The following is a 40,461-nucleotide window of genomic DNA, read 5'->3' on the forward strand; positions in this document are numbered from 1 at the left end:
TTTGTATACATTCGACAGCGTGCCTATTATCTCATTTTGTCATACACAGTTTTCATCTAAAATAACCTGTTGCGCCTTTAAAAATAGGCGTATACGCTTTGTTTACACCCGTATACATCAGAGGTATTTTAGAATGGCTATTCTAAGCATCCGAATTGACGATAAATTAAAAGAGTCTTTAAGTAGTGAGGCGCAAAAGGAAGGTATTTCTTTATCTGAATATGTGAAGAAATCACTGGAAATTAAGAGCGTTGATACTCATATACTAGCAACAGAGAAAAACTTAAAAAGCTCTGTTGATAGTATTAAAGATTTAGCGCTCGTCTCTCAGGAGACTGTACACGAAGTTGAACTAAATATTCAGCGGCTAAATGAATCGCTTAAAAATGCAAATCACTTAAAAGAAATCAAAAAATTGAAATGGATATTGATTTCTATATCCCTCATCTTTGTATCAATCTCGATCCCAATATTTCACTTTAATATTGCTTATTTCAAAACCTTCTTTTATTAGGCTTTATCCTGAATAATTTAAGGCCTATGAGCCAAGCCTATTAGTAAATATTCCAGTTACCGGAAAGCCTTTGCCGTCCAACACCTCTGTATTAAGCTTTTCACTTTACGATGAATTACCTTCAACAACTTAATTTAAATAAACTTTTTAAAGGCGTTTTCAAAAGACTATAAGTGTATAATTATGGCGCAGGTTTTGCAGTTAATATCACTCATACGATCATACTAAGGAAAAGAACCTATGCGAGTTGATGCAAACGTACATTATTTTAATGGGAACCAGCGTACCAAGCCTTCAACAGAGGCCTCAACGTCATTTTCGGCTGCATTAACAGCAGCACAAACAGACAATGATAAGACTGACAGCAGCACAAAACAGGCGGATTTCACTAGTATGACCCGGCAAGAAATGCGGGACTGGGCCAACACTCAAATCCGCAATGGAGAAATGTCTCTCGATGACGGCAGGCCTTTCATGGCTATGACTATGAAAATACCCGTAAATGGAGGCGAACTGGCAGGTGCACACAGTGATGAAACACGATATAACTTCATTCAAAAAACGCGTGATGGCATCCAAGGCGCACTGTCACGCAATGACGAGACTACTTTGAAGATGTTAGAATCAGCTATGTCTATCATGCAAGACAAAAGTACTGGTGTTAACATTCGTATTTAGAAATATAAAAAGGCCAGAATGTCTGGCCTACATCATTAATAAATCAAAGAATACTGATCTGGACTGACATAGTATTCCATGGCGAATTAGTCGAAGTATTTTGGTATTTGAATAATCCGTTTTGATGACCATCGACATTGTATTCATTGAGGAAACCCACGACAGTTTGCCCAGCGGTACAAGGCCATGTGTAATTACTACCAGTCACACAAACAGGCGTACTTGAGTACATTGTGGAACTCGGAAGTAACCCACCGTTCATCCAAGCAATATGATTATAACCATAACCAATTTCTAAAACAGCAGTACGCAGCTGCTCTCCCCCATGATCACATGCAGTTGTTGTCATACCAACAGTGGACTCCCACCCACAATCAGTTGAACCAACAGCATATACCCACATTGAAGATAGCGGCGGAGCTGATGCTCGAGCCATTAATTCAGACTCCATGCGGATGTTTTTGATTTCGGCAGGAGCTGGAGCATTCTGACTAGTGAGTACAGGAAGGGAGGTAATTACTTGTTGACTGCGCGGAACTTCCTCAGCATAACTCATATTACTTACACCAGTTGCTATGACTACAGATAGCAGGCAATTAATTAAATTTATTTTCATAGTCCTTGAATTTCCCTTTTAATATCAATTGAAAGGTATTCATAGTTCACGCCTTTAGCATTGTCAAAAAATGAAAACATAATGATAAATAATTAATTTTTATATTTGTTAACTGATAGCAGAAAATCAAACACAAGACCTTCATCCAACAACTGAGTTTCACCGGTGAAACTTTAATTTTAGCGGCTAAAATAATGGGGTATCACACTTTGACCTGCAATACCCCCTACCTAACAATTAACCTATTAAACTTATAACCAATTGGGCTACAGAAATTAGGGAAATTAAATTAATAGAAAACCTTCCTTCTACTTTCACTTTATAATGAATATCTATTTTCATTCGCGTGCTCATTAATATTGATAGTGCCCCAACCGCAGTGTAATCTTAAATTGCCGTAAAAGATTGGCGGTTAGAACGTGGCATCCATGCCATTTTACTATCGTTGATTTTCAACCAGGCCTCGTGCCTGGTTACCTTCATTTTTTATGTTTCTTTGATACTAACAAAATTTTTTAACTATCTGCGGCGCTGAAAAAATTAACCTGTCGCCTTAGTTCCGCTTAATCATAATTTAACGCATAGCACTTTTACGAATAAGCAAAAGGTGAGTATTTATTAAAATAATTGCCGGTGTATCTACCATTTCACATTAAAAACAGGTGCGGCGGCACTCTAGGTTACACTGTCGTATTAACCTAGAGGCCTTGCCATGTAAGCGCTAATAACGAATTGCACACGGGAAAGTTACACGCGTGATGTGAACGGTACTTTTGAACGGACTCGATAAAGTTATTGAATAAACAGGTCTGATAAACACAGCCGTACGTATTGCTATCTGTGCGTTGCTAATTTAGAAAAGTCCCTGACACGTTTCTGTCCAAAAACGAGTTTACCTGACCGTCTGTTTCTCGCTCTAAGCGCAGTTCAATCACACATAATTTGCTTGGCGTGTTGCAAACAATGACAAGATTACCTACCCCCTATCTGCAGTAACAATAATAAAGATTGATTGGATTATGCGAGTAAAAGCTTTTTGAAATGAGACTTGAGTTATTAACTTAAAGCGCAAGAAATATAAACCCTGAATAATTTTCATATAAAAATTCAGTAAAATTTTTTATCCATATTATACTTTTTTATTATTGCTGTAATTTTGGATAACTATGTTAAACAATTATTCTGTGCGTACCCGTTTAGCCGTGCTTGCATTGCTACCAATTATGATTTTTTTAATTACATCGTTTTTTTCAATAAACACAATGGGAAGGTTAGTAGCAGGGATTGATAGTTTATACGACGACCGTGTCGTACCACTTAAGCAAATTAAACATGTGTCAGATAATTACGCTGTAAATATTGTTGACTTACTTCACAAGTATCGTGCTGAGTCTATTACCAAATCAGCGCTTTTAGCGAATATTAATGATGCTAGAAATACGGCTGATAATGAATGGAAAGCCTACCTGAGCACACAGCTAACAGCTGAAGAAAAGCGCTTAGTAGATAACGTTGAAAGCAAACTACAGCCCGTGCTTACGCACTTAAATAATTTAATTTTAAGCATTAATAGTGGTGAGTTTTTATTAATCCCACAAAAGCAATTTGTTTATGAGCTTTACCAATTATTTGATCCGCTGAGTGCCAGCTACCAAGCTTTAATTGATTTACAGCTTAAAGAAGCAAGTGATTTTAAAGTTAAAGCTGATGAGAATTATCAATTTATAAAATTGATAATGAGTGTGACAATCGCGATATTGATTTTACTGTTACTGATTGTTGCTTACTTTATTTATTCTTCGATACAAAATCCATTAATGTCATTACGCGATACCATAACGCACATTGCGACCAATGCTGATTTAACAGCTCGTGCTGAGGTTCAGGGCAAAGATGAGATTGCAGATACCGCATCTAACTTTAATGATATGCTACTTCGGATCCAAGGTTTAGTAAAAGATATGGCAGGCGCAACACTGACACTTGCCTCTGCAGCTGAAGAAATGAACTCTATTAGTATTCAGGTTGCCAGTACAGCAACGCAGCAAGAGCAACAATCGGCTATGATTGCAACTGCAATTACTCAAATGAGCAGTGCAATAGAACAAGTTGCTCAAAACGCGCAAACAACCTCCGACAAGGCAACAAGTGCCGACATTAAGGCAGGCCAAGGGCAACAAGCTGTTGCTGATAATATAGAGTCAATAAATACGCTCTCAGCTTTAGTTAATACAAATACGCAGCTCATCACAGATCTAAACACACAAACCAATGATATAAACCAAGTTGTTATGATGATTCAAAGCGTTGCTGAGCAAACTAACTTGTTAGCTTTAAATGCAGCTATTGAAGCAGCAAGAGCTGGCGATTCTGGTCGTGGTTTTGCCGTTGTAGCCGATGAGGTAAGGCAACTTGCCCACAATACTCAAAAGGCAACCGCTAGTATTAATGAAATGATCACTAAACTACAAGGCATGGCTCAGCAAGCTGTTAATGCCATGGGTAACGCAGAAAGCAGCGCTAAAGAGAGTGTTGACCATGCTAATTATTCTTCGCAGGTGCTCAGCGAAATTAACCGTGAAGTTACTGAAATTGCAGATATGAATACTCAAATATCAACCGCAACACAGGAGCAAAAAATGGTCGCAAATGAGCTAAGCAGTAATATTAATGAGTTTAGCGCGAGTATCACGTCGGTTAGCGAAAGCTCACAGCAAAATGCACAGGCATCGCAAGAACTTGCACAGCTTGCGGCAATGCTACAAGGGCAAGTTAATGTATTTAAAGTTTAGGTACTTTCATTTTGCCGCATGTTAGGAGTTATACCTTAAATGAAAGCCTTATTTGCCATCATTTAAAATTATTAATTGATGGCATTCTTGTTACTTTAAGCACTAGTTTGATTTGACAATATATTTATCCAATCACTGGGGTTTGAGAGTATAAACTGATACGAGCTGCCATCTTGCGTGAAAACCTCTATCGCATCAGCTGTTATTGGAACAAGGCCTGCGCCTTTGCCTTTACATTCAACCACTTTTAAAATTGTATCACGGGCAATTGTATATGGTTCTAACCCTAATTTTTCATTAAAAGGTTCAAAATTTAAGTCAGTTTGCGTAATCCAAAACTTTCCGTCCGCTTTCATAACTCCATTTTGAATGGTTGCCATTGTTGATTTAACGACTGTTGATTGCATATTTAAATTCCTTTACACGTGCATATAATTTCAAATTGTTCAACTTCCTTCTGTTTATTATTACAGCTAACTTGATAGCCAAAAGCAAGTTTATTTGTGCACTAACGCCACAAAGCCACCTTTTAAATTTAAAAGTTACCCGCATATATTTACCTGCTTTAAACTTTGTGGAATAATTGCTGCCCTCTTAGGGGAGTAGCCCGCTCAGTAATGAGTAAACTTATCAACATAATTGCACCTCATGTGCATGGTAAGTTTGTAATGTTGTAGCAAGCGTTATCGGCGAGACCTAGGTAGACACTATCCTCATGGCGGGAGATAGCTGTTTGCCTTGGTTTAGTATTCCCGCCTGAAGATTATATTAATGGATATTTTTTTAACCTCTACCGTCACTGTTGCCCTTGCTGAAATAGGCGATAAAACCCAGCTTTTATCTTTACTATTAGCTGCTCGCTTTCAAAATAAAATTGCACTTATTTTAGGCATTCTCGTTGCTACTATTATTAATCATGGTTTATCTGCATGGTTTGGTGATTGGCTAAGCGGGAACTTTGCCGTCGAATACTTACCTTGGATAGTCAATATAAGCTTTATTGTGGTAGGGCTGTGGTTACTTATTCCAGATAAAGATGAAGAAGTGAGCCATAAATACGACCGCTATGGTGCATTTTTAGTGGCCTTAATCTTATTTTTTATTGCTGAAATTGGGGACAAAACACAAATTGCAACCGTGTTGCTCGGTGCACAATATCAATCAGTACTTTGGGTTACGCTGGGTACTACAGTAGGCATGTTAATTGCCAATGTCCCTGTTATTTATGCCGGTAAGGCGTTACTAAAAAGAATTCCATTAAATACCGTAAGAGCGATAGCAGCCAGTGTTTTTGTACTGTTGGGTATTTATGGTTTAGTGACTATATAATGATTAAATAACGTTTAAATCACTCTTTAATCGTTAAACAATAAAAAGCGCTTGCCTACTTTTATACAAGTTAGTTGTAAGCGCTTTTTATATAAGGGTATATGATTTAGGCGTTATTTACACAATAGCAGCCTTTTGTATCCGCTATTAATAATGATGAGTTAAATCCGGCCTGTAAATTACTAATAACGGTTTCCACAAAGCCACTACCTTGAGAGCATGCCAGCCCTTCAGATAAAGGCCCTGCATAAACAAACTCACCATTTTTATCAATTAAAACGGCGGCAGGTGTGGCAGGGATCACTGACTTTAACTCATTATTTAATACAAAATTTTGCACTTCAACGCCTTGGTTTGTAGCAAAGCGTTGCAGGGCTGATAAATGAGGCTGTGCTTGAATTGTACAGCCGCAATTTTCTTGCGTAATAATCACAAGTTGAGCACTGTCTTTGTTTTGCCACAGTACTTGGTTTTTAAATTGCGAAAACCAGTTTTGTTGTTTAAGCATATTACCCTCATCAAAGGGCTTTAGCTGCCCTAGCTGAAAGTAAACAAGTGCCGACACAACAAAAGCAAGCCATATACAAATTAAGCTAATGGTGAAATAACGAGACTTACTTAAATTTTGCAATACTTTGCTCTAATACATCAATACTTACGTCTATCAGCTGCACTTTAGCCGTTAACTGCTCAACTATTTTAGTCTCTTGATACTGATTTTGGCGCATTTGATCTGTACTCATTGCTATTTGCTCTGTATTTCCAGCCTGTTCGGCAACCACTTGAGCTACTGAGTTAGTGCTGGCAGATACCGCTTGAATTTGATCACTCATTGACGAAATATTCTCTTTCATCGTTGCGCTTATTTTTGTTAAATCAACCACAAATTCCACACATTGATTCATCGACTGAGTTGACGTGCGACTATTATTTACCAGATCTGTAAGCGTAGACGCTATTTTGGTTGTTGTTGCTTGGCTGCTATTTGCAAGCGAGCGTACTTCATCGGCAACAACAGCAAACCCTCGGCCATGCTCACCCGCTCGTGCGGCCTCTATTGCAGCATTAAGGGCTAATAAATTAGTTTGGTCGGCTATGCCTGAAATTTCATTGAGTAAACTAGTAATAACATCCCCAGCGGCCACTAAATGGCTTAACTGCTCTTCAGTGTTTGTTAACAAGGTGAGTAGCTCGGTGCTTTTTCTGTCGGTTTGTAATACTTCTTCCAGCGCAACATTGGCTGATTCAGTAATGCTATTAACTTGTTGTTTTAAAGTATCACTTTCTTGTTCAACTAACTTAAAACCATGCGCAACTTGTGCGCCTGAATTAGCAATATCATCTGTTTGCGCGTTTCGTTGCTGCGCGCTATTGGCTAACTCATCATGAACATGAATAAGCTCTTTAGAGTTATTTTTTAAAGAGTCAGACTGAACTTGAACTTGCTTAATCACATCTGATAAGTACTCAAGCAAAGTATTAAAACCAACTACCGCTTTGCTTGTTGTGTCATCTGCTCGCATAGAAAGCTTAACTTGATTTGGATCTTGCATTATTTGCTCTGTGGCATAACTTAACGATAGACCCGCACGGCGTTCGCGATTTAATGTTACGGCAATAAAACCAGCTACAAGCGCTTCCACAATGGCATACGCTGCGTGAATAAGCACTGTTGAAAAGGCGAGTCGGTCTGGATCAAATACGTAAAAACCAGTATTTTGTGTTTGCAAATAGTAAAAAGATAAATGGTGTATAGCTACAAACACAATAGCGGTAATAAACACTCGCCACTCTATGAACATTATTAGCATGGCTAAGAAAATGAATATTTCGAAATGCACTTCGATAAGGCCATAGGCTTGTTGAATATGTAAAAATGAAAACATCATAATTGCAGCCGCAACAACATGCGGTGTCATTTTGCTATCGGGTTGGGTTTTTAAAAGCCAAATGGGGAGCAAACATAACGGTAAGCCGACAAGAAATGCTTCTGTCAGGGTGCCAAAATAAAGACCAATACCTATAGACTCAATAAACAAAAGACTAAAAATAATTGTGAATAACCGACTTACACTAGACATAAAAACCTTAAATTAATTGTGTTCTAATTTAAACACGTTCAGCTGATATTTAAACTCAAAACAGCTAGCTATTTATTATTTCAAATCAAACAAAGTACAAGTTATTTGATTTAAAACCGTTTTTAATGCGCTACTTAACAATTGGTAGTATTTGTTTAAAGGTAGACGTCCCTGCTTTTGTTGTCCATTGAAATATGATGGTCTCTACACAAGAGACTATAGCACCGGCTTGACGAAGCTGTTCTAGTGCAATAGCTTTGTGCTCTGTGTTTCTTGATGCTACTGCATCAGCTGCCACAGTGACCGCATACCCCTGCTGTAATAAATCTAAGCATGTTTGTAACACACAAACGTGCGCTTCAGTGCCAATTACAACTATATGTGGGCGATTTAATTGCGCAAGAGTATCTAAAAACCCCTCTTGTGCACAGGCACTAAAGTTAATTTTTTCAAAATAGCGAGCATTAGGTAACACAGATTTTATTTTCTTATCACTTTCACCTAGTCCTTTTTTATAATGTTCTGTAATTATTGAAGGAATTTGATGAATAGCACTTGCTTTTGCTAACTGCAGAGCACAATCTAGCGTGCCATTAAACGAAGCAATCGCTGGTGCTAACTTACTTTGTAAGTCGATAACTAAAAGTATACTGTGCTCTGCTCTAATATTTCCTGCGTAATTCATACTATGTCCTTACGTTATAACTAGATTAACCTTGTAAAAAACAACAAAAAAAACAACAAACAGTTTACATTTAATGCTTTTTGTAATTTTTGGATTAAACTCATGTTATATTACGCCAACATTTAATATCAACCTTGTTCGTTGTAAGGGTAAGTGCTTTTGAGTAAGTTTTTCTTTATTGTTTATATGTTTATATTTGTTTGCTCGCAGCATAGTTTTGCTTCACAAACTTATTCAGAACAATTACAACGTGTCACTAACAACGAACAATTGTCGCAAAGCTTTATAGTGAAATCACTCCAAGATGACATGGGCTATGTATGGATTGCTACAACTGAAGGTTTATACCGATTCGACGGATACCAAGTCACGCCTTACGAGAGCGAATTGGGTTTAAAAAATAACTACATTAATAGTATTTATAAAGCAATTGACGGCCAAATTCTGGTTAATACTCAACTTGCTGGAAGTTATTTGATTAACCCTAATACCTTGCAAGCAGAGCTAATATATTCAGGGCACTTAAACCAAAATCAAGAAAAGTTCTCTCCTGTTCAAGCTGTTGCTGAACAACCGGCGCATTTTTATTTTTCTATTGATTCGCACATCTACCGATATGGTAAAACATCAAAAGATCTAACACTCATCTCATCTTTGCCCGATGAAAATATGTTTATTAGAGCATTATCATTATACCAAAACACATTGTATATTGGTGCCGATCAGGGGCTATATGTTTATAACTTTGCCAATAACGACCTACAACAAATAACACTTAACGACATTCAAGAAGTTACAAATGATAGCAACAATGTTAAATTTTTATCCATAGATGATGAGCTCGGTTTGTTAATTGGTACGGTTGAAGGAATGTATCGGATTGCTTTTGATGAAATTAAAAATATAAACCCTTCAGCATTAACAACTTTGATAAGTGACTATAATATTTGGGATTATATAAACACACCGTATGGTGAGTTTATTGCCACAGAAAGTGGGTTATTTGAATTCGATAGAAAAAACACAAGCATTAGCCCTATTTTAAACTTCAAAGATAGTAACTACAACGTAACAGAGAACACGATAAACGATATTATGTTTGATGAGTCGGGCTTACTTTGGTTAGGTTCTAGAACACATGGAATATTTACTTGGGCAGCACAAACAAAAAAGTTTAAAAAAATAACCTTACCTGAAAATAATATTGTAAACACTATTTACCAAGATAATAGTAAATTACTGTGGATAGGCACTGACGATGGGCTTGTTCAGTATAACTTAGAAACCCAAAAGAGTGACTTATATCTACAATCTAAAGATAGCAAAGCGGTCTATGGCCTATCGGCTATAGGTGATATTTTCCCTGCATATGGCAAAGGCGATAACTACCTATGGCTAGCAACTTTTTCCGGGCTCGATCTCTTTAATAAAGAAACAACAACATTTGAAAAAAACAAATACATTACTCAGTACAAGTTAAATACCGACTATACGTTCGGCATTGCACAAGTTGCACCCGATACTTTTGCTTATATTAACAATGATAACTTTTATATATTTAATGGTAACACAGGCGAAAACCGAGTTATTAATGGACTAAAAGAGCAGGTATCGCCTATGCTTGCATATACGTTTCATACTCCCTCTGAGGCTTTCCCTGGCGAATTACTGTTAAGTACCTCTGACACACTTTATCGATACAACGAAGAAACAGCGACTTTAATTACTATTTTTAAATCTAAAACAGCAAAAAACAATCTTTACCATACAGTAGAGAATTATTATTACGATGCTAAGCGAGGGCTGCTGTGGTTAGCCACCACCCAAGAAGGCTTAATTGCAGTAAACGCTAAAACATATCAGCAAGTGCATGTATTTGATAAACACAACTCATTAAATACTAACTCTATTTTTAAACTTATTGCAGATAATAAAGACTATTTATGGATAAGTACTGATAACGGTCTTTATCAACTTAATTTAGATACGCTTAACATCACCACGTACACAATAAAAGATGGCTTAAGTAACAATCACTTTACAGCACTAGCAGCATTAAGGTTACACAACAACGAGTTAGCGTTTGGTAACCGTAGCGGCGTGCTAATGTTTGACCCAGAGCAATTTGATAATGAACAGCGAAAAATCAATAATAACTTAGCAATTACTAATATTAGTTTGTTTTCACAAGCCCTTAATTACTCCCCTTCAAAATACAGCACTGATCCATTAATGCTTAAGCACGACGATATGGGCTTAACGGTTCGGTTTTCAAATTTTGATTATAAAAATATTAATAAAACCTACTACAAAGTTGAGCTTACAGGCCCTTCGTCTTTGAGCTACAACGACTTAAAATCTAACCAGGTGTTTTTTACTAAATTACAACCTGGTGATTATATTTTGTCTGTGTCTACTCAACAGCGAAATGGAGTGATCACAAGTGACCCCATACAGTTAAAATTTAGTGTAGCTTACGCCCCTTGGCAGTCTCCTATTGCATATACTTTATATTTTATTGCTATTGTTGTTATTTTGTTTTTATTTTTCTGGCAATACCGAAGCCGTAAAATTGCAATTGAACAAGCTCACCGCGCCGCTGTGCACTCTAAAACACAAACTGAGCTGGCACTAAAAAGTAATAAAAGCGGTGTATGGAACTATAGCTTTGCAGATAACTCAGTAAATACAGATAGAGGCGCAGAGCTTGGCTACGAGAACTTACCTGAACGCATCGATATAAGTAGTTTTTTTAATATTATGCATCCTGATGAGCGTCGCAGGCTACAAAGTAAATGGAATACTTTTACAAACCAAACTAAGCAAAAACATTGGCAAGCTACTTATCGTTTACGGCACAAAGATGGGCACTGGTTATGGTTTCATGATTTGGGGCAAACTATTTATAATGAAGACACTAAAGAGCCTCTTTATGTGTCGGGTATTTTTACTAATATTACCGAGCAGCTGGCAAACGAACAACAAGCCAAAATATTAGGCGAAGCATTTAGTCAAATAAATGACTTTTTACTTATTTTAGATGAAGACCTCGTGCCATTTTCAGCCAATAACAGCTTTATGGATGTGTTTTCTGATGAAGGCAGAGAGGGGGGTGTTACCTCAAAATTATTTATTAATGCCATTGGACAAGCTAAGTGTAGAGAGTTTGCAACAATTTTAAAAGCACTTAAACCAAAAGAAAACTGGCGAACAAATACTTATGTAAAGACCACAAAAGCTGAAAAACACCCTATTCATTTAAGTGCCACAGCCGTTGCTAATGAAAAAGATAAAGTCAGTTATTATGTTATTGTTATTACCGATTTAACAGAGCAGAAACGCGCTGAAAATGAGTTACGCTACCTTGCTAATTACGATGCGTTAACGGGCTTACCTAATCGTAGTTTAATGAATCAAAAAATCGAAAATGCCATTACAAGCGCCGCTAAAGACGATTCGCAATGCGCTGTTATATTTATAGATTTAGATAAATTTAAACCCGTCAATGACTCTTTTGGCCATGCAGTGGGTGACAAACTATTGTGCAATATTACCGAGCGAGTGAGCCAATACTTAGGTGATGACGCTACATTTGGCCGCCAAAGTGGTGATGAATTTTTAGTGTTAGTTGAAAACGTTACCTCAATGGCTTCTTTACAACACACCCTCAATGAAATGAGCAAAGAGCTGGCTAACAAGGTTATTATTGAAGACTTCGCTATTAATATATCAGCCAGTATTGGTATTGCATTGTACCCATACGATGCAACATCGACCGATGCCCTCATACGTAACGCAGATATTGCCATGATGCATGCTAAACAAGCAGGCAGAAATGGATTTCAGTTTTTTAATGAAAAAATGAATGAGCAAATTAAACAAAAGCTTATTCTTGAAAACGACTTAAAAGATGCTGCTAGGGACAATCTGTTTTTTAATCACTATCAACCTATTGTTAATACACTAGATAAAACAATAAGTGGGGTTGAATTACTCATGCGCTGGGAAAACCAAGGCAAACCGGTTTCTCCCGCTTTATTTATACCTATTGCTGAAGAGACTGGCTTAATTGATATGCTAACTGAGCAAGCATTACAGCGTGCAATTACTGAGCTTGCTCCACTTTTGAACATTAACCCGTTGTTTTACATATCGTTAAATTTGTCTCCAAAACATATTTTAAAGGCCAATATAACGCAGCAGCTCAGCTCCATACTAGAAAAAGCACAGATAAAACCACAACAACTTCGTTTAGAAATTACAGAAAACACGCTATTAGAAGATAAATACAAAGCAGCTAAGCAACTAAAAAGCTTACAGGCTGCTGGGTTCAAACTGTTTCTTGATGATTTTGGCACTGGCTATTCATCGTTAACTTATTTGAGTCAATTTCCAATTAATGTGATAAAAATAGATCAAAGCTTTGTTAATAGTATTGGTATTGATAAAGGGGATGAATCTATTATTAAAACGATTTACTCACTCGCTGAAAACTTAGAGTTATATTGTATTGCAGAAGGGGTAGAGACGCGGGAGCAGCTAGAATTTTTAAAAAATATTGGCTGTCATCAGCTACAAGGTTACTACCTTGCTCGCCCTATGAGTGCTAACGATTTAATGAGCCCGGAGTGCTTCGAAAAAATTATTGATTTGATATGAAACTAAAAGCGACTTAGTTAAGTCGCTTTTAGGTTTAACGCATTAGTGTATGTGCTTGCATTCGTAGCTTTCTATTTGTAATACGCTGTTGCGCACATTAAATTTATCTGCAAGCAGTTTAATTACCTTTAAGCGGCACTCTTCATCATGTTTTTCTATAGTACAGTGTTGTTTTAGCACAACATGAGCACCAACAATAACCTTTTTGTTTTTACGAACAACAGTGACATTGTGCACATTTGCAACATGTTCCATGGTGGTTATTTCTGTTTCAATATCGGCCACTTTAGGTAACTTAGCTTTATTTGAACGCAACCCCTTGAGACAGCTAATAATGACCTTAATACCGGTAAACAAGACAAAAGACGCAATTAACATGCTCGATAAAATATCAATTACATTCCAGCCTGTTATGTATATAAGTACACCAGCAGCAAAAGTAGAAACCGTTGATATTAAATCAAAAAACGAGTGTAAAAACACGGCATACACATTAATGCTCGCCTTACGGCCTTTATAAAGCACCCATGCCGCTGCGCCATGAAATAAAAAACCAATAGCAGCAATTACCGACATTAAGTAACTATTAATAACCAGCTCATGTCCCCCTTTATGATGCATAAAGCGCTCAGTGCCCTCATATAAAATAAGTGAACTAATGGCTAGGTATAAAACGCCGTTGATCAACCCCCCTATTAGCTCTGCTTTTTGATGGCCATCGTTATAGGTTTTAGCTAAATGAATAGCAAAGCTAGACGCAATGAGAGCAATGAACAAAGAGCTATTATGAACAAACAAATGCCCTGCATCAGCAAGTACTGCAAGTGAGTTTGCGTAATACGCACCCACTAATTGAATCACCATAAATGAGCAGGTAATTGCAAGTGCAATTAACAAACGGCGACGAGAAGCGTGATGTGTGGTTATTTCTGTCATGAAATATAATAGACCTTCACTAAAAATAAAGTAAGCTTATGAAATAAAGCAAATTGGGAAATACGTAATGATATACAGTCACAATTGTAATACGTAGGCCAAATAAACGCACTAAAAACTTAGTAAAATACAAAAAACTGTACTAAAAATAACTAAGCGGATACAAAAATAATAATTAATTCATAAATATGGGTAGTTTTCATATTTTAATGCGGAGAAACCAGTGAGCTATGACTCAAACAATACAATTTGGCAGATTTTTAATCTAATTAATTTAGCCGTGATTGCTTATGATAATAAAACGCATCACTACACGTTAAACCAACATGCTAAAACACTACTTAATATAAATAGTGATGACGCTGTTAGTAACGATGTTTTTAAGAGTATTACTCTTCGCGACTTTAATGATGATACGGTGATAACCATTGAGCAATTATTTTCATCAAATATCACAGCTGTTTTATTAGAGTGTGAATTTTCGCCGCAGCTTTTAAATGTTAATTATTCAATAGTTAATGACTCTGTATCTATGATCACTTTAGAGCAAGATCGTACAATTACAGAACAATATAACTTTGATCAAATTATCTCTAAAATTTCTACCAAACTTATTGATATAAAAATGACAATATAGACCAGCAAATTAACTTTGCCCTTAAAGCCATTGGCACTGTACTGAAGGCAGACCGCAGTTATTTATTTGAATTCAACACCGACAACGAAACTATCACCAATACTCACGAATGGGTCAATACGGGTATTATCGCTTGCAAAGACAGACTGCAAAATGTACCCAAAGTTGAACTACCCTACTTTTTTGAAATAATGAATGAGAGTCATCTATTTCAAGTGAATGATATTGAACAATTACCAGCAAAAGCCGACGCTGAAAAAGTTGAATTTAAAGAGCAAAATATTCAATCTGTTTTGTGCATAGGCCTACGTTTTGACAAAGAGCTTGTTGGTTTTATTGGCTGTGACTGTGTTAACACAAAACGCCACTGGAGCAAAATAGATTTAATAAGAATCAAGCTCGTAGGCGAAATTATTAATAACGCACTCAAAAACATAAACTATAAAAAAAAGCTGCAGTTAGCCCAAAAACAATTAATTAACGCTAATACAAAATTAAATAAGTTAGCAAACACCGATGCACTTACTGATATTGCCAACCGCCGATTTTTTGATACTTCCCTAAAGAGCGAAATTAAACGCTCTGCAAGACAACACCAACCAATTAGTTTAATTATGTGTGATATCGACTTTTTTAAGCCCTATAACGACAATTATGGCCACCACAAAGGCGATGAAACGTTAAAACACGTTGCTCGTGCATTAAAAAATTTATGTAAACGTGAGGGTGACATAGCAGCTCGCTATGGCGGTGAAGAATTCGCAATCATTTTACCTGCTACGAATATAGAGCAATGCCATAAATTTGCTTTGTTAATTGAGCAAAAAATAAAAGCACTTAATATTACGCATGAGTTCTCTCCTATTGCCCCTTACATAACACTTAGCTTTGGTTGCTTTTGTAGTTATCCAAATGCAGATACACACACAGAAACCCTAATAAAAAGCGCTGACATCGCTTTATATAAAGCAAAGAAAGCTGGCAGAAATCAAATATGTATTTTTGAATAATAAACAATCATAAATTACTCTTTTCACAATGAAAGTCATATCATTATATTAATAACCACTTTGTGCTATTTAAATGAACAATAAATTGCCCATTTAAATTTATAAATTAAAAACACTTTCTTAGCTTAAGTCATCAGCACTTGGGATAACCACGCCATATAAGTCATTAATGGTTGCTAAGGCACTTTTATGTAGATCAGATGCCAACACATCACTCACTGAAGTTTGTAATGATCTTGTAGCGCATGCGTCAGCGACTACCGTTGCGTGGTTACCTCTTAAAAATGCACCTTGCGCTGTAAATGTCACACACATGTGGGTCATAAACCCAACAATGATCAATTTATTATTACCAATTACATCTACTTGTTCGCCTAAGTCTGTTCCTACAAAACTATCGGGAGCTGTTTTAACGATAACTTTTTCATCCGCAATTGGCGCGACACTTGAGTGTATTTGGCCTATTTCGGCATTAATATCGTAAGGCGAGCCTTCACCACCATCATGCATAATATGAATAATTTTAGAACCACCAGCACGTGCATCAGCCAGTAAAATTGCCGCATTATTAAGAGCATCTTGCCACCCTTCTAACTCCATAACATCTTGTGTATAAGTATTTTGATAATCAACAAATATAAGTGTGGCGTTTTTAAGTGAAGCGGGTGTTGAGTCAAGCCCATTAAGTTCACGAAGTGTCGTCGTCATAATTTATCCTTTAATACCGAGTAAAATTTAAGTTTATAAGCTATCACGGCTGTGACAGCCGTGTTGCTGCGTTTGCACCGTGACAGCTTATACTTTATAGTCGGTTGCAAATAGCGTCCTAAAGGACGGTAGTCGATGATATTAGGCCAAAATGACATTACTCTGTGAACATACCGTTGCGATTGTTGCTTATAACAATATCAGTTTGTTTCACCTATCTATTCCGTGTAGTATTTTTGGTGAAGACTTAGACCGCGTGGGCGCTCGTCCATATAAAGTTACAGTATGTACAGAAACTGTAGGTCTGGTGCCAACACTTTCTGGCTTTCCCATAGAAATAAAACAAGACCTGTCAATACTTGAAACTGCTGATACTGTCATCGTACCCGCGTGGTGCGATCCTGATATACCCGCCTCAACAGCTTTACTTAATGCACTTAGCCGTGCACATGCTCGTGGAGCAAGAATGGTAGGTTTATGTTTAGGCGCTTTTGTGCTTGCTGAAGCAGGTATATTGGATGGCAAAACAGCATCAACCCACTGGGTATGGGCTAACGACTTCGCAAAAAAATACCCAAAAGTAAACTTTGATAACGATGTACTGTACATTGACGAAGGGAATGTTTTTACCTCAGCAGGCGCCGCTGCCGCAATTGATTGTTGCCTACATTTATTACGTCGTGATCACGGAGCAGATATTGCCAACAGCGTGGCCAGACGCATGGTTGTGGCGCCTCACCGCAGTGGAGGACAAGTACAGTACATAGAAAAACCCATTCCTCGACACATCGATAGTAACCGTTTAGAGCCGGCTATCACTTGGGCACTAAAAAATTTAACTAAACCTTTAACAATCGATGAACTCGCCAGTAAAGCAAGTATGAGTCGCCGTAATTTTTCTCGACTTTTTAAAAAAGCAATGGGCACTACATTTACACAATGGCTGCTGAGTCAACGTCTAACCATCGCGCAGCAGCTATTAGAAACAAGTAACCACAATATAGATAGAGTTGCTAATCAATCTGGGTTTTCATCGAGTGTTAGCTTTCGACAACAGTTTTTAGCCGCTTTCTCTATTTCACCTTCCGCTTACAGAAAGCAATTTAAAAGTAGCGAGCCGCAATAAAAAGTTACTCGCACATACGCAAATCACTTGTTAGCATGAGGTATTATCAAAGGATGGAAATGAGCATGACGAACAATAATCATACGTTAGTCGTTGAAGGTGGTGCAATGCGCGGTATTTTTGCTGCAGGTGTGCTTGATGAGTTTTTAGAGCAAGGATATCAACCCTTTAATCGGTATTTTGGAGTATCAGCTGGTGCTACAAATGTGGCAGCCTATTTATGTAAGCAGCCAACACGCAACTACAAAGTGATCACCGATTACTCCTGCAGGCCAGAATTTATTAATCTCGCACGTTTTATCAAAGGCGGCCATCTATTTGATTTAGATTGGCTGTGGCAAGAAACAGTTCGTGAAATCCCCTTGAATACCGACGAATTCTCGCAATCTCCTTACGATTTTTATATTGTTGCAACGGCAATAGATTCAGGTAAAGCTCACTATTTGCAAGCAACGGGCAATGAAATGGTTGAGCAATTAAAAGCCTCTTGCGCCATCCCAATCGCTTATCGGGATTACCCAGCAATAAACGGGATCGCAATGACCGATGGTGGCGTTGCCGATTCTATTCCGGTAAAAAAAGCCTATGAAATGGGTGCATCAGAAATAACAGTTATCCTCTCCCAACCTTTAGGCTATCGTAAAAAAGACAACAAAGTACCGTGGTTAACTAAACAACTCTATAAACAGAGCCCAGCGCTTGCAGAGGCCGCCATACAGCGTTCTAAAAATTATAATGACAGTATTGATTTTTTGCACAATGCTCCGTCAGATTGCAAAATAAATATTATTGCACCACCAACAGGGTTTAAAGTCGGCCGCACCACTAAAAATCGAGCTATACTCAATTCAGGCTATCAAATGGACATAAGTGAAGCTAAAAGTTACTTGGATAACCCTAGATTTGGTAGCAATGGTTATGAGCGATAAAACCATTCCAAACAGATTGCCCGAAGTCAAAATTGCATTTACTCATACACCCAAAGCTATTGAAATTATAAAATATGTTTATGGTGAACGTTACTCAACGTGCTTGAGCATACACAGGTAATACAAGAAGGGTTATTAATAAACAGCGTGGACTCAGAAGAACTACATAGTGATACAACCTGAATTTACATCTAATTCAAGCTATTAATTTTTAAACCCGCGAGTTAATGTAGTAAGGAATTATGTGTTAATGGCTTATTGTCAAAAAATAGATTATGTTTAGGCATAGTGCTTGCTTGTGTTTTTGTGTACGTACTAAATAAATTAAGGTTTTTTGTGAATTTTCTTCGATGCTTTCATAATATAGTCTCTGATCAACAGCTTAGCTTTGATCAAAAAATTGCAGACTTACTTGCTTTTGGGCTCGATGTTTTTCAGCTCGATTTGGCTATTATCAGCCGCGTAAAAAATAATTCTTACACTGTTTTACATGCTATTACCCCTGACAATTCTCTTGCTATTGGTACTGAGTTTGAGTTAAACGGCACCTATTGTACACATACTTTGTTGGCCAACTCTGCACTGGCATTTCATAATGCGTCGCAAAGTAGTATTGTAAATCATCCTTGCTATATTAATTTCCAATTGGAGGCGTATATTGGAGCGCCTATACGAATAGGTACTGACGTATTTGGAACTGTTAACTTTTCATCAGCTCAAGAATGCCCCCCTTTTAGCGATGAAGCTTATGATTATATTGAATTACTAGCTCAGTGGTTGGGCTCAGAATTTGCGCGCAATCAGGATAAAGTTAATCTCACTAAAAATAGTGACACCTTATTGAAACTTGAAAGCGTTGCAAATATAGGCACATGGGAAGTCGACCTAATAGACAATAGCATTTTTTGGAGCCAGCAAACTCGACGTATTCATCAAGCCGAAGAAGGCTATACTCCAAACATGGAAACAGCCATTGAATTTTATAAAGCGGGTAAAAGTCGAGATAGCATTAATAAAGCGGTAGAAAATGCGGTATCTAAGGGTGAAAAATGGCATTTAGAGCTGGAAATAGTTACCGCAAAGCAGCAAAATATTTGGGTGTCGACTTTTGGAGAGGCCGAGTTTAACAACGGCAAATGTGTGCGATTATTTGGTACTTTTCAAGATATAACTGAAGCCGTTAAGTTACGCGAAGAGTTAAAACAAAAAAAAGCACTTGCAGAACAACTCCTCCAAGACCGAAGTATGCTGTTTGCCAAAATTAGTCATGAGCTTAGAACCCCGCTTAATGGTATTACGGGAATGTTAGCGACTCTCATTGATGAACACGATTATGACAAGCGGGCAGAAAAAATTAAAGTCGCCCTTCGAAGTGCTGACATTTTATTAAGTATTATTAATGAAGTACTCGATTTTTCAAAAATAAATCATGGTGAGTTAAAACTGGAGCCTCACCACTCTCTACTTAAAACGGTATTTACCGATTTGGTTTCTTTATATTCGGTATTGTTTAGTAATAAACACATTGAACTGCTAGCCACTAATCTCATTCCTAATGATGTTTGGGTATACTGCGACACCTCTCGATTAAGCCAAATTGTCTCTAATTTACTAAGTAACGCGTTAAAATTTACAGAGCATGGATCTGTTTCTCTCTATTCGCAATTAGCATTAGACACAAAACACTCTTTACTTACCATTAAAATAACCGACACGGGTCGCGGCATGAGTAAAGCGTATTTAAACTCATTATTTAAGCCTTTTACCCAAGAGGTTGATGCTAACAACAATAAAGGCGGCACCGGATTAGGTTTAGCAATTGTTAAAGAACTCGTTGGTTTTATGAATGGCAAAATTGAAGTAACGAGTGAGGTTAATGTGGGTACGTGTTTTACCTTAACTATCCCGATTGAACTTGGCAAACAACAAATACAGACACCGAGTCTTAAATTGATTAATAATCATGGTGCCAAATTATCAGTACTGGTGGTTGATGATAACGAAATAAACCGCCTTGTATTAGAAGCTGCGCTGGATAAGTTTAATATAAAATCAGACTTTGCCATAGACGGCCAAGACGCAATTTTAAAGTGCAAACAAAAGCATTACGATCTTATTTTTATGGATTGTATTATGCCAATACTTGATGGTTTTGAGGCTACCAAACAATTAAGATCTAATAACATTTGTAGCCCCAAAAGCACATATATCGTCGCTCTGACGGCTAATGCTTCTTCCCAAGATAAACTAAGCTGTAAACAAGCGGGCATGGATATGTTTATAGCCAAACCATTTAAGCTTCCAGCAATAGAAGAAGCAATTACAAATACATTAAAAAGGCTGAGCGTAGCCACATTATAATAACGAGTGTCGCTCAGATTAACTTGCACTAGAAAACAAAGGATCATTATGACAAATAAAATTATTGGTATTGTACTTATTGTTATTGGTATCGCACTGGCAATATGGGGCTATGACGTTTATGACTCAGCAGCCTCTCAGGTTACCCGCGCATTAAACGGCGAAACACCTATGGAAGCCTGGCTTGGCTTTATTGGTGGCGCAGTCTGTATTTTAGTGGGTATTACCCGACTTAAATAGCGCTCAAAAAAGCCGCCTTTGGAGAGGGCGGCTTGGGTGAACAAACAGCTATGGGTGAGAGCTGTTATATCAAGAGACTTTAAGCTAAAACACTATTAAGCAGCGCTTTGCTCTGCATCGGGCGTTTGACGAATTAAATAGTCAAACGCACCTAGGCTTGCTGTTGCGCCCGCCCCCATCGCAATAATAATTTGCTTAAATGGCGTAGTGGTTGCATCACCTGCAGCATAAACGCCTTGTAACGATGTTGCGCCTTTGGCATCAATGAGTATTTCACCAAATTGGCTCAGTTCAAGGTCGCTGTCTTTCAACCATTCGGTATTAGGTATTAAACCAATTTGTACAAATATACCGGCTAAGTTCAACTGTTTACTCTCGCCGCTAAGGCGGTCGGTATAACTTAACCCCGTTACTTTTTTGCCATCACCAAGTACTTCCGTGGTTTGGGCGTTTTTAATAATAGTGATGTTTTTTAAGCTATTAGCTTTACGAATAAGTACCTCATCGGCGCGTAACGTATCAGCAAATTCAAGCACAGTAACGTGTTCAACTATATTGGCTAAATCAATTGCCGCCTCAATACCTGAATTACCACCACCAATAACCGCAACCGGTTTACCTTTAAATAGAGGCCCATCACAGTGCGGGCAGTATGCAACGCCATGGCCTTTATACTGTTGCTCACCGGGTACATTCATTTCGCGCCAGCGTGCACCGGTTGCTAGTACGAGTGATTTTGCTTTTAATACAGCGCCATTTTCTAAAGTAATATCATACCCATTACTGCCTTTTTGCAGGTTTGCCGCGCGTTGGTTGTGCATAACATCAACATCGTATTCTTTAACGTGTTCTTCCAACTGAGCCACCATTTTTGGCCCTTGCGTTGCTTTAATTGAAATAAAATTTTCAATCGCTAATGTGTCAGCTACCTGGCCACCAAATCGTTCGGCAACCACCCCCGTATTTAGCCCTTTACGTGCAGAATAAATAGCTGCCGAAGCACCAGCTGGCCCACCACCAACGACAAGTACATCAAACACCGACTTTTCATTGAGTGATGCTGCTTGGCGCTGTGCACCTTTGCTATCCACTTTATTTAAAATATCAGTGAGGCTCATGGCCCCTTGGCTAAAAGGTTCACCATTTAAATAAACAGCAGGTACAGCCAGTATGTTTCTTTGCTCAACTTCCTCTTGAAATAATGCCCCATCAATCATGGTGGCTTTAATATTACTATTTGTTGCTGCCATAGTATTAAGTGCCTGCACAACTTGCGGGCAGGTTTGGCAACTCAAGCTAATATACACTTCAAAATTGAGTGTTTGCTCAAGTGTTTGTATTTGTTCAATGTCATCTTTACTTGCTTTACTAGGGTGACCACCCGTATGTAATAGCGCTAAAACTAAACTAGTAAATTCGTGCCCCATAGGTACACCTGCAAAGGTAATATGGGTGTTTTTTTCTGGTGAATGCACCACCATAGAAGGCCTGCGGGCGCTAGTATCGGGATTATTTATTACACTAAACTTATCGCTTAGTGACGCTAAATCGTTTGCAAGACTTTCTACTTCTGTTGATTTTTTGCTGTCGTCCAAGGCGATAAGCAGCTCAACAGGCTGAGTCAGCGATTCAAAATGGCTTTTTAGTTGGTTCTTTATGTTGTTATCTAACATGGCTTAGCCCCTTAAGGAAAATTAAAACAGCAAGGTTCCCATGCCATCAGTGCATGTGCGAAATTTTAGAAACGTGTGATGGCGTGGGAAAGTGCCCAGTGAACCTATACAGGCTCACTGGTATTAGAGTCATGTTCTACTCTAAATTTTTAGTTAGTGGTAAGGTTTAAATCTTACCAACTAGGTCTAGTGAAGGTGCTAATGTGTCTTCACCTGGCTGCCAAGATGCAGGACAAACTTCGCCATCATGTGTTGCAATGTATTGCGCTGCTTGTACTTTACGAACTAACTCTTTAGCACTACGACCAATGCCTAAATCATGTGTTTCAACAACTTTAATTTCGCCTTCAGGGTTCATTACAAATGTACCGCGAAGTGCTAAACCATCATCTTCAATCATGACACCAAAGTTACGTGTAATGCGTCCTGTTGGGTCACCAATCATTGGGTAAGTAATTTTACCGATGGTGTCTGACGTGTCATGCCATGCTTTGTGCGTAAAGTGTGTATCAGTTGATACTGAATAAACTTCAACGCCCATTTCTTGTAACTGTGCGTAATGATCTGCAAGGTCACCTAATTCAGTTGGGCATACAAATGTGAAATCTGCAGGGTAAAAGAAAAAGATAGACCACTTACCTAATACGTCTTTTTCAGTGAGTTCTACAAAGTCACCATTGTGGTAAGCTGTTGCATTGAAAGGTTGTAATTTTGTGTTAATCAATGAAGTGCTCATAGTATTCCTCATTTATGTTTAGTGTATTTAAAAAGTTAACGCCTTGTGCGTTGGCTTGATTAATACAATAAGGCCATTGAGAAATTAAATAAAATTGATTGTTTAGATTGAAACAATCGATTTTTAAGATTGAAAATCCAAGGAGTGATCTACTGCTTACTTTTAAGCGTTAAAGCAGTTATAACTCAACTACCACTCATAGTCAGTTGCGCTATATAGATTTTAATAAGATTACACTGCACATCCTTGCTACAATAACGTGGTTTACATTACACAACCTTCAAAGGCATTTCATTTATGGAAAAATTCGTCAATCACATTCAACTTGGCTATTTGGGCTTATTGCCATTTTTAGGCTGTGTGGGCTGGCCACTCATGGTTGGCAGTAACAGTGTAAATTTAGAGTTTTTTAGTTTTTACAGCATTGCTATTTTAGCGTTTATGGCGGGTAATTTATGGCATGCAGGCCAACAAAGCTTTGCCGATGCGATTAAAGCAGTGCTACCGGTCATTCCTATTCCGTTTTTATCATTCTTACCGATTGAGTGGATGCTTGCGTGGTTAGGCGCGAGTTTTTGGTTAGTACTGATTTTTGAAAAGGCCACAATACAGTGGCAGGGTCATCATAAAGATTATCAAAAAATGCGTTTTGTGCTCACATCAGTGGTATTTGTGTGTCATATCTTAATTATTGGTATGAGTATTTACCCTAAATAACACGCCATGGCTTAACCATTGGTCTGTAATAGGGTAACATCCGCGCACTGTATTGAGAGGACACACCATGATAGACCAATTACGCCAACAGCTTACTGACCTTGGTGAGAATTTTGTAGAAAAAAACGCGGCTTTTAAAATTAAAGTGATCCCGTTTTTTTGTGCTATTAGCATAAAAAAAGATCATAAAAGTGAGGGGCGCCTTTCTTTTTATTCAAATCAGCTCATTGAAATATTTATGGTGGTGTTGTTTGTTTTATTTGGCTTAGCCATTTACGACCCTCAAGCCGGTTTTACTCATGGCCCTATTCATATTGTGTTTGCTATTTTGATTACCTTTAACTTAATTCTTAAACAAGTTGCCATTGAAGGGTTAAAAACGCGTTTAGCTATGTATAGGTTACATCAACAGCTGATTAGTACACCGCATTCTGACACATCGCCTGTTACTAATAAAAACATATAATTTAATATGTACTTAAACCCAAATTGGAACATACTCACGGTAGGTGATGGCGACTTATCGTTTTCAAACGCGCTTTATAACCACATTAAACCGCAAAAGTTAGTTGCCTCAACCTATGATGCAGCTGCAACTCTTACAGAAAAATACCCCGATAACGCGCTTGCTTCACTTAAAGCACATAACGTTAATGTGCTTAATGAATTTGATGTCACCAACACACAATGTTGGCAACAACTAGCCGAGCACCTAAACAGCTTTGATGTAGTGATTTTTCAATTTCCACTTATTCCTGCGTTTATTGGTCGCGACGCATTTGAGAAAAATACACGTAATAACAGCATGAACGTGCTTAACCGTGCGTTACTGCATCAGTTTATAAAATATGCCAATGAGTTTGCCTTGACCCCTCAAGGCCCGGGGTTATGTTATATAACCTCAAAAGATGTTAAACCGTATCGTGAGTGGAATATTGAGGGGAGTTTAAATACCCATTTAAACGCGGCATACCAAGGACAAATGCCATTCGATATCAGTCGCTTTGATGGCTATAAAATTCGCAATGTCGACCGTGACAAACACGTCAAAGACACCAGCGGTATTACCTATGTATTTAGTGAAAATACACCACCCGAATTAAGTGATATGTTAACAACCCCGAATTATCTAACTGATGATTATTGCCCGCTTTGTCGTGTGGGGCCGTTTTTAGCGGATGAGGATAAAAACAAACATTTTTCCGCTAAAAAACACCAGCAAATGCTCAAACTAGAACAAGACTGGCAGCAATGGTTAACCGCGTTTTATAAGTCAAATTAATCACAGATTGCGGCGAGCTTAATTAAATCAGCTGCTTTTTCTGCAATGGCTATTACCCCAGCATTGGTATTTCCGGTAATAATACTGGGCATAATAGAGGCGTCTACCACCCGTAAATTTTGCACACCGTGAACACGTAATTCGCTATCAACCACAGCCATATCGTCTTGGCCCATTTTGCAGGTTCCTACGGGGTGGTATTCTGTATCGGCTGTTTGCCTAATAAACTCAATAAGCTGCCTATCATCATTAATATCAAGCGGATATACCATATCTGCACGAATAATATCAAACGCTTTGCTTTGCATTATGCTCAATGTTTTTTTAAGCCCAAGTAGCATAACCTGTAAATCATCGGGGTGGCTTAAATAATTAGGATCAATGAGTGGCGCACTTAAAGGGTTGGCATCCGCTAAACGAATAGTGCCGCGGCTTTTAGGGTGCATTATGCTGCTATGAATACTGTATCCATGGCCATAATGCAGTTTACGGCTGTGATCGTCCACCAGCCCAATAACAAACTCAAGTTGCACATCGGGCACAATAGAATCTGTAAATAAGTTTATAAACGCATGCGATTCGGCAAAGTTACTGGTTAGCTTTCCTTCGCGTTTGGCAAACCAATCAACGCATCCTTTTGCAATATTAAACGCACCACTGGCACTTATTCCAAATGTGCCTTGCGAATATTTTGCTTTGTATAATGGCACAACGGTTAAGTGATCGTGCAAATTACTGCCTACACCTTCTAATGGCGTTACAAGCTCAATGTTATGCTGCTTTAAATGATCTGCAGGCCCCACTCCCGATAACATTAAAAGGTGTGGGGAGTTAATAGCACCGGCACTTAAAATAACTTCTTTATGGGCATTGAGCACATAGCTTTTATTATTAACTGCAACTGTTACACCAGTTGCAGATTTCCCGCAAAAATTAATTTTATGCACCTGCGCGTCAGTGAGCACGGTTAAGTTTTTACGAGCTAAATTAGGTGTTAAGTACGCTTTTGCCGCACTGCAACGCTCCCCTTTATGTTGAGTGACCTGCGATAACCGCGCACCTAGCTGTTGCTGCGCATTAATATCGTCATTAAGGGCCACTCCTTGCTCTTGGCATGCTTTTAAAAACAGCTGATTAACTGGGCTTGGTAAACTTAGCTCTTGCACATGTAAGGGGCCATTTACACCATGATATGGGCTGTTGGTAAAGGTTTTGTTGTTTTCAGCTTTGATAAAATAAGGCAGCAAACTGGTATAATCCCAGCCGGTATTTCCCATAGCGGCCCAGTTGTCGTAGTCTTTTTTATTCCCTCTTATGTACACCATGGCATTGATTGAACTTGAACCACCAAGCACTTTACCTCTGGGCATAAACCCACAGCGGTTATTAAGCTCTTTTTGTGGCACCGTATTGTAATGCCAGCTATTAATGCCATAAGGAACACTAGCTGCAACTCCCACAGGCATTTGCACCATAGCACTTTGGTCACGGCCGCCGGCTTCAATTAAACACACACTTACATTTTTATTTTCAGATAATCGCGAGGCAACAACACAGCCGGCACTGCCTGCGCCAATCACAATGTAATCAAATGAGGTGGTATGCATAAAAAATCTCCCATTAAAAAAACTACTTTGCATGGATTATCTACTGAAAACTTGATATTTTTAGACACCTCTCCACTAATGCAATTGTTATGAGCAGTCTAATTAAAGCCACTTCTTTGCAGGGAATTGATACATTAATTACCGAACTAGGTGGTGATACAACAAGCATTATGCGCCATTGCGCCATTGAGGTAGCGTTAAACTCCCTTGAAACACAAAGCTTAACTTATCGCCATTATGCTGAGCTTTTAGAATACTGCGCTCATAGCTTAAACTGCCCAAGTTTTGGCCTTAAACTCGCTAGCAAACAAAGCTTTGATATTTTAGGGCATATCGCTATCGCTGCTAAAAGTGGAACTGATTTAGGTGAAGCGCTAACGTGGGTAATTAAATACCTACACTTACATACACCCGCACTTAATTTAACCACGCATACACTTGAAGATGACCAAAATATATTTTTATCATTCGAAATAAAACTCAAGCCATTACCTGTTATAAATCAAATTATTGAATTAACAATTGCACTGGCGCTCGCCACCTTAAAAAAAGTGAGCCAAAATCAATGCAAACCCATTAAGGTATTTTTACCGCAAAAGCTTGATGCAAATCTACGCGCTTACCATCAGCACTTTGGCTGTCACGTTATTGAACACAGAAACAGCGCCGGTATTTTAATCGCCAAAGACGATTTATTATTGCCGCTTAATGTTTCTGATCAACACAAAGTACAAGCCGCATTAAACTTTTTAGCCGCTAATAATGCGCATACTCAGTCGTTACCTTCGCAAGTAAGTGCACTTATTCGACCCATGCTGCCCCTTTTTCAATGCTCAAACCAAACGATAGCAACGGCACTTAATATGCACCCACGGACCTTGCACCGTGAACTTAAAAAACATAACACCAGTTTTGTAAAACTAAAAGATGCCACTCGCCGCGCATTATGTGAACACTATTTAATGCAAAACCAATTTTCTATTTCACATATTTCCGAGCTGTTAGGTTATCAAGAACAAGCCACATTAAGTGCCAGTGTAAAACGCTGGTTTAACTGCTCTGCCCGCGCATTTAGAGCAAAACATTGTTAAACTGCAAAGCTGCGTAAAATACATAAAAAGGCTAAACATGAATTTTGTGATTGTAGGTACCAATTTTATTAGCGACACCCTACTCGATGCGGCAAGTACTCTGAGTAATTTTAATTTATACGGTATTTGCTCTCGCCAAATAAGCAGCGGCGAGCGCTTTTTAGCTAATCATCCAACAAATACCGACGCTAAAATTTTTACCTCTATTGATGCTGTGTGCCAAGATGAACAAGTAGACGCAGTTTATATAGCTGCGCCCAATAGCCTGCACAGTGCGTATGCAATACAGTGTTTAAAAGCGGGCAAACACGTACTTGGCGAAAAACCTTCAGCAGCAAATAGTCATGAGCTTACGGCTATTTTAACAGCTGCTCAAAAACATCAACGTTTGTACATGGAAGCGATGATGACAACGCATTTACCTAACTTTGCTGTTTTAAAAAACGCATTAAAAAGAATTGGTACACCGCGTAAATTTATTGGCCAATTTAGCCAATACTCGTCACGTTACGATAAGTTCAAAAACGGTGAGCGCCCTAATACCTTTTTACCTGAATTTGCAAATGGCGCATTAGTAGACTTGGGTATTTACCCACTTTATTTACTTATAGCACTGTGGGGCGCACCAAACAGTGTGCACGCCAGTGGCGTATTGCTAGAAACCGGTGTTGATGGTGCCGGCGATGTACTTTTAAATTATGCAGATAAACAAGCGGTAATTAGTTATTCAAAAATATCGCAGGGCGAGAACATCACCGAAATACAAGGTGAGTTAGGTCGTATTCGTATTGAAGCTGTATCGCAGCTTAAAAAAGTGGAATTCATCGCTAATAATGGCCAAAAAGAAACAATAAGTGCAGATTTTGATGAGCATTTTATGAAGTATGAAGTTGCGCACTTTATTGAGATGATTGAGCAAAACACATTAGAGTCACATATTAACAACCACCAGCTTTCACGCGATGTGATGACGGTACTCGATACCGCCCGCGCGCAATTGGGCGTTATATACCCTGCAGATAGTAAAGCTGAACTATAAATTTTTACTCAATGAGTCAGCCCTCATTACCTGCCACCTCAATCTTAAAAAGAGTAACGCTTTTTTATTCAGCCCAGTGATAGCCTCTCATCACTGGGAACTCCATGTAAAACGTTAATTTACATTTACCTGCGTAGGTAAAAGCAGGTAATATGCGCCGCAATTAAGTGGCAATTTTTAAGGACGACCATGCAAAAATCAACCAAAGAGCTATTACTGGCTATTTTATGCATATTGCTTGCAATGATCACTATTCAGTCTGGGGCTTCACTGGCTAAGCAGCTTTTCCCTATTGTTGGCCCTGAGGGCACAACGGCCTTACGTTTAGGTTTTTCTGCCGCTATTCTTTGTTTAATTTTTAAACCTTGGAGACACTTTCCGGTTGCAAGCCAGCGTTTACCCATCTTAATTTATGGTTTGAGCCTAGGCGGCATGAACATTCTATTTTATTACGCCATTGAACGTATTCCACTGGGTATTGGTGTTGCGCTTGAATTTACCGGGCCCCTTGCCGTTGCGTTATTTTCATCAAGACGAAAGCGTGATTTATTTTGGGTTGCCTGCGCAATAACCGGAATATTATTACTGTTACCCGATATGAAAGGCCAAGAAAGTTTAGACCCAATTGGCGTGATTTTAGCGCTTGCAGCGGGTGCGTGTTGGGCAGGTTATATTTTATTTGGTAAAAAAACCGGCAGCCAAAGCTCTGGTGGAGCAACAGTAGCGATGGGTATGACCATTTCAGCTATTGTGCTTGTACCTTATGGTGGTATATCACAAAGTGCTGCATTTACTTGGGATATTATTCCGTTAGGTATTGCCATTGCGGTACTCTCAAGTGCCTTACCTTATACTTTAGAAATGATCACGCTGCGTAATATGTCGCCGCAAGGGTTTAGCATTATGATGAGCCTTGAACCCGCTATTGCAGCACTCGCTGGCTTAGTTATTTTAGGTGAACTACTTAGCATTTGGCAGTGGCTCGCTATTTTATTAGTTATCATTGCCTCGGTTGGTAGCTCAACGTCAAACAGTAAAAAGCAGCCAGTTCCTGCTTAATATTTAATTAAATATTAAGCTACTGAGACACAAAACCCACGCTATTTGCTTGGGTTTTGCAGTTAAGTCATTCACTATTTTATAGGGGATGGCTGACCATGTGGGCTTGAACGCAAATATTGCTTTGGTGCTTGTACTTGCGCGCCCAACTCGGCCGCAGCATGCCAAGGCCAATGTGGGTTATATAAAATCCCCCGCGCTAAAGCGACACCATCAGCACGTTCATCACTGATAATACTTTCAGCTTGCTGCGCCTCGGTAATTAAACCCACCGCGATCACTGGCATATTCACAACCTGTTTAATGGCGGTTGCAAACGGCACCTGAAAATTCTTAGCAACAGGTATATCTTGCTCAGGGCTTAAACCCGCAGTGCTTACATGAATAAAGTCACACCCTAACGCGTCAAGCGCTTTTGCCAGTTCAATTGATTGCGGTAAATCCCAACCACCATCAACCCAATCGGTTGCTGAAATACGTAAACCCACCGCTTTATTGCTTGGAAATGCCGCTCTTACAGCTTTAAATACGTCGAGTAATAATCGCATTCTATTTTCTAGGCTACCACCGTATTGATCATCACGTTTGTTTGTCAGCGGCGATAAGAACTGGTGTAGCAAATAACCGTGTGCGCCATGTATTTCTATTAAATCAAGGCCCAACTCGTCAGCGCGCTTTGCCGCATTAACAAAGTCACTTATGAGCGAATCTATATCATCTTGGTTCATCGCTTTGGGAATGGGGCTGTTTTCATCATAGGCAATGGCTGATGGCGCAACCGTTTGCCAACCATTGAGGTGATCGGGCATAAGTGCCCCACCGCCATCCCATGGTTTATCGGTTGACGCTTTACGACCTGCATGGGCTAATTGAATACCAATAGGCATTGGGCTGTATTGTCTTACGGCCGTTAAACTTTTTGCTAATGCAGCTTGGGTTGTATCATCCCATAATCCTAAATCGGCGTAACTAATTCGCCCTTCGGGATTAACGGCCGTCGCTTCTAAAATAAGTAAACCCGCTCCGCTTAAACTCAATTGCCCTAAATGAATGGTATGCCAGTCACTTGCAGCGCCATTGTTGGCCGAGTACTGGCACATGGGTGCAATAATAATTCTATTCTCTAGGCTTAACTTACCAAGTGACAATGGTGAAAACAGCTTTGACATTATAAATCCTCATATAACTGACTCACAGCCACAACTAAATTGTGCTGTTCGTGTTATCAATAATTAAACATGTACTATAAAGATTATGGGGGGGAATATTCATTTTTATAGTGTTTATAAAAATATAAGTAATGACGTTTTAAACTATTCATTATCCAGTTTTTATCTATATTAGGCACAATTATTATTTTGGTTGATTTTAAAGCAACGCCTTTGTTTGTTTAATATACAGCGTGAAACACTCAAATTCATATTTATATTTTTATTCTAGAAAAGTGAATTAAAATTCATATTTTTATTTCCATCACTAAAACACCCTGCTACTATTAGCGCTCATTTATAAACACATTTTATTGAACTAGGATCACTTTTTATGTTTAAACCAAGCCTGTTAACCTTGGCTGTATCAAGCGCACTGAGCAGTGTACTGTTTAGCTGCCATGCAGCCGCTCAAGAGCAAGTTATTGAAAAGAACAAATCGCTTGAAGTTATTGAGGTTACAGCAACGCGCCGAAGTGGCTCAATTCAAGCTGCGCCTCTTAACATTACCGCGCTCGATGCTGATGTAATGAAAGATCAAAACATCAGTGAGCTGGCCGATGTAGCACGTTGGGTGCCAGGTTTAACAATTACAGATCAAGGTGGCCGTGCCGGTTCACCTATTATAGTCCGTGGTTTAAATACTAATTCATCAGGCCCTTCATCAGATGGTGGCACTGTTGCCACATATATTAATGAAATTCCAGTATCGGTCGATATGCGCCTTGTTGATGTAGAGCGCGTGGAAGTGCTTATTGGGCCACAAGGCACATTATATGGAGCTGGTACATTAGGCGGCGCTATTCGCTATATGCTTAAAGAACCAGAGCTTGATTTCACCTCAGGGGAAGTATTTGGTGATGTTTTTCAAACTCAAGAAAGTGATTCGGTCGGTGGTGAAGCGGGCTTTATCTTCAATTTACCATTAATTGAAGATAAACTGGCTGTTCGTACCAGCTTAAATATTTATGAAGACCCAGGGTTTATTGATTACGCCTACACCGTTCGTGAACCAGGTGTATCGATTACCGACCCTGATTGGGCAAACCTTGATGCAGTCAACAGCAATCTTAAAAATGTAAAAGACGCCAACGGTGAAACAACCACAACTGGCCGTATTTCATTGCGTTACAAAGCAAATGAGTCATTTGAAGGCACATTAAACTACTTCTATCAAAAGCAAGACACCGAAGGCCGCTCAATTGTTCATCACAACAGCCTTAATGCTAACAATGGCTTAAATGATCGCATTGGCAAATACGAGTCAGCGTACCGTTATGAAGAGCCACGGATAAAAGAAGACCAATTACTAAGCCTTGAACTAAAAGCCGACTTAGGTTTTGCTGAGCTGGTCTCAGCTACCGGTATTTCTCAATTTGACGCCGATGGGCAACGTGATCAAACTGATCTTTTAATTCGCTTAGACTATGGCTACGAAGAGTTTCCTTCGTTTTCAGCCTTTACTCGTGAAATTGACGAAAAAGACACCTTTACCCAAGAACTGCGTTTAGTCTCACAAAGTGATAGCGATTTAAGCTGGATTGTTGGTGGTTTTTACAACAAAACTGACACCGATGCATCAAGCAGAGAGTACACACCTGGGTTTGATCAGTTCGCGGTTGATAATTTCGATGGCGCACAATTTAGACCAGACTCTTTAGAATATTTAGAAATTACTGGCAGCAATGTCACTGAATCAGCGCTTTTTGGTGAAGTGGGTTACCAAGTAACCGATAAACTCGACATTACCATTGGCGCGCGTTTTTACGAATACGATGTTGAGTCAAAAGCGGCTTTTGACTTCCCATTAGCAAATACCCTGTATGAAGGTGCTGCACCTGATGCAATCTCAATTAATTTTGAAGAAAACAAAGCAGGCGACAACGGTAATCTATTTAAATTTAATGCTAAGTATCAGTTTACTGATACTGTAATGGGATACGCCACTGTTAGCGAAGGCTTTAGAATTGGCGGCTCAAATGGCCTAGTGCCTTGTCCTGTGCCCTTACCTGAGGATCAACAAACAGGCTGTGGTACACCTGATGAAATGCTGTATGAAGCAGATACCACAACTAACTATGAGCTAGGCTTTAAAAGTACATGGTTTAGAAGCCAACTACACTTTAACGCCGCCCTATTCAATGTTGATTGGGATAACGCACAAATTGCAGGGGCAACAACAGTAGGCCAATTACCGTACCTGTCAAATGCAGGTAGCGCGAATGCGAAAGGGATTGAGATTGCCACGCGTGCAATTTTATCAGACTCATTTACTGCCTATGCAACTTATGCCTATACAAAAGCAGAGCTAACCTCAGACGCACCCTATTTATTTAATGCTGACGGGAGTGATGGTGCGGTAGATGGCGACCGTTTACCAGGCTCGCCAGAGCATCAGTTTTCTATGGGGATTAACTACCAAACAGACGTGTTAAATGATAAAACCTTAGATATTAACTACGGTTTAACTGCACAAAGTGATGTAATTTCAAAAGTAGGCCTACGTGATAATGGTGAAGCACTTCCAGGTTATAGCTTAAGTAATCTTTCAGCTAAATTAACCGCCGATGCGTGGTCGACTACTTTATATGTAGATAACCTATTTAATAAATATGCGGTTACCTCTGTTCGTCGCTCAGATGCGGATATTACAACAGCGAATGGCGCAGACATACAACGTAACTATGGTTACTATGTTAATCGCCCGCTTACTGTAGGCATTAAATTTAACTATAAGTTTGAAATATAATTAAACGATAAGTTTAAGTACAATAAAAAGGCTCAAATTAATTTGAGCCTTTTTATTTGTAAGTACATTATTTATAAGAGTATTCATGCAGCCAAACTTAAAGCAACTACACCAAAGCGCTATAAACAACTTAAACCAAGGCAACATTCAGCAAGCGCATAAAGCACTGGTTGAGCTAGTGACACTGCAGCCTGACTTTGCTGATGGCTACTTTTTACTCGCCATGGTTAATTTACAGGTTGGTCAAATTTATAAAGCGATAAAGCTAATTGAAAAAGCATTAAACTTTACTCAGTCTATTGAATATACAGCGCAACTTGCCAAGTGCTACGCTCTTACCGGCGATTTACAAAAAGCGAAAAGCACCGCCCTCAGCGTTAAGCTTGAACATATTAGTAAAGCACTTGATGCCGATACATTAGGCGTGGCGCTCACCCAAGCGGGTTTACATCAACAAGCAGCTGATTACTTTATATGCGCATTAAGTATAGCTGAGAGGAGTAATACTCGTCAGCCACAGTTTTATTATAACTATGGGGTATGTGCTAAATTTTTAGGCCAGTTTGAAAAGGCGCAGCAAGCGTTTGAAAATGCCATTGCACTGAATCCGCTTCATCATCAAAGTCATTTTGCTTTATCTGATTTAACTAAAGTCACTGAGCAAAATAACCACATAGCGCGACTAAAAAACGCATTTGAACAGGTCAATCATCCCGACGCTAAACTGCATATAGGTCATGCACTGGCAAAAGAATATCAAGACCTAGGCGACTTTTCAGCAGCCTTTGCCGCGTTACAACAAGGTAAAACAGCAAAACACGCTAATAAGGCGTTTGATAATCAAGCGTCTGAGGCACTATTCGCACACATTAAACAGCTCAGTGATAAATACAAAAACCAACAAACAGCTGGTAACCAAAGCTGTGAGCCAATTTTTGTGTTAGGTATGCCACGTTCAGGCACCACATTAGTTGAGCGAATTTTATCAAGCCACAGCGACGTACAATCGGCGGGCGAGCTGCAAGATTTTGGCCTAAGTGTAAAAAAACTCAGCCAAACACCAACGCCTCAAGTACTTGATACAGACACCTTAAGCCAAGCTTACCAGCTTGATTTTGCAAAACTTGGTAGCACTTACCTTGAGGCGACCCGTGTAGTTACCGGTAGCCATAAACACTTTATTGATAAACTACCGTTTAACTTTTTTTATATCGATTTAATTACCAAAGCACTGCCTAATGCTAAAATTATCTGCCTACTTCGCGACCCCATGGACACCTGCATTGGTAACTATCGCCAGCTATTTACCATTAACAACCCGTATTATGCCTACTCCTTAGACTTACTCGATACAGCTAAATTTTACAGCCGCTTTTATAAACTAATACAGCACTTTAGCGCCGTACACAGCAATATTAAACTAGTAAAATACGAAGAGCTCATCGCCGCACCAGAGCAAAAGATAAAAGAGTTAGTGAGCTATTGTGACTTAGACTGGCAACCACAGTGCCTTGATTTTCATTTAAACACCGCACCGGTATCAACCGCCAGCAAAATGCAAGTACGCCAACCGCTTAACAACAAAGCCATAGGCCGATGGAAAAAGTTTAAGCCCCATACAGATGAAGCGCAGGCTTATTTAGTTAAGGAAGGAGTTTTAGGTTTAATTAAATAACAAAAAATATTACGTGGACGGATAGTTCAGTGTGATTAATTTGAAAGTTAGCGGATGGATATAAATTTTTAGGCTGAATGTATTTGAGGTTTTTTCTCTGTTAACTGACCCTCTTCCACTTAAGGAAAACCCCAACGCTACCATAAAAAGCTAATAAAAAGTAATACGCCAATTACTACAGCAACTATAAATAAGTATTTACCAAGCTTAGCATTATGTTTAAGAGATTCTTGATGTTTAGCCTTAAGCATAAGTAATTGTGCTTCGCTTAAATCGGAACAATGCGTACATTTATCCAAGAACTCAGAATAATACAGTTCACACCTATCACATCGTTTTTGTTTAGGTTGCTTAGATCTCCATGATATGCTCATCCCTAAAGACATTATAACTTCCACTCGAGAGTACCAGCGTACTCAACCTTAACCAGCCTACCATTTAATAACGCAGGCTTAAATCGCCATAGTTTTAAAGCCCGTAAACCTTCCTTTTCAAATACACCTTTTGGGGCAGATTCAATTACTTCAACTCTTTCTAACGCACCAACTTCATTCACTATTGCTTTAAATTTTATGTAGCCCTCTACGTTATTTTTAGCCGCATCTTCAGGATATTTTGGTTCAATCTTCACAACCCATTTTGCAGGTGAATCTGTTTGCGCATTGGTATATACAGTACTTGAATTTGCCGCTTTATCAGTACTATTACAACCAACCAGTAAAAGGACTAAAAATATAGTTATGTACTTCAAAGACTACCCCTAAAAATATAGCTCAATAAAATATACAACTAGTGGTTAAGTCTACTAAGGTGTTCAGCAACTCCAATACCAATGAAAAATATAACAACACTTAAAATTCCAAAACCTAGATATTTGAAGAATTTCTTCACCATAACTCCTTGTACATATAACCGCTTTATCAGTTAACACTTTCCAAATTCAAGCGTGAAAATGCCCTCATTTTATTAACTTATATTAATAAAAAATAGTGTAAGTTATTGCCAGCTATAAATTTTATGCTTAATGTAGGTTATTTCGCTATGTAAAAAAGGGAGGGTTTCTTTTTATTCTTACTAAGTTAAAAACGACTCACCTGAATGATCGTTCATCGCTCTTTGCCGAAGTATGCCTGTGTGCTATGAGAGGACATTGAGCACCATAGTCACTTGTTAGCATTAAAACTCTGATACTTATTCCGTGCGATAAAAAACCATACAGAAAAGCAGCCTGCGCATAAGTACCCGAAAAAAATCAAAAATGTAGCACTATTGATTTTTATACCTGTTGATACCGAGGCAACTAATAAGAGATTAGCTGTAAGCCCTGAGAATAGAATACCAACAAGTACATCATTAACGGGCTTTAAGTTTGACGCTGCTATAGAAACACCCAAAAAAGCAATTAAAAACCAATAATGGTTTTCATAAAATTCACCCTGAGATATCAGAATAAAGATCGCCACAACGGTATAAATTAAAAAATTAAGTAGCGATGTTATTTTCAATAGACTATCCAAATTAACTCCTTAATGCTAACGGCAAAAAATTGTTGGCTAAAATATTGAACGGAGTGAAAATAGCCAACTGTATTTTTTCCGTTTTAAGCCCTTGTTAGCATTACACTTTTACCAAACTCGCATTTTTGAAATATTTCTCTGCACGTTCAGCAACATTACTGCAATATTTTTTAGGTAACCAAATATCTATGGCGTTATTACTTTCTGTGAATAAACTAACACAATTATCTGCGAGTTGAATTTTTGTAATATTAGATTTAGCTACAACTTTAGATGAAAAACCATAGCAGCGTGACAACATAGTTGGATTAATTATAACGTTATCACCATCTTCTATTAACGCTTTGTGCGAAGTAGATAAGTTTACTTTATGCTCGATAAACCAGATCACTAAGCAAGCGATAATTATATAAATATACGTTGATTCCACTACCATACTCCTTGTAAGGCTAACGCCCAATTAACAGGCAAAAAATTGTTGGCTAAAATGTGTAGCGAAGTGAAACCGAGCAAACTGTTTTTAGTCCCGCTTAATTGGCTTGATATATATTACTCATTTTATTGGATTTTTATTTAACCGTAGTTTTGTTTTAACTACAAGAATTAATGTAGGAAGTTGTAATACCAAGAATGAAAACCCTAAGCCTTTAACTGAAAATTCAGCTGACCCAGTAAAAATAAGAACCATTGATAAAACAAGCCAAATTACAAAGAAAAATAAGCCGTAACCGATCAATGATTTGAATACTATTTGATTATCTGGCGACATACTTTCCTGTACATATCGCTTTGCTAAGCGGAAAATAATGGTTGGCTATAATCGCGAAGCGATGGCCAACTGTTATTTTTCCGTTTAAGCAACTTGTTATAAGCCAATAAATTAGCGACCAGCAGCTTTTGCAGCGGTTTCGATCCAATCCCCCATATTATTATACCCATCGTCCTTGTTCCAAAGATAAGACTTATATGAATTAGTAAGCATCCAATCTCCTTTGATTGATGTCTTACCGTCTCTGTTTTTAATTTTACTTATATCAATTTCTAATAAACCTTTTCCAAGCTCAATACTTTTTTCAATTTCATATTTCACCCATTTACTTTTACAAGTCTTTGAGCCTACTAAGACAACTGTTACAGAGCATCCACTCAATTGCCCATCAATCCACTTTTTTATCTCTGAATCAGTTTGTTTTTTTACTTTTTCCCACACAGCAGAGTCGAAAAAACCAGAACTCTTTCTATCTTGAGTAACCCAACTGTTTCTTACAACATTTGCACGCCAGTTATCTTCCGAAAACTGGAAACTAAAAAATGCTTTTCTAGCCATACTTTATATCCCTTTATTTTTTAAGTTAATGATCTGAATTACCAAATCAATTAATTCTTCAGTCTCAACTTGGTGGTCGCCAAGTTTTTTGAAAAGTTGCTTCATTTCCTTTGAGATGTCTGTATTTTTCTGAATTTCTGAGTTTTGCTCTTCCCATAATTGCTCAGCCATATAACCCGTAGCACCAATAGGAATTAAAAATAACCCTTTATTTTTTGCAATTTCATACTCTTCACGCATTCCGTTAGACAAAACAACGTTGTTATCACTTAGCTTGTTACCAAACATAAATAAGGCGATACCAGCATGATCAATCATGTCTTCTCTATATTTTGTCCACAAAGCTGATAAAGACAGCTCTCCTTCCGTCGATTGTGGGAAAGGTCTTAACACAAGTTGATCTTCAACTTTGGCTTTTGGATTAGTGAACGTCTGCTCTAATACACCTGAGATAACAGAACTGCCAACACCTAAGCCAAAGCCGGAAACAACGCGTAAATTTTGGGAAACTAGAGACCGGCTTAAGCTATATACAAAACCAAGTGCTTCCCTTTCATCCATTTCACCATATTCATGAGCAGCACCAGACATAAAAGCGGTTTTAGATTTATAATTCTGTTCTAGGCGTAGTAATAAATCTGTAATTTCAGAAAAAGCATTGACTAATATTGTTTTTACATTGAACCTTTCTAGATCTTTGATGAAGTAACTTTGCTTTATTTTTTTGTATTCAAAATCAGCTAAACTTTCATCCTTTTCTTGTTCGATAGCCTTAATAAAACAATAATGCCTCCGTTGGCTCCCTTCATACGCGACCCTTACTCTACTTAGGATGTAGTCCAAATTTGGGTCTGTAAAACTAAAACCAATAAAGATGAAAGTTTTTGAAATCAGATCACCTTTCAAATTAGCTAAATACTGATCCATTTTTACGTGATAACGTTCATAATCATCTTTGGTCAAAACCGCTTGATTTGGATGCTCGACATCGCCGTGCATTTTATACACAACAGCATCACGCTTTGGTCTAGTTGTTGATAGATGATCTTTTGTATATTTAACATCAGCTATTTTTCCAGCTCTATCTAAAGCAGATTCAATCATCTTGTCATAATTTGTAGTCCAATAAGTGCGTATTGGTAGCCGACAAAGAATTTTATGATTATCTGTTTCTAATGCTTCTCGTGAAAATTCCTCTATTAGCCTTTGATTAAGCTGGCTACGGTTGTTGCCATTATCATTGCAATGGAATTGTGCAAGCGCTACAAGATCGCTTTCTTTATCAACATCTAAGCCAAGCTCATCCGCTATTGGTCTAAGCAGTTCAGCCCAATTAACAAAACCAGCTCCTGCCGACATTCCAGCTCCAGCAAAAACAGCCACGTTCTCTTCAGGAAGTTCTTTACCTACATCTGATAAAAATGCTTTCTTCTTTAGATCCATTAATACTCTCTCAATTTGATGCAAAAACGATGGCTTA

The 40,461-nt window shown here is 38.4% G+C and carries 35 protein-coding genes and 1 riboswitch; of the genes, 19 read left to right on the forward strand and 16 right to left on the reverse strand.

Translation table 11 applies throughout. The features are described from left to right. Positions 1–514: hypothetical protein (locus tag ACTRWE_RS14390; protein ID WP_218030371.1), on the forward strand; the 514-nt coding region annotated here is incomplete at its 5' end. 240 nt (positions 515–754) lie between these two features. Further along, on the forward strand, positions 755–1,192 hold the full coding sequence (locus ACTRWE_RS14395; protein ID WP_013463093.1) for a hypothetical protein: 438 nt from the start codon (positions 755–757) through the stop codon (positions 1,190–1,192). Between the two features lie 43 nt (positions 1,193–1,235). Here the strand turns inward: ACTRWE_RS14395 and ACTRWE_RS14400 are convergent, their stop codons facing one another. Further along, on the reverse strand, positions 1,236–1,808 hold the full coding sequence (locus ACTRWE_RS14400; protein ID WP_013463092.1) for a YolA family protein: 573 nt from the start codon (positions 1,806–1,808) through the stop codon (positions 1,236–1,238). 1,166 nt (positions 1,809–2,974) lie between these two features. Here ACTRWE_RS14400 and ACTRWE_RS14405 point away from each other — a divergent pair. Further along, entirely contained in the window at positions 2,975–4,600 is a 1,626-nt protein-coding gene (locus tag ACTRWE_RS14405; RefSeq protein ID WP_013463091.1) for a methyl-accepting chemotaxis protein, read from the forward strand. A 95-nt stretch (positions 4,601–4,695) separates the two neighbouring features. Here the strand turns inward: ACTRWE_RS14405 and ACTRWE_RS14410 are convergent, their stop codons facing one another. Further along, positions 4,696–5,007: a hypothetical protein gene (locus ACTRWE_RS14410; protein WP_013463090.1), complete on the reverse strand. Its 312-nt coding sequence runs from the start codon at positions 5,005–5,007 to the stop codon at positions 4,696–4,698. Positions 5,008–5,185: 178 nt separating this feature from the next. Then, positions 5,186–5,288: riboswitch (yybP-ykoY riboswitch) on the forward strand. 83 nt (positions 5,289–5,371) lie between these two features. Here ACTRWE_RS14410 and ACTRWE_RS14415 point away from each other — a divergent pair. Next, complete coding sequence (locus tag ACTRWE_RS14415; RefSeq protein WP_096039050.1) at positions 5,372–5,929, forward strand: TMEM165/GDT1 family protein; 558 nt, start codon at positions 5,372–5,374, stop codon at positions 5,927–5,929. A gap of 106 nt (positions 5,930–6,035) precedes the next feature. Here the strand turns inward: ACTRWE_RS14415 and ACTRWE_RS14420 are convergent, their stop codons facing one another. The 3 genes from ACTRWE_RS14420 to ACTRWE_RS14430 all read right to left on the reverse strand — a co-directional run bounded on the left by ACTRWE_RS14420 (position 6,036) and on the right by ACTRWE_RS14430 (position 8,695). Next, positions 6,036–6,560, reverse strand: coding sequence for a DUF6436 domain-containing protein (locus ACTRWE_RS14420; RefSeq protein WP_013463088.1), 525 nt, complete (start codon positions 6,558–6,560; stop codon positions 6,036–6,038). After that, positions 6,544–8,010 carry a methyl-accepting chemotaxis protein gene (locus ACTRWE_RS14425; protein WP_024601071.1) on the reverse strand — a complete coding sequence of 489 codons (1,467 nt, stop codon included), beginning with the start codon at positions 8,008–8,010 and terminating at the stop codon, positions 6,544–6,546. Before ACTRWE_RS14425 ends, ACTRWE_RS14420 begins: the two co-directional genes overlap by 17 nt. Positions 8,011–8,140: 130 nt before the next feature. Further along, complete coding sequence (locus ACTRWE_RS14430) at positions 8,141–8,695, reverse strand: isochorismatase family protein (RefSeq protein WP_096039049.1); 555 nt, start codon at positions 8,693–8,695, stop codon at positions 8,141–8,143. 159 nt (positions 8,696–8,854) lie between these two features. Between ACTRWE_RS14430 and ACTRWE_RS14435 the strand changes: the two genes are divergently transcribed. Further along, positions 8,855–13,354 carry an EAL domain-containing protein gene (locus tag ACTRWE_RS14435; RefSeq protein WP_462880198.1) on the forward strand — a complete coding sequence of 1,500 codons (4,500 nt, stop codon included), beginning with the start codon at positions 8,855–8,857 and terminating at the stop codon, positions 13,352–13,354. Positions 13,355–13,396: 42 nt separating this feature from the next. On the opposite strand, the gene ACTRWE_RS14440 is transcribed toward ACTRWE_RS14435, so the two are convergent. Beyond that, on the reverse strand, positions 13,397–14,290 hold the full coding sequence (locus ACTRWE_RS14440; protein WP_013463085.1) for a cation diffusion facilitator family transporter: 894 nt from the start codon (positions 14,288–14,290) through the stop codon (positions 13,397–13,399). A 223-nt stretch (positions 14,291–14,513) separates the two neighbouring features. Here ACTRWE_RS14440 and ACTRWE_RS14445 point away from each other — a divergent pair, with 223 nt between their 5' ends. After that, entirely contained in the window at positions 14,514–14,927 is a 414-nt protein-coding gene (locus ACTRWE_RS14445) for a hypothetical protein (protein ID WP_462880199.1), read from the forward strand. 41 nt (positions 14,928–14,968) lie between these two features. Beyond that, positions 14,969–15,937 (forward strand): sensor domain-containing diguanylate cyclase, encoded by a 969-nt coding sequence (locus ACTRWE_RS14450; protein WP_462880211.1) that lies wholly within the window; start codon positions 14,969–14,971, stop codon positions 15,935–15,937. Between the two features lie 120 nt (positions 15,938–16,057). On the opposite strand, the gene ACTRWE_RS14455 is transcribed toward ACTRWE_RS14450, so the two are convergent. Continuing rightward, positions 16,058–16,645 carry a cysteine hydrolase family protein gene (locus ACTRWE_RS14455; protein WP_462880200.1) on the reverse strand — a complete coding sequence of 196 codons (588 nt, stop codon included), beginning with the start codon at positions 16,643–16,645 and terminating at the stop codon, positions 16,058–16,060. A gap of 151 nt (positions 16,646–16,796) precedes the next feature. Here ACTRWE_RS14455 and ACTRWE_RS14460 point away from each other — a divergent pair, with 151 nt between their 5' ends. The 4 genes from ACTRWE_RS14460 to ACTRWE_RS14475 all read left to right on the forward strand — a co-directional run bounded on the left by ACTRWE_RS14460 (position 16,797) and on the right by ACTRWE_RS14475 (position 21,301). Then, positions 16,797–17,771: a GlxA family transcriptional regulator gene (locus tag ACTRWE_RS14460; RefSeq protein WP_462880201.1), complete on the forward strand. Its 975-nt coding sequence runs from the start codon at positions 16,797–16,799 to the stop codon at positions 17,769–17,771. Between the two features lie 65 nt (positions 17,772–17,836). Further along, positions 17,837–18,700, forward strand: coding sequence for a patatin-like phospholipase family protein (locus ACTRWE_RS14465; RefSeq protein ID WP_462880202.1), 864 nt, complete (start codon positions 17,837–17,839; stop codon positions 18,698–18,700). Positions 18,701–19,036: 336 nt separating this feature from the next. Then, complete coding sequence (locus ACTRWE_RS14470) at positions 19,037–21,061, forward strand: hybrid sensor histidine kinase/response regulator (RefSeq protein ID WP_462880203.1); 2,025 nt, start codon at positions 19,037–19,039, stop codon at positions 21,059–21,061. 48 nt (positions 21,062–21,109) lie between these two features. After that, positions 21,110–21,301, forward strand: a complete 192-nt coding sequence (locus ACTRWE_RS14475; RefSeq protein ID WP_013463077.1) for a DUF3185 family protein — start codon at positions 21,110–21,112, stop codon at positions 21,299–21,301. Between the two features lie 95 nt (positions 21,302–21,396). Here the strand turns inward: ACTRWE_RS14475 and ahpF are convergent, their stop codons facing one another. Both ahpF and ahpC read right to left on the reverse strand, forming a co-directional pair. Further along, complete coding sequence (ahpF, locus tag ACTRWE_RS14480) at positions 21,397–22,974, reverse strand: alkyl hydroperoxide reductase subunit F (RefSeq protein WP_138764180.1); 1,578 nt, start codon at positions 22,972–22,974, stop codon at positions 21,397–21,399. 166 nt (positions 22,975–23,140) lie between these two features. Continuing rightward, entirely contained in the window at positions 23,141–23,710 is a 570-nt protein-coding gene (gene ahpC, locus ACTRWE_RS14485) for an alkyl hydroperoxide reductase subunit C (protein ID WP_008115650.1), read from the reverse strand. Positions 23,711–24,007: 297 nt separating this feature from the next. Here ahpC and ACTRWE_RS14490 point away from each other — a divergent pair, with 297 nt between their 5' ends. The 3 genes from ACTRWE_RS14490 (at position 24,008) to ACTRWE_RS14500 (ending at position 25,709) form a co-directional block, all read left to right on the forward strand. Next, on the forward strand, positions 24,008–24,427 hold the full coding sequence (locus tag ACTRWE_RS14490; protein ID WP_138764179.1) for a DUF3429 domain-containing protein: 420 nt from the start codon (positions 24,008–24,010) through the stop codon (positions 24,425–24,427). A 67-nt stretch (positions 24,428–24,494) separates the two neighbouring features. Next, complete coding sequence (locus ACTRWE_RS14495; protein ID WP_138560753.1) at positions 24,495–24,893, forward strand: hypothetical protein; 399 nt, start codon at positions 24,495–24,497, stop codon at positions 24,891–24,893. A gap of 6 nt (positions 24,894–24,899) precedes the next feature. Next, entirely contained in the window at positions 24,900–25,709 is an 810-nt protein-coding gene (locus tag ACTRWE_RS14500; protein ID WP_335674956.1) for a class I SAM-dependent methyltransferase, read from the forward strand. Here the strand turns inward: ACTRWE_RS14500 and ACTRWE_RS14505 are convergent. Then, positions 25,706–27,316 (reverse strand): GMC family oxidoreductase, encoded by a 1,611-nt coding sequence (locus tag ACTRWE_RS14505; protein WP_462880204.1) that lies wholly within the window; start codon positions 27,314–27,316, stop codon positions 25,706–25,708. The genes ACTRWE_RS14500 and ACTRWE_RS14505 overlap by 4 nt on opposite strands. Positions 27,317–27,405: 89 nt before the next feature. Between ACTRWE_RS14505 and ACTRWE_RS14510 the strand changes: the two genes are divergently transcribed. The 3 genes from ACTRWE_RS14510 (at position 27,406) to ACTRWE_RS14520 (ending at position 30,505) form a co-directional block, all read left to right on the forward strand. Beyond that, positions 27,406–28,407, forward strand: coding sequence for an AraC family transcriptional regulator ligand-binding domain-containing protein (locus tag ACTRWE_RS14510; RefSeq protein WP_462880205.1), 1,002 nt, complete (start codon positions 27,406–27,408; stop codon positions 28,405–28,407). Positions 28,408–28,444: 37 nt separating this feature from the next. Continuing rightward, positions 28,445–29,446, forward strand: coding sequence for a Gfo/Idh/MocA family protein (locus tag ACTRWE_RS14515; protein ID WP_335675513.1), 1,002 nt, complete (start codon positions 28,445–28,447; stop codon positions 29,444–29,446). 189 nt (positions 29,447–29,635) lie between these two features. Continuing rightward, the gene (locus tag ACTRWE_RS14520; RefSeq protein WP_016899600.1) at positions 29,636–30,505 is read left to right on the forward strand and encodes an EamA family transporter; all 870 of its coding nucleotides are present in this window, start codon (positions 29,636–29,638) and stop codon (positions 30,503–30,505) included. A gap of 74 nt (positions 30,506–30,579) precedes the next feature. Here the strand turns inward: ACTRWE_RS14520 and ACTRWE_RS14525 are convergent, their stop codons facing one another. Next, complete coding sequence (locus ACTRWE_RS14525; RefSeq protein WP_462880206.1) at positions 30,580–31,674, reverse strand: NADH:flavin oxidoreductase/NADH oxidase; 1,095 nt, start codon at positions 31,672–31,674, stop codon at positions 30,580–30,582. 373 nt (positions 31,675–32,047) lie between these two features. Between ACTRWE_RS14525 and ACTRWE_RS14530 the strand changes: the two genes are divergently transcribed. Continuing rightward, entirely contained in the window at positions 32,048–34,462 is a 2,415-nt protein-coding gene (locus ACTRWE_RS14530) for a TonB-dependent receptor (RefSeq protein ID WP_462880207.1), read from the forward strand. Between the two features lie 85 nt (positions 34,463–34,547). Next, the gene (locus tag ACTRWE_RS14535; RefSeq protein WP_335675218.1) at positions 34,548–36,137 is read left to right on the forward strand and encodes a tetratricopeptide repeat-containing sulfotransferase family protein; all 1,590 of its coding nucleotides are present in this window, start codon (positions 34,548–34,550) and stop codon (positions 36,135–36,137) included. A gap of 385 nt (positions 36,138–36,522) precedes the next feature. Here the strand turns inward: ACTRWE_RS14535 and ACTRWE_RS14540 are convergent, their stop codons facing one another. The 5 genes from ACTRWE_RS14540 to ACTRWE_RS14560 all read right to left on the reverse strand — a co-directional run. After that, positions 36,523–36,888, reverse strand: coding sequence for an energy transducer TonB (locus ACTRWE_RS14540; RefSeq protein ID WP_288985923.1), 366 nt, complete (start codon positions 36,886–36,888; stop codon positions 36,523–36,525). A 412-nt stretch (positions 36,889–37,300) separates the two neighbouring features. Further along, on the reverse strand, positions 37,301–37,654 hold the full coding sequence (locus tag ACTRWE_RS14545; RefSeq protein WP_010389245.1) for a hypothetical protein: 354 nt from the start codon (positions 37,652–37,654) through the stop codon (positions 37,301–37,303). Positions 37,655–37,754: 100 nt separating this feature from the next. Beyond that, complete coding sequence (locus tag ACTRWE_RS14550; protein ID WP_462880208.1) at positions 37,755–38,084, reverse strand: hypothetical protein; 330 nt, start codon at positions 38,082–38,084, stop codon at positions 37,755–37,757. 450 nt (positions 38,085–38,534) lie between these two features. Further along, positions 38,535–38,981, reverse strand: a complete 447-nt coding sequence (locus ACTRWE_RS14555; RefSeq protein ID WP_462880209.1) for a TIR domain-containing protein — start codon at positions 38,979–38,981, stop codon at positions 38,535–38,537. A 3-nt stretch (positions 38,982–38,984) separates the two neighbouring features. Further along, positions 38,985–40,461, reverse strand: a 1,477-nt coding sequence (locus tag ACTRWE_RS14560) for an SIR2 family protein (protein ID WP_462880210.1), incomplete at its 5' end; no start/stop codon positions are given.

The sequence above is a fragment of the Pseudoalteromonas sp. G5_S1_54_S4 genome, assembly GCF_054968565.1.

Coding starts and splice junctions, on each gene's coding strand:
- ACTRWE_RS14440 (WP_013463085.1), bottom strand. CDS start 14,290: ATGACAGAAATAACCACACATCACGCTTCTCGTCGCCGTTTGTTAATT.
- ACTRWE_RS14510 (WP_462880205.1), top strand. CDS start 27,406: ATGAGCAGTCTAATTAAAGCCACTTCTTTGCAGGGAATTGATACATTA.
- ACTRWE_RS14490 (WP_138764179.1), top strand. CDS start 24,008: ATGGAAAAATTCGTCAATCACATTCAACTTGGCTATTTGGGCTTATTG.
- ACTRWE_RS14495 (WP_138560753.1), top strand. CDS start 24,495: ATGATAGACCAATTACGCCAACAGCTTACTGACCTTGGTGAGAATTTT.
- ACTRWE_RS14410 (WP_013463090.1), bottom strand. CDS start 5,007: ATGCAATCAACAGTCGTTAAATCAACAATGGCAACCATTCAAAATGGA.
- ACTRWE_RS14430 (WP_096039049.1), bottom strand. CDS start 8,695: ATGAATTACGCAGGAAATATTAGAGCAGAGCACAGTATACTTTTAGTT.
- ACTRWE_RS14525 (WP_462880206.1), bottom strand. CDS start 31,674: ATGTCAAAGCTGTTTTCACCATTGTCACTTGGTAAGTTAAGCCTAGAG.
- ACTRWE_RS14425 (WP_024601071.1), bottom strand. CDS start 8,010: ATGTCTAGTGTAAGTCGGTTATTCACAATTATTTTTAGTCTTTTGTTT.
- ACTRWE_RS14515 (WP_335675513.1), top strand. CDS start 28,445: ATGAATTTTGTGATTGTAGGTACCAATTTTATTAGCGACACCCTACTC.
- ACTRWE_RS14395 (WP_013463093.1), top strand. CDS start 755: ATGCGAGTTGATGCAAACGTACATTATTTTAATGGGAACCAGCGTACC.
- ACTRWE_RS14405 (WP_013463091.1), top strand. CDS start 2,975: ATGTTAAACAATTATTCTGTGCGTACCCGTTTAGCCGTGCTTGCATTG.
- ACTRWE_RS14415 (WP_096039050.1), top strand. CDS start 5,372: ATGGATATTTTTTTAACCTCTACCGTCACTGTTGCCCTTGCTGAAATA.
- ACTRWE_RS14535 (WP_335675218.1), top strand. CDS start 34,548: ATGCAGCCAAACTTAAAGCAACTACACCAAAGCGCTATAAACAACTTA.
- ACTRWE_RS14455 (WP_462880200.1), bottom strand. CDS start 16,645: ATGACGACGACACTTCGTGAACTTAATGGGCTTGACTCAACACCCGCT.
- ACTRWE_RS14520 (WP_016899600.1), top strand. CDS start 29,636: ATGCAAAAATCAACCAAAGAGCTATTACTGGCTATTTTATGCATATTG.
- ahpC (WP_008115650.1), bottom strand. CDS start 23,710: ATGAGCACTTCATTGATTAACACAAAATTACAACCTTTCAATGCAACA.
- ACTRWE_RS14400 (WP_013463092.1), bottom strand. CDS start 1,808: ATGAAAATAAATTTAATTAATTGCCTGCTATCTGTAGTCATAGCAACT.
- ACTRWE_RS14460 (WP_462880201.1), top strand. CDS start 16,797: ATGACATTACTCTGTGAACATACCGTTGCGATTGTTGCTTATAACAAT.
- ACTRWE_RS14555 (WP_462880209.1), bottom strand. CDS start 38,981: ATGGCTAGAAAAGCATTTTTTAGTTTCCAGTTTTCGGAAGATAACTGG.
- ACTRWE_RS14505 (WP_462880204.1), bottom strand. CDS start 27,316: ATGCATACCACCTCATTTGATTACATTGTGATTGGCGCAGGCAGTGCC.
- ACTRWE_RS14465 (WP_462880202.1), top strand. CDS start 17,837: ATGACGAACAATAATCATACGTTAGTCGTTGAAGGTGGTGCAATGCGC.
- ACTRWE_RS14475 (WP_013463077.1), top strand. CDS start 21,110: ATGACAAATAAAATTATTGGTATTGTACTTATTGTTATTGGTATCGCA.
- ACTRWE_RS14500 (WP_335674956.1), top strand. CDS start 24,900: ATGTACTTAAACCCAAATTGGAACATACTCACGGTAGGTGATGGCGAC.
- ACTRWE_RS14530 (WP_462880207.1), top strand. CDS start 32,048: ATGTTTAAACCAAGCCTGTTAACCTTGGCTGTATCAAGCGCACTGAGC.
- ahpF (WP_138764180.1), bottom strand. CDS start 22,974: ATGTTAGATAACAACATAAAGAACCAACTAAAAAGCCATTTTGAATCG.